Origin of the sequence: Helicobacter sp. MIT 03-1616 (assembly GCF_000765685.2) — a bacterium.
GTDB lineage: Bacteria > Campylobacterota > Campylobacteria > Campylobacterales > Helicobacteraceae > Helicobacter_C > Helicobacter_C typhlonius.
In genome coordinates this window covers 1-54,711 of sequence record NZ_JROY02000013.1, presented here as the reverse complement: position 1 = coordinate 54,711, position 54,711 = coordinate 1, and the positions used below count along the sequence as shown (strand labels likewise).

At 38.9% G+C, this 54,711-nt stretch carries 51 protein-coding genes, 1 other RNA gene and 2 pseudogenes; 33 read left to right on the top strand and 21 right to left on the bottom strand.

The annotated features are described in order from the left end of the window. Positions 1-98 (top strand): annotated as a pseudogene (locus LS67_RS10030) (type IV secretory system conjugative DNA transfer family protein); the annotation flags it as partial. Here LS67_RS10030 and porC read toward each other — a convergent pair. The 8 genes and pseudogenes from porC to LS67_RS08495 all read right to left on the bottom strand — a co-directional run. Then, positions 88-195 (bottom strand): annotated as a pseudogene (porC, locus tag LS67_RS10025) (pyruvate flavodoxin oxidoreductase subunit gamma); the annotation flags it as partial. The pseudogenes LS67_RS10030 and porC overlap by 11 nt on opposite strands. Before the next feature lie 92 nt (positions 196-287). After that, positions 288-431 (bottom strand): hypothetical protein, encoded by a 144-nt coding sequence (locus LS67_RS10020; RefSeq protein ID WP_231944832.1) that lies wholly within the window; start codon positions 429-431, stop codon positions 288-290. Beyond that, positions 428-847, bottom strand: a complete 420-nt coding sequence (locus LS67_RS08515) for a hypothetical protein (RefSeq protein ID WP_236096379.1) — start codon at positions 845-847, stop codon at positions 428-430. Before LS67_RS08515 ends, LS67_RS10020 begins: the two co-directional genes overlap by 4 nt. Next, complete coding sequence (locus LS67_RS08510; protein ID WP_034325973.1) at positions 844-1,257, bottom strand: hypothetical protein; 414 nt, start codon at positions 1,255-1,257, stop codon at positions 844-846. The genes LS67_RS08515 and LS67_RS08510 overlap by 4 nt, the downstream gene beginning before the upstream one ends. Before the next feature lie 40 nt (positions 1,258-1,297). Then, the gene (locus tag LS67_RS10145) at positions 1,298-1,429 is read right to left on the bottom strand and encodes a hypothetical protein (protein WP_011115394.1); all 132 of its coding nucleotides are present in this window, start codon (positions 1,427-1,429) and stop codon (positions 1,298-1,300) included. Positions 1,430-1,447: 18 nt separating this feature from the next. Continuing rightward, positions 1,448-2,137 (bottom strand): hypothetical protein, encoded by a 690-nt coding sequence (locus LS67_RS08505; RefSeq protein WP_034325974.1) that lies wholly within the window; start codon positions 2,135-2,137, stop codon positions 1,448-1,450. 50 nt (positions 2,138-2,187) lie between these two features. Continuing rightward, positions 2,188-2,484 carry a DUF4299 domain-containing protein gene (locus LS67_RS08500; RefSeq protein WP_236096378.1) on the bottom strand — a complete coding sequence of 99 codons (297 nt, stop codon included), beginning with the start codon at positions 2,482-2,484 and terminating at the stop codon, positions 2,188-2,190. A gap of 158 nt (positions 2,485-2,642) precedes the next feature. Continuing rightward, a complete protein-coding gene (locus LS67_RS08495) occupies positions 2,643-5,489 on the bottom strand; it encodes a hypothetical protein (RefSeq protein ID WP_034325976.1) in 2,847 nt (948 codons plus the stop codon). A 210-nt stretch (positions 5,490-5,699) separates the two neighbouring features. On the opposite strand from LS67_RS08495, the gene LS67_RS08490 reads away from it, so the two are divergent. The 4 genes from LS67_RS08490 to glnA all read left to right on the top strand — a co-directional run bounded on the left by LS67_RS08490 (position 5,700) and on the right by glnA (position 10,967). Next, positions 5,700-6,830, top strand: a complete 1,131-nt coding sequence (locus LS67_RS08490) for a hypothetical protein (protein ID WP_052099823.1) — start codon at positions 5,700-5,702, stop codon at positions 6,828-6,830. Positions 6,831-7,098: 268 nt separating this feature from the next. Beyond that, on the top strand, positions 7,099-8,097 hold the full coding sequence (trpS, locus tag LS67_RS08485) for a tryptophan--tRNA ligase (RefSeq protein WP_034325977.1): 999 nt from the start codon (positions 7,099-7,101) through the stop codon (positions 8,095-8,097). Continuing rightward, entirely contained in the window at positions 8,094-9,392 is a 1,299-nt protein-coding gene (locus LS67_RS08480) for an ankyrin repeat domain-containing protein (RefSeq protein WP_034325978.1), read from the top strand. The genes trpS and LS67_RS08480 overlap by 4 nt, the downstream gene beginning before the upstream one ends. Positions 9,393-9,527: 135 nt before the next feature. Beyond that, on the top strand, positions 9,528-10,967 hold the full coding sequence (gene glnA / locus LS67_RS08475; RefSeq protein WP_034325979.1) for a type I glutamate--ammonia ligase: 1,440 nt from the start codon (positions 9,528-9,530) through the stop codon (positions 10,965-10,967). 159 nt (positions 10,968-11,126) lie between these two features. Here glnA and LS67_RS08470 read toward each other — a convergent pair whose 3' ends face one another. Continuing rightward, positions 11,127-11,609 (bottom strand): hypothetical protein, encoded by a 483-nt coding sequence (locus LS67_RS08470; RefSeq protein WP_034325980.1) that lies wholly within the window; start codon positions 11,607-11,609, stop codon positions 11,127-11,129. Between the two features lie 15 nt (positions 11,610-11,624). Then, positions 11,625-12,485: an acetylglutamate kinase gene (gene argB / locus LS67_RS08465; RefSeq protein ID WP_034325982.1), complete on the bottom strand. Its 861-nt coding sequence runs from the start codon at positions 12,483-12,485 to the stop codon at positions 11,625-11,627. Between the two features lie 65 nt (positions 12,486-12,550). On the opposite strand from argB, the gene LS67_RS08460 reads away from it, so the two are divergent. From LS67_RS08460 to LS67_RS08450, 3 genes are all read left to right on the top strand, one after another. Further along, positions 12,551-13,489 (top strand): D-2-hydroxyacid dehydrogenase, encoded by a 939-nt coding sequence (locus LS67_RS08460; RefSeq protein WP_034325984.1) that lies wholly within the window; start codon positions 12,551-12,553, stop codon positions 13,487-13,489. 197 nt (positions 13,490-13,686) lie between these two features. Beyond that, positions 13,687-15,729, top strand: coding sequence for a hypothetical protein (locus tag LS67_RS08455; protein ID WP_138109694.1), 2,043 nt, complete (start codon positions 13,687-13,689; stop codon positions 15,727-15,729). Positions 15,730-15,875: 146 nt separating this feature from the next. Then, positions 15,876-16,649 (top strand): class I SAM-dependent methyltransferase, encoded by a 774-nt coding sequence (locus LS67_RS08450; protein WP_034325985.1) that lies wholly within the window; start codon positions 15,876-15,878, stop codon positions 16,647-16,649. Here LS67_RS08450 and rpsO read toward each other — a convergent pair whose 3' ends face one another. From rpsO to LS67_RS08435, 3 genes are all read right to left on the bottom strand, one after another. Next, positions 16,650-16,922 carry a 30S ribosomal protein S15 gene (rpsO, locus tag LS67_RS08445; RefSeq protein ID WP_034325986.1) on the bottom strand — a complete coding sequence of 91 codons (273 nt, stop codon included), beginning with the start codon at positions 16,920-16,922 and terminating at the stop codon, positions 16,650-16,652. A gap of 133 nt (positions 16,923-17,055) precedes the next feature. Then, complete coding sequence (locus LS67_RS08440) at positions 17,056-18,372, bottom strand: outer membrane family protein (protein WP_034325987.1); 1,317 nt, start codon at positions 18,370-18,372, stop codon at positions 17,056-17,058. Positions 18,373-18,531: 159 nt separating this feature from the next. Continuing rightward, positions 18,532-19,425 carry an aspartate carbamoyltransferase catalytic subunit gene (locus LS67_RS08435; RefSeq protein WP_034325989.1) on the bottom strand — a complete coding sequence of 298 codons (894 nt, stop codon included), beginning with the start codon at positions 19,423-19,425 and terminating at the stop codon, positions 18,532-18,534. Between the two features lie 105 nt (positions 19,426-19,530). On the opposite strand from LS67_RS08435, the gene LS67_RS08430 reads away from it, so the two are divergent. The 9 genes from LS67_RS08430 (at position 19,531) to LS67_RS08390 (ending at position 29,451) form a co-directional block, all read left to right on the top strand. Next, on the top strand, positions 19,531-20,067 hold the full coding sequence (locus LS67_RS08430) for a hypothetical protein (protein ID WP_034325991.1): 537 nt from the start codon (positions 19,531-19,533) through the stop codon (positions 20,065-20,067). Further along, a complete protein-coding gene (locus LS67_RS08425) occupies positions 20,067-20,822 on the top strand; it encodes a TlyA family RNA methyltransferase (protein WP_034325992.1) in 756 nt (251 codons plus the stop codon). The genes LS67_RS08430 and LS67_RS08425 overlap by 1 nt, the downstream gene beginning before the upstream one ends. Continuing rightward, a complete protein-coding gene (locus tag LS67_RS08420; protein ID WP_231944836.1) occupies positions 20,761-21,612 on the top strand; it encodes a bifunctional riboflavin kinase/FAD synthetase in 852 nt (283 codons plus the stop codon). Before LS67_RS08425 ends, LS67_RS08420 begins: the two co-directional genes overlap by 62 nt. Positions 21,613-21,855: 243 nt before the next feature. Then, positions 21,856-22,347: a PAS domain-containing protein gene (locus tag LS67_RS08415; RefSeq protein ID WP_034325994.1), complete on the top strand. Its 492-nt coding sequence runs from the start codon at positions 21,856-21,858 to the stop codon at positions 22,345-22,347. A gap of 13 nt (positions 22,348-22,360) precedes the next feature. Beyond that, a complete protein-coding gene (locus tag LS67_RS10210; RefSeq protein ID WP_034325995.1) occupies positions 22,361-23,713 on the top strand; it encodes a methyl-accepting chemotaxis protein in 1,353 nt (450 codons plus the stop codon). Between the two features lie 159 nt (positions 23,714-23,872). After that, positions 23,873-24,307: a YqaA family protein gene (locus tag LS67_RS08405; RefSeq protein WP_034325996.1), complete on the top strand. Its 435-nt coding sequence runs from the start codon at positions 23,873-23,875 to the stop codon at positions 24,305-24,307. 128 nt (positions 24,308-24,435) lie between these two features. Beyond that, a complete protein-coding gene (gene luxS / locus LS67_RS08400) occupies positions 24,436-24,933 on the top strand; it encodes an S-ribosylhomocysteine lyase (RefSeq protein WP_034325997.1) in 498 nt (165 codons plus the stop codon). A 240-nt stretch (positions 24,934-25,173) separates the two neighbouring features. Further along, the gene (locus LS67_RS08395; RefSeq protein ID WP_034325998.1) at positions 25,174-26,307 is read left to right on the top strand and encodes an efflux RND transporter periplasmic adaptor subunit; all 1,134 of its coding nucleotides are present in this window, start codon (positions 25,174-25,176) and stop codon (positions 26,305-26,307) included. Positions 26,308-26,316: 9 nt separating this feature from the next. After that, positions 26,317-29,451: an efflux RND transporter permease subunit gene (locus LS67_RS08390; RefSeq protein WP_034326000.1), complete on the top strand. Its 3,135-nt coding sequence runs from the start codon at positions 26,317-26,319 to the stop codon at positions 29,449-29,451. 63 nt (positions 29,452-29,514) lie between these two features. On the opposite strand, the gene LS67_RS08385 is transcribed toward LS67_RS08390, so the two are convergent. Beyond that, the gene (locus LS67_RS08385) at positions 29,515-30,465 is read right to left on the bottom strand and encodes a hypothetical protein (RefSeq protein WP_052099824.1); all 951 of its coding nucleotides are present in this window, start codon (positions 30,463-30,465) and stop codon (positions 29,515-29,517) included. A gap of 266 nt (positions 30,466-30,731) precedes the next feature. Between LS67_RS08385 and LS67_RS08380 the strand changes: the two genes are divergently transcribed. The 4 genes from LS67_RS08380 (at position 30,732) to prpD (ending at position 35,671) form a co-directional block, all read left to right on the top strand. Further along, on the top strand, positions 30,732-32,078 hold the full coding sequence (locus LS67_RS08380; protein ID WP_034326003.1) for a butyryl-CoA:acetate CoA-transferase: 1,347 nt from the start codon (positions 30,732-30,734) through the stop codon (positions 32,076-32,078). Positions 32,079-32,141: 63 nt separating this feature from the next. After that, positions 32,142-33,017, top strand: coding sequence for a methylisocitrate lyase (gene prpB, locus LS67_RS08375; protein WP_058122034.1), 876 nt, complete (start codon positions 32,142-32,144; stop codon positions 33,015-33,017). 20 nt (positions 33,018-33,037) lie between these two features. After that, on the top strand, positions 33,038-34,180 hold the full coding sequence (gene prpC, locus LS67_RS08370) for a bifunctional 2-methylcitrate synthase/citrate synthase (protein ID WP_034326004.1): 1,143 nt from the start codon (positions 33,038-33,040) through the stop codon (positions 34,178-34,180). Positions 34,181-34,216: 36 nt separating this feature from the next. Next, positions 34,217-35,671 carry a 2-methylcitrate dehydratase gene (gene prpD, locus LS67_RS08365; RefSeq protein ID WP_034326005.1) on the top strand — a complete coding sequence of 485 codons (1,455 nt, stop codon included), beginning with the start codon at positions 34,217-34,219 and terminating at the stop codon, positions 35,669-35,671. Between the two features lie 66 nt (positions 35,672-35,737). Here prpD and galE read toward each other — a convergent pair whose 3' ends face one another. Then, on the bottom strand, positions 35,738-36,778 hold the full coding sequence (gene galE / locus LS67_RS08360) for a UDP-glucose 4-epimerase GalE (RefSeq protein WP_034326006.1): 1,041 nt from the start codon (positions 36,776-36,778) through the stop codon (positions 35,738-35,740). A 50-nt stretch (positions 36,779-36,828) separates the two neighbouring features. Further along, a complete protein-coding gene (locus tag LS67_RS08355; protein ID WP_034326007.1) occupies positions 36,829-38,403 on the bottom strand; it encodes an anaerobic C4-dicarboxylate transporter in 1,575 nt (524 codons plus the stop codon). A 215-nt stretch (positions 38,404-38,618) separates the two neighbouring features. Here LS67_RS08355 and LS67_RS08350 point away from each other — a divergent pair, with 215 nt between their 5' ends. Together LS67_RS08350 and LS67_RS08345 are read left to right on the top strand one after the other, a co-directional pair. Continuing rightward, entirely contained in the window at positions 38,619-39,086 is a 468-nt protein-coding gene (locus LS67_RS08350) for a tRNA (cytidine(34)-2'-O)-methyltransferase (RefSeq protein WP_034326008.1), read from the top strand. A 73-nt stretch (positions 39,087-39,159) separates the two neighbouring features. Then, positions 39,160-39,990 (top strand): FkbM family methyltransferase, encoded by an 831-nt coding sequence (locus tag LS67_RS08345; RefSeq protein WP_082628713.1) that lies wholly within the window; start codon positions 39,160-39,162, stop codon positions 39,988-39,990. A gap of 170 nt (positions 39,991-40,160) precedes the next feature. On the opposite strand, the gene carB is transcribed toward LS67_RS08345, so the two are convergent. The 5 genes from carB to LS67_RS08320 all read right to left on the bottom strand — a co-directional run bounded on the left by carB (position 40,161) and on the right by LS67_RS08320 (position 46,310). Further along, the gene (carB, locus tag LS67_RS08340; protein ID WP_034326009.1) at positions 40,161-43,538 is read right to left on the bottom strand and encodes a carbamoyl-phosphate synthase large subunit; all 3,378 of its coding nucleotides are present in this window, start codon (positions 43,536-43,538) and stop codon (positions 40,161-40,163) included. 391 nt (positions 43,539-43,929) lie between these two features. Next, entirely contained in the window at positions 43,930-44,145 is a 216-nt protein-coding gene (locus LS67_RS08335; RefSeq protein ID WP_011116529.1) for a hypothetical protein, read from the bottom strand. A gap of 8 nt (positions 44,146-44,153) precedes the next feature. After that, positions 44,154-45,020, bottom strand: coding sequence for a formyltetrahydrofolate deformylase (gene purU / locus LS67_RS08330; RefSeq protein WP_052082163.1), 867 nt, complete (start codon positions 45,018-45,020; stop codon positions 44,154-44,156). 15 nt (positions 45,021-45,035) lie between these two features. Then, positions 45,036-45,920, bottom strand: a complete 885-nt coding sequence (sppA, locus tag LS67_RS08325) for a signal peptide peptidase SppA (protein ID WP_034326011.1) — start codon at positions 45,918-45,920, stop codon at positions 45,036-45,038. 9 nt (positions 45,921-45,929) lie between these two features. Next, positions 45,930-46,310 carry a RidA family protein gene (locus LS67_RS08320; protein ID WP_034326012.1) on the bottom strand — a complete coding sequence of 127 codons (381 nt, stop codon included), beginning with the start codon at positions 46,308-46,310 and terminating at the stop codon, positions 45,930-45,932. 68 nt (positions 46,311-46,378) lie between these two features. On the opposite strand from LS67_RS08320, the gene LS67_RS08315 reads away from it, so the two are divergent. The 10 genes from LS67_RS08315 to LS67_RS08275 all read left to right on the top strand — a co-directional run bounded on the left by LS67_RS08315 (position 46,379) and on the right by LS67_RS08275 (position 54,590). After that, complete coding sequence (locus tag LS67_RS08315) at positions 46,379-46,888, top strand: hypothetical protein (protein WP_034326014.1); 510 nt, start codon at positions 46,379-46,381, stop codon at positions 46,886-46,888. A gap of 49 nt (positions 46,889-46,937) precedes the next feature. Beyond that, positions 46,938-47,159 (top strand): hypothetical protein, encoded by a 222-nt coding sequence (locus LS67_RS08310; protein WP_034326015.1) that lies wholly within the window; start codon positions 46,938-46,940, stop codon positions 47,157-47,159. Further along, a complete protein-coding gene (gene flgL, locus LS67_RS08305; protein ID WP_034326016.1) occupies positions 47,156-49,723 on the top strand; it encodes a flagellar hook-associated protein FlgL in 2,568 nt (855 codons plus the stop codon). The genes LS67_RS08310 and flgL overlap by 4 nt, the downstream gene beginning before the upstream one ends. After that, positions 49,720-50,481: a polysaccharide deacetylase family protein gene (locus LS67_RS08300; protein WP_034326017.1), complete on the top strand. Its 762-nt coding sequence runs from the start codon at positions 49,720-49,722 to the stop codon at positions 50,479-50,481. The genes flgL and LS67_RS08300 overlap by 4 nt, the downstream gene beginning before the upstream one ends. A gap of 45 nt (positions 50,482-50,526) precedes the next feature. Beyond that, complete coding sequence (hsrA, locus tag LS67_RS08295; protein ID WP_034326018.1) at positions 50,527-51,207, top strand: homeostatic response regulator transcription factor HsrA; 681 nt, start codon at positions 50,527-50,529, stop codon at positions 51,205-51,207. Between the two features lie 44 nt (positions 51,208-51,251). Beyond that, an RNA gene (gene ffs / locus LS67_RS10270) (signal recognition particle sRNA small type) lies at positions 51,252-51,349 on the top strand. A 67-nt stretch (positions 51,350-51,416) separates the two neighbouring features. Further along, positions 51,417-52,205, top strand: coding sequence for a spermidine synthase (locus tag LS67_RS08290; protein WP_034326019.1), 789 nt, complete (start codon positions 51,417-51,419; stop codon positions 52,203-52,205). Between the two features lie 9 nt (positions 52,206-52,214). Next, complete coding sequence (gene coaE / locus LS67_RS08285; RefSeq protein ID WP_034326020.1) at positions 52,215-52,811, top strand: dephospho-CoA kinase; 597 nt, start codon at positions 52,215-52,217, stop codon at positions 52,809-52,811. A 19-nt stretch (positions 52,812-52,830) separates the two neighbouring features. Then, complete coding sequence (dapF, locus tag LS67_RS08280) at positions 52,831-53,625, top strand: diaminopimelate epimerase (protein ID WP_034326021.1); 795 nt, start codon at positions 52,831-52,833, stop codon at positions 53,623-53,625. A gap of 542 nt (positions 53,626-54,167) precedes the next feature. After that, complete coding sequence (locus tag LS67_RS08275; protein ID WP_052099955.1) at positions 54,168-54,590, top strand: hypothetical protein; 423 nt, start codon at positions 54,168-54,170, stop codon at positions 54,588-54,590. Positions 54,591-54,711: the final 121 nt, after the last annotated feature.

Below are 54,711 nucleotides of genomic sequence, written 5' to 3'. Positions count from 1 at the left end.
CTATTCCTAATCTCTTGTCTTTACCACAAAGTTGCGTGGTGCTAGACATCAAAGGGGAGCTTTATCAAAAAACAGCAGGATACAGACAGCAAAAGCTTGCACTTCTTTGCCTGTGCCTGCAATTACATCGGCAAGACCTTTCGCACCTGTTACAGCGCCTTGCCCAGCACGAGAATGCCATCGTATCTCAAGCATTGTATCTCCTTTCTTTCAATAGATTTAAATGTGATTTTAACGAGAATTTGCTTAAATTAGTATCATTTTGAAACAATCTTGATAAAGATACCTTAACACAAAATTATCTTTCCTTGTTTTATCATTCTAGCACGATTAATAAGCGCATAGAGGGCTGTATCCTCATCACTAAATACTTCTTCAAAAGTTTCACTATATCTATCTCCCTCAAACTCAATACTCCTCCACTCTATCACTTCTGCTTTAGAATCTGTGATAAAAAAATATATTTATCTCTTTGTTTATCGTGCTTAATACCCGCACATAAGGGCTTCAAAGCCTCATTGTCCCAAATGACTTGCAAACGTTCCTCTTTGATGACTTGTAAAGCGAGTTCTTTTCTATCATCACCGCTCAAGTCTATTTCATTATCATAATATTTACGCCAATAATTCATTTGCAGCATTTTATCGATTGCTTCTCTTTCATAATCAAAGGCATATTCACGCTCGACACAGCCTCGTTCTCCAATGTAAAGCACCTCGAATTTATTACTTTTAGAATCAAACCACATAGTAAGATGAAATTCTCCTACGTGCTCATAAGAAGGATACCAATCTGTATAAATTAACTGCTCCTCTTTGATGATTAGCTCCGCTTGTTCTCTTGTCATTGTTTTTCCTTTGACTGGGCATTTTCTTGCACAAAAACTATTTCAAAGCTCTTGCAATACAAAGTAATGGATTCCAAATCTTCATCAAAATATAGGCTAAGGAGCATTTCATCATCTTTTTCAATATAGCCTGTCATATTGTCCCAATTCGTCCTTACTAAATCTATAAAATGAGCTTGACATTTCCCTAAATCCTCACAATACGCGCATAAGTGTAATAACTTACAATCCCAAAAAGTCATTTTTACATCGCATATATTTGTTTTATTTGATTTGAAAAACAGCTCCAAAGTCTTTGCGCTGTTTGTGATTTTATACAAGCAAAAATCATTGCGCAAGTCAATGTTTGCACCCTCTAACTCAAACTCTCTTTGAAAGGGGATTCCGTGTTTTATATTCTTAAACTTCATTTTCTTTCTCCTTTTAGAGGATTCCCAAAAGCCCCGTGATTTATTTGCCTTTTGCCTTGGATTCCACAAAGCTTTGCAAATCTTGCCTTAATTCCTCGTCATTAAGATAATTCAAAATCTGCTCATCAGTCCTTGCCATATAAAAAGTATTGCAATCGTAGTCTAAATACATCTTTTTGGCTTGAGATACTCATATAATATTATTCTCCAAAGAATAAATCAAAATATCAAATATTTCTACTTCCTCATTATCATATTCTATAGAAATCTTACGTTCTTCATTAGTTCTTGGGTCATTTTTTAAAATCTTAAGTGCTTGTTCTTTTTGGTTTAACTCTATAAGAAGTAAAATTTGCATTAGGGTTCTATCTTTCCAAAACACATCTTTATTATTTTCATATTTATAAACAAAATCATAAAGTCCTTGTATCGTGCTAGATGTGTCGACTTTAAAGGCTTCCAAAAGAGATTCTATGCTCTCCTTGTAGGCACTCAAAAAATTATGATAAGAATCACTAGGCATATCATCTAAAGCAAATTCCTGCAATTCTTGCATATTGGAAAATTCCATACTTTTAAAAGAATAAGGAAAAGACCTTACGCCATATTCATTTAAGATTTTAAAGTCCAAATCAGGCTCATCAAGCTCTAGGCTAGAGCATAGAATCTCATCGCTTTTTATGGATTTCACCCTAAAAGAAACATCAAGACTTATGCAATCTTCCTCTTGCTCTAAATAATGTTCAAAAGTAAAAAGTAAATTATCAAAAACACCAAAAGTTATAAATTCCTCTGTTTTTAAGCCATATTGTGCTGAAAATTTGTCTAGCTTTTTGCAAAAATTTATAACAATTTCATCTAATATCTTCTGCTGTATCATCTCAAATCCTTTATTAAATCTAAAATTATTGATAAAGACTATCCTCTGTCTTACAATCCTTTTAATCCCAAGCCCTCAAGCTCTTTTAAACTCATAGCTTTTATTAAGATTCTCTCTTCTGATTGCATTAAAGCATAATCTTGTAATTTCTCTAAAGCTTCCTTGTATTCTAAATATCCTAAAGGTTTATTTTCGCTAATACTAAAAAAGCTTATTCTCCACTCTGCTTCCTCATCATCTTCTAGTTCAAAGTTTTCCCAAGGTTCTTTAAAGAGAATCGTATCGGTATCTTCACTTAAAGTGAAACTTACCATTAAACCTTCGGGTGTTTCATAGAGTTTGGGCATAGATTCAAATGCTTATTCCCAACGCCTTTGCAATTTTGCTAAATCTTCCATTGTGTCTTCCTCTTTAAAATTTATTTTTTAAGCTTTAATGCAACAAACAAGATTCTATATCAAATCATTTAGTATTGATTTTATATTTTTATCCTTAGAGCCTTACTTCATTCCCAGCTTAATTCCAAATCCAAACCTAGCTCTTTGCCTAGCACTTCAAAGTATGTTAAAGGCTTATGATTTCTTAGCCAAGTATGCAGTGCCTCCTCATCATCTAAATCGCCTTCATAGCCAAACTCATCAGCTTCTTTGTAAGCTTCATACCACCAGTCATCGTGTGTATCTTGCAGCATTTCTTTTGTAAATTCTAATGCCTCATTGCAGGGATTTAAATCCCTCATCGCATAGACAATCTTAAAGCTTTCCTCACATTTTTCTTTCAAAGATTCCTCACTCAAATCCTCATCATCAAGTGCTATGCAATCTAAAATTTTGCCAACCGCCATAGCATAATGACTTGCACCCTCTTCACACAAATATTGCTCCCTTGCAAGTTCGCTCTCCGCTTGTTTTGCACTTACTACACCATTTGCGTCTGCTCCATTAGCGATTGCCTCTTGAAATAAATCAAAATCTGAAAGCATAATTGCCTTAAAAAGCATATCATAAGCACCCTCTCTGTCTGTGCTATCTACCTCTTTATTACCCATTTGTCTTTTTGCTTTGCCTCTTTTGTGTAGTATTTGAGAATCTACCCTATTTTTTAGAGAATCTTCATATTTTAAAATATCCTCATAAAAGAGTGTTTGCTCTCCAGATTGTAGAGATTTTTTAAGTTTTTCTATGGTTGCATTATAGGCTTCATCATAGTTTTGCTGATTTTGCACCCTCTCATAAGAAAGTAATTGCCAATCATAATTGGTAGCTTCCCCACCTATGAAAAGTTCCTCATATTGAGGCAAAATCCACTCATCAAGTTCGGATTCTTGCACGAGACTTTGCAAAGCCCTTATTTGCACCGTGCCATCTGTATAATAGGCAGACCTAAGAATCGCACAAAGTTCTTGTAGGATTTTGGTTGTAGGAAGTGAAAGCACAAAGGCTTCTTTTTGCTCATCACTTATGGAATATTTTTCATCATAAAGTTTAGAATCTTTGTTTTTTCGCAATGCTTGATAGAGATTGTATCTTTGCAGCTGTGATGAAATATACCATTGTGCGGCATTTTCCGCTTGTTCCACAAGCTCCCATTCTACCTCTGCTCCAGCTCTTATAAGATTCAAAAACAAAGTGCGATTCGCTCCTTTAAGTAATTGTTTAGATTCCCCACTCAAAAATCTTAAACTCTTTGGTAAGCTTAACGGGAGAAAACTCTCTACAAAAATAACGCTCTTTTTATCCTCTAGTATATTGCGCAAGTTTTGCGTATATTCTACCTCTAATTCCTCCTCAAAATGTTCAATGGCAATGACAAAATTCTTAATCAAGGAGTTGAGCTCTTTTTGGTAATTTTGAAAGTCTTTTGGTGTGAGTTTTGCATACTCCTCATTTGAGAGTTTGAAAACTGCAATAAACGCATTTTGCTTCTCTTTTTGCAGATACATTTCCTTATGCTCACTGCTTACTTCATCGTATTCTTCAATATCTTGCTCCATTGCATTACTTGCATTTCTTACCGATTGTATAATGGCTTTTGTCATATCAAAGGATTTTATATGAAAAGAATCTGCCTTGAAGTCCCAATTCTGCTCTTTATTGTCGTCTTTTTCATTATCTTGCATAGATTCTGCTTGTTCTTTTGGTTCTAATAAATTTACACCATAAAGCGATTCCGCATAAATTTCCTCCTCTTCTCCTAGTGTATCAAGCAGGGCTAGATAAGGGTCAGTAAAAAAATTATTATCAACATCTACTCCATTAGAATCGTATTCATCGCTAAAAAACAGCACTTGTAGCTTTTTGCCATTATCTTTGACTAGCGCACTAAAGGGTGCATTAAAGCTAGTCGTATTGACAAAAGCCAACATATCATCATCAAAATACTCACTTAAAGCCCTTAATGCCTTTTGTGCTTGTTCCTTATTGTATTCACATTCGCTACTATCAATGCCACTTGATACGCCTCGCTCTATATAGCCAAAGATATTTTGCTCCCTTTTATCTTTAAGCCTTTCTCTTATATCAAGTGAGTTAATGCTACCCATATGAAAGTATATATCCCCACTATATCGCGTGATAAAGTTATCATACAAAAGCAGACAACTCTTACCACTTAAGCTTTTTGCCTGTGGATAAGGGTTAGCATTTTCAAAGAGATTCCAGATTTCAAGACTTAAATCATATATATTATTTATCGTTTCATTAGCAAGAATGACATCAATAAGCTCTCCGCTTTCTTTTTCTAGCACAATCAACCCATAATCAGCCTTTGCTTGTGTGATAAATGCAAAGCTTCTTTTAAAATTCTCATTTATATTTTCATCATAAAAACTGATATTAAACGCGTCCAAAACAGCTTTAATGTCTTTTTTCTTAATTTTACAATCCAAGCCAAAGAAAAGAGCGATATTTGGGATTCTCCCGCTCTTTTTGCTTTGCATAAAAAGAAAATCAAGCAAAGTCCTTTTGTTGTGGATTATTGTGTGGTAAATAGAGTTTGGGTCGCTCACTACTTGCTTTAAGTTTAATGTATCTTTCACTAAGCTTTCTTGCCCTTGTTCCTCTGGAAATGTTATCTCAATAGACTCATCACTCCTATCTTGCGCCTCTATCCTTATGGCTTTTTCTTTTGCTCTTTTCGTTGTATGTGCCTCTTTGTTAGATTCTTTATTCTTTTGATTTACTTTGGCTTTTATCATCATAGGAAAGACAAATTTTGCGCAAATCAGCCCCAAAATAAAAATGATAAGCGCAATACTTGTATGGCTTAACTCAAATACATTGACAATCAAAAAGAAACTTGCACAAGCAAGCACAAGAAGCACGGCTGTCAAAACAATAGATTCTAATCGCAAACTTTCTCCTCTTAAACCTTTTGAAACTCTTTGATATGAAAGCGCGCTTCTGCAAAATTTGTGTTTTCATTTAGCATTGTATAAAATTCGTTAGGGATTTACAAGGTTCAATGCAATTTTTAGAATCTTTTGTCTGCGGATTCAACGCCTGAACTTGATTGCAAAAAAACAATATAATGTGCCACGCAAGAATGATTCAAGGGAGAAAAAATGAAACAACTTAAAGACATCAAAGCAGTTTGTGATTTTATAAAAGAAGGACCCAGCTCAGAGAAGTTTGGCTCTTATGTAGAGCATTTGCAACAAGCGTTGGAGGACTTAAAGCAAATCCTTGAAAGCAAGAAAAATAAGAAAATCAGCGATAAAGATTTAGCTAGAGTGCTTAAATGTATAAACAATACAAAATACTTTGTGGAGATAGAAGAAAGAACCACCGGAACAAGGAGTGCGCTTGCCTGTGCGCCTTTAGAGCTTGTAGAATTTATTATCCAAAACGCACAGGATAAAGACTTTTTGCTTTCGCAAAAGGGTGGCAAAAAAAGCCATGATTTTTTAGCAAGTGCCTTAAATGGTGGCAGGGTAGATATTGCAGAACTTCTTATTAAAAATGGCGTGGAATTTAAGCAAGATTATCTTAAGGAACTAAGATATGCTTGGAGTGATATACTTGACATTGAGGCGCAAACGAAAAAATTTGAGTGTTTAGGGATAAAAAAGGGAGAGACTTTAAAAAAGATATGGGATTTGCTAAGCCCTTTTAGTATTGGTGAAATTTACACCGAGGCGTTTTCTTATTACAATGCGGTGCATAATTACAGAGACACTTTTACAGGAGCGCAGCAAGTTTTTATCTACGCACTTAAAAACAAGCTTTTTAGCGAGGAAGTGCTAGATAATAGCTTCTTTGCTTTGCCAAAAGCGGGGCTAAGTTTGTTTTTAAACGCAAAAGACCTTAAAGGGCTTAGCAACGATGATGTATATACCAAGCCAGAGGGAGAAATCGTACCTTTTGTCTTTGCGATGTTTGAGGATAAAACCTTAGAAGTGCTAGAATACGCACTCTTTCTTGGGCTTCACAAGGGCAGAAAAAACGCGCAGGGCAAGGACTTTGAGAGTTTTTTGCAAGGCAAGATTGAGGAGTATAAAATCCTCACTACAAAGGGAAACAAGTATGGCACGATATTTGAAGAGGACGAGTGGGATTTGGCTTATTTTCTTTCTTTGCAAAAATTTATGCAAGGTTTAGAAAGCCTTGAAAAAGGTGAAGCGGTTGTGGTAGATGATGAGACTTCCAAGATGTTTGCGAGGATTGAGGAAATCCCGCGAAATCTCTTAGTATAAGATTGTAAGGCTTTAAGCAAAGGGCATTCTCCATTTTCGCCTTTAATGTTTATCTCATAGCAAGATATTTGCGCAGGATAATCTTTAAAATATCCTTTAGCTTTGCCAAGTCGTTTTGGTCTATTGAAACTAGATTTTCTCGCTTCTCCTTTTACTCAAAGTTATTTAACTTAATATCTAAGTAAAATATATAAGTGATATAAGCTAAAATTGATACAATACTGCTTTTGGAACTTAATTTCTATAAACTTTATTTTTAAGGAATAGTATGTCTCACACTTCAAGCAAAAAGCGCGTTTTTTCAGGCATTCAACCCACAGGCAATATTCATTTAGGCAATTATTTAGGTGCAGTGCGGCATTGGGTAGATTCACAAGAGCAGTATGAAAATATCTTTTGTGTAGTCAATTCTCACGCTATTACGATACGACAAAACCCACAAGAATTACAAAACAAAACTTATGAGCTTGCAGGCATTCTCCTTGCTTGTGGGATTGATACGAAAAAATCACATCTTTTTATTCAAAGTCAAATTGATGAACACGCCGCACTAGCGTGGATTTTAGATTGCAATATCCCTATGGGCGATATGAGCCGAATGACGCAGTTTAAAGACAAATCAAATAAGAATCCAAAAAATATTAATGTCGGCTTATTTAATTATCCTGCACTTATGGCGGCAGATATTTTGCTCTACCAAGCCGATTTTGTGCCTGTGGGTGAAGACCAAAAGCAGCATTTAGAGCTTACACGCGATGTTGCAATGCGATTTAATCGCGATTTTGGAGAATGCTTCAATATCCCAGAACCGATGATACCTCAAGTTGGTGCGCGTGTAATGGGGCTTGATAGTCCAGAATCTAAGATGAGTAAATCCGCTCAAGGCGAGAATCACGCGATATTCTTGCTTGATAGCCCTGATGTGATTACGCGCAAATGTAAAAAAGCCGTTACAGATTCTCAAAGCAACATTGTTTTTGATGAATCTCGTGCAGGGCTATATAATTTGCTTTGCATTTATGAGATTTTTACCCAAAAAAGCCGCAAAAGCATTGAGGCAGAATTTGAAGGCAAAGGCTATGGACATTTAAAAATGGCTCTTGCGGAAGTCATTATAGAATCTCTGCGTCCTATCCAAGAATCCTATGCCAAAATCAGCCAAGATAAAGCCTATATCCAATCTGTGCTTACAAAAAGTGCAGATTCTATCCGCCCTATCGCAAAAGCCACTTATGAGAATGCAAAAAGATTAGTGGGGCTTGTATGAGGATTTTTGTTTATTTCCTCTGCTCCCTATGCTTCATAAGCTGTTCGCAAAAAAACAAAGAGGATTTAAAGCAACATTCCATAACAACCATAATAGATAGAGATTCCGCCCAAAATCTAACACAAAAGCCCTTGCAATCAACAAGCAATCTGCAATTAGAAAAAGCTTTTTTTGCCGCCATTACGCAATCAAAAAATTTGCAGGAACTCAAAGCAATAATAAAGCAGGGGGTAAATCTCCACGCATTAGATTCATCAAATATATGTGCTGTGGGAAAGGCAGCGTGGGCTGGGAGTGAGGAGATTTTAACCTATTTGCTTTCACTTGGACTAAGCCCCGATGGCGAGGAGGGGCAGTCGTGGTCTCCACTTCTTATTGCTAAAGATTTTGATATTGCAAAAATCCTCATAGAATCTGGTGCAGATATTAATCAAAGTAATGGAGATTTAACGCCTATTGAGCGGTATTTTGAGCATTTGCCCTATATGCTTTCAAAAGGAGCAGATATTCATCTTATGGGTAAGGCAAATGCTCTTTTTCTTGCTGCAAATAATGAGCAAACTTTTACCCTTGTGAAAAAGCTTTTGCCTATTGATAGTTACCAAGAAGCCTATAATGACACACTTTTTTTAACCTTACGAGCAGGAGAAGAATATCCTTATAATCTTAGCTTTCAGCTCTCACTGCCTATCGATAATAATGATGAAGAAGCTAAAAAGGCAAGAATATCTTTGATACAAAACCAAGAAACTAAAATACACAGACTTAAAAATGCAGGAGCGACAATAACACCGCTTTTAGAGCAATTTGCAAATCAATATGATGCTGCCCAAGCAAACATTGAGATATTAGACTTTAATATTAGAGATGATTCAGATGCAAATAAAAGAGATTTTAATGCAAATTGTGATTTTAAAACGCAAAACTTTAGTAAAGAAGATATTGCGCAATTTTTTAATAATGCTAGTGTGCAAAATTCAGGAGGAAATTATCAATTATTATTTGGTGGCTTTTCTTGTGAGATAAAAGGCACACTCAAAGCTTATGGGGAAGTATGGGATTTTGACTTATATCCCGATGGCAGGGGAATTTGGTATAGTCCTAAAGGCAAAAGGGTTAATGATGGCATATTTAAAACATATTTTTTCTGCGATAAACCCAAATGTAAGCCCTGTATCATAGACCAACACGATGAATACTCATCTTTTAGTGATGAAGAGTTACGAATTCTTGCTAAAACAACAAGTTGTAGAGCAAGAGATGAGCTAGAATATCGCAAAAGCAAATCCCAATGAGCGCAAATTCATAGAATCCTTAAAGAACACAGAGTAAATTTATTTTAAAAACTTTGGCATTTGTTAAAGAAAGATTCACTTATGCTATAATCGCCACATTTTGATTCTATAAATTAAAGCATTAAAGGAGTATTGATGAGTAGAGTAAGCATAGATAAACAAGCGGTAGCAGAGTTTTTTAGATTCTGTGATGAAAATGAAGTAGAATTTATTGATTTCCGTTTTAGTGACATTAAAGGCGTATGGCATCATTTGAGCTTTTCTCGCAATGCAATTAACGAAGAAATCTTTGAGGGCATACCTTTTGATGGTAGCTCTATCCCTGCTTGGCAGCCCGTAGATAAATCCGATATGATGCTTATCCCTGAACCTGTGCGGTATTTCATTGACCCATTTACTGCTGATACCACTGCGGTAGTCTTTTGCGATATTTGGGATATTTATAAAAATGAGCCTTATGAGAAATGTCCGCGTAGTATTGTCAAACGCGCAATGAAATATCTTAAAGAAAGCGGTATTGGCGATGTCGCCTACTATGGACCAGAGAATGAGTTTTTTGTATTTGATTCTATTAAGATTAAAGATTCTGTGAATTGTCAATATTATGAGATAGATTCCGAAGAGGGCGAATGGAATCGTGCGCGTGAGTTTGAAGGCGGTGTAAATATGGGGCATCGTCCCGGCACAAAAGGTGGGTATTTTCCTGTGCCACCTGTAGATTCTATGGTGGATTTACGCGCTGAAATCGTCAAAGTGCTTAATCAAGTAGGATTAGAAACTTTCGTGCTTCACCACGAAGTCGCACAAGGGCAAAATGAAATTGGCGTAAAGTTTGGCGATATGCTTGAAGCGGCGGATAATGTGCAAAAGCTTAAATATGTTGTCAAAATGGTCGCCCACCTCAATGGCAAAACTGCAACCTTTATGCCAAAGCCACTCTATGGCGATAATGGCAGCGGAATGCACGTGCATATCAGCATTTGGAAAGACGGACATAATCTCTTTGCAGGAGAGGCATATCAAGGCTTAAGCGAAATGGCATTGCATTTCTTAGGCGGTGTGCTTAAACACGCACGCGCATTAGCCGCCTTTACAAATCCTAGCACAAATTCATATAAGCGTCTCATTCCGGGCTTTGAAGCACCAAGTATCCTCACTTATTCCGCACAAAACCGCTCTGCAAGTATCAGAATCCCATATAATAGCGGCGAGAAAGCAAAACGAATGGAATTTAGATTCCCAGATAGCTCTGCAAATCCTTATCTTGCATTTGCAAGCCTCTTACTCGCAGGAATTGATGGGATAAAAAACAAAATTGACCCGGGCGCGCCTATGGAAATCAATCTTTTTGAGCTTACTTTAGATGAAATTCGCGAAAAAGGCATTAAACAACTACCACACACTTTGCGCCACGCTATTGAGGAAATGCTTGTTGATAAAGCATATCTTAAAGAAGGCGGTGTATTTAGTGAAGAATTTATCCAAACTTATAAAGCATATAAGTTTGAAACAGAGATTTGGCCTTGGGAGGCACGCCCTCACCCATTTGAGTTCCTTACTACTTATAGTTGCTAGATTCTAGTGTAGGCAATGCTACTTAAGAACAGCATTGCCCCGTGCTTAGAGTATATAGAATCTTGTTTGTAAATCTTGCGCTTAGAATCTACCTTGTTTTAGTTTGCGCGTTGCAATTCGCGTGAATAGCAAGATTTACAATATATAAATACCTTAAGATTAATTTTTTATCACATTTTCTTTGTCTTTACAATATTTTTCTTGATAGGAAAGCAGTCGGCGACTCTTTTTGTTGAGCTGATAGTCTTTGTCATATTTTTTACGCACGATTTCTTCAATAATCGCAAGTTCGTGTTCTGATTTATCCTCAAATAAATCAAGCACAAGTGCGTAGAGCTGGATATTTATAGAGATACACTCTAGTGCCTTATGACGTTCTTGTAGAAAAAGTTGTTCGTCTTTGTCATATTTTTTGAGCTTAATCACAATATGACTAAAAACGCGCTGGATAAGGTGGGGCTTGAGATAGAGTGCTAAAATCTTTGGTAAATCATCAAGCAGAGTATCGAGCCGTTCTTTTTGCATAAAGAGTATAACGGGCAAGATCATAATAATATACTCTGTGTTTTTGTCTGCCGAGCGAGATTCTAGCTTGAGCCATAACTTCTCTAAAAAGCTGTATTGATATGAATCTAAAGTCATTTTTGCCCTGCCTCATTAATGTGTATCATCGTAAATCTGTGTGCCAATACCCTGCGATGTGAAAAGCTCTAAAAGCAAAGAATGCTCCACGCGTCCGTCTATGATATGTGCCTTTTCCACACCATTTTTCACGCAATCCACACAAGCTTCGAGTTTTGGAATCATTCCACCGCTTATTACTCCCTCTTTTTCAAGTGCCCTAATGCTTTTTGGTGTGAGTGTAGAAATCAATTCTTTGTTTGCATCAAGCACCCCGGCAATATCGCTTAGAAAAATTACCTTTTCTGCTTTCAAAGCTTTTGCGATATGGCACGCGGCAAGATCGGCATTGATATTATAGCCCAAATGCCCCGCACCTTCGCCTGTTGCAATAGGTGCAATCACGGGCACAAAACTATTGTCAATAACTTGCAGTAAAAACTCGGGATTGACTTGTGTAATGTCGCCTGTGTAGCCAAGCGCACCATCATCTTTCGCCACCGCTTGGAGTAAATGAGCGTCTTTGCCACTTATACCCACCGCCTTTGCTCCGTGGAAGTTTAAAAACGCGGTCAATTCTTTATTGATCTCGCCACTTAGCACCATTTCCACTACACGCATAGAATCCGCGCAAGTTACACGATAGCCGTCTTTAAACGAGCTTTGTATCCCCATAGTATCAAGCACTTCATTAATGCGTTTGCCCCCGCCGTGGATAATCACAGGCTTAAGCCCGAGCATATACATAATGACAATATCTAAAGCAAATTTTTCTTTGAGTTCTGGGCTGCTTTGGGCTGCGCCGCCATATTTAATTACGATAATCTTGCCACGAAAGATTCTAATAAATGGGAGAGAATCTAGCAATATTTTCACAACCCTAGTATTTTTTTGCATAAAATAACCCCTATTGAAAAAGTGAGATGCTATTATATCTCAAATTTTATTCAAAGGACTAAGATATGAAAATTGTTATACTTGATGCAGATACTCTAGGTGAATGCAACTTAGGTGCGATTAACGCTCTAGGAGAGGTTACAAGCTATGGTTTTAGCGCACCAAATGAAGTCTTAAATCGTTGCAAAGGCGCGGAGGTGGTGCTTACAAATAAAGTCGTGCTTGATGAGACGATTTTATCGCAACTTAGTGATTTGAAGCTCATTTGTATTACCGCCACAGGTATGAATAATGTTGATTTGGACTTTGCGGCAAAAAAGGGCATTATCGTTAAAAATGTCGCCGGATACTCGACAGATTCAGTAGCGCAGCATACCTTGAGTATTGCGCTGTCTCTTTTGGCGCGACTTAATTACTATGATGAGTATTGTAAAAGTGGTGCGTGGAGCAAAAGCCCCATTTTCGTGCATATCAATGGCGGATTAAGGGAGATTAAGGATCTAAAATGGGGAATTATTGGTTTTGGTAGTATAGGGCAGCGCGTGGCGCATTTGGCACGAGCCTTTGACGCGCAGGTGAGTTATTACTCTACAAGTGGGAAAAATACACAGAGTGATTATGAGCGTAAAAGTTTAGAATCTTTGCTTTCAGGTAGCGATATTATCTCTATCCACGCCCCGCTTAATCCTCAAACAAAAAATCTCTTAAACCGCACAAATTTACATCTCCTTAAAGATGGCGCATTACTCATTAATGTTGGGCGAGGCGGGATTGTGAATGAGGAGGACATAGCCGAGATTCTAAAAAGTAAAGATATGTATTTTGGCGCAGATGTGCTAGAGACTGAACCAATGAGGGTAAATCACCCATTTTTGAATCCTAGCATTACTCATAAGCTCCTCCTTACGCCACATACCGCGTGGGCGTATGATAAGGCAAGGGAGCGTTTAATCGCACTTACAGCAAAAAATATACAAGATTATGTAGAGCAAAAAAACCTTTAGTTTTGTGGCTTCTGGGTGTTTTGATTGAGCTTATGTTTTTGTGGCAACAAAAAAATCAAGCCTGTGTTTTACTTTATAGAATCTAAGATATAGATTCTATAATTTATATCTAGGATTTTAGAATCTGTGGCGGGGATAAATGTGCAGGGTAGCAAGTATTGCAGGGCAAGGGCAAATCATCAATAAGGGGTGCAAAATTGCAGGGCAAAAAACTTTTTTTTATCTTTATATTACTTTTTATCGCGGTGCTTTGTGCTTTTGTGCTGACTTTTAAGCCAGAGAGGATTAGCCAAGAGGTGCTTGATTTGTTTCCGCAAAATGAAAGCAAAACTCTCATTGAGGCGCATAGGTATTTTGCAAGTTCAAAATATGTGCCACTCGCCATTAAAGGCTTTGATGAAAATGCACTCACAGAGCTAAAGGAGATTGAAAAATACCTTTTAGCCTTGCCTAATGTCGCTTCTATTGTTGCCTATGATGTGGGGGCTAAGGCGCAACTCTATGATTTTTTGACGCATAATGAAAAGTATTTGCTTTCATTCAAGCAAGATTCTAAAGCTGTAAGCACAGATGCTAATAATATTTTTGCACCACTTTTGCACCACTTTGCTAATCCCTCAAGCAATTCTTACAATCAACACACTCTGCAAGATACAGCAAAAAATATAGAATCTAGCCAAGATATACCAAAGCATTTAGAGGCTAAGGACTATGGGCTAATGCTTTTTGTAGAGCTAGAGAGTCTCGAGGATAGCGCATTGCAAGGCACATTAGAAGCATTCAAGAATCTTGCAAAGACTTATCCCACTTTGGTGTATTTTTCGCCAGATTTTATGCGTGTAGAGAATTTGCATTTGATTTTGCAGGAGGTCAATTTCCTCTTGAGCTTTGCCTCGCTCGTTTTTATTGTGCTATATTTTGTGATTATTCGCATACCTTTTCTTACATTTTGCACCATTTTGACACTGATTTTTTCAAATACAATAGCGATTTTGCTCACACTTTGTGTGTATCCTAAGGTTACAATTATGGCACTAAGCTTTGGTATGGGGATTTCAAACATTGCCATTGACTATATGATGCACCACCATTTTTTTGGTGCTTACACACATTCATCAAGTTTTGCAAATGCCTCACTGCCACGCCCAAGATTCAATAAAGCAGTATTTTATGGCTATCTCACCACAATGGTGGGCTTTGGCGTGTGCCTCTTTGTGCCTTTTCCGCTTTTGGCGCAACTTGCCCTTTATGCGATGATTTCACTTAGTGTTGCTTATGTGAGTTTTGCATTTATTTATCCATGCGTAGGCTTTAAAGAGCCTAGAATCTTTGCAAGTGTGGCGAAGATTCATAAGGGCATTGTGCCTAGCTTTGTGTTCCTTGTAATTTCACTTGCAGGGTTTATTTTTGTTTTTAACGCGCTTAAGCTTGATTTTGACTTATCAAAGCTTGATTATCAAAATACTACAATGCTAGAGCAAAAGGCATTTTTTGAATCTTTGGCAGATAAAAATCAAAAGCAAGTGCTTCTTTTTGCACAAGAAAAAGAGGGGCTTATGCTCTTTGTGCGCGGACTTTTGCAACATATAGGTGAGATAAAGTTTCATATCAATGAGGGCAACTCACAGCTTTCACAATATTATTATCTCGCCTCATTTTCACACACCCAGCTTGAGGCAATGCGCTCATTGCTTGATGATATTACGCACGGAGAATCTCCGGCATATCTATGGAATACACAAGAATTAGAATCTATCACAAAAGCTCATATTGCGTTTGATTCTCGCTCCTTGCAAGAGATTATGGACGGCTTAGCAGATGATATTTATAAGCCAATGCTAATTGTGCTGCTTAGCGCGTTTTGTATTATGCTTGTAAGTCTTGCTTTTAGCACGGGTAGGGCTTTTCTCCACGCGTGGGCTTTTGTGCTATTTCCACTGAGTATGGCTTTATGTGTTGTGGCAAGCCATAGCGGATTCAATATGATGCACCTTTTTGCATTACTTATTCTTGTTGTTGTGAGTGTGGATTATGGGATTTATGCAATAAAAGAGGGGGAAAATCCCCGATCTACTCACGCGATTTTATTCTCCGCACTCACTACCGGTATAAGCTTTGGGATACTTATTACTTCACAGACAAAGGCACTCAACTCCTTTGGCGAGGTGATTTTTACCGGTATGTGCTGTATGCTCATCCTCCTTATCACTGCGCGTTTAAGCCAAAAAGGCAAGGAGTAATGTTAGAATCCGCGCCTTATCTCACTACATAAAGGAAAATAAAGAAACAGAAAAAATCTCTAGGAAGAAAGATTTTGCGAGAGATATTGCGCCTTCTATACAAGCTTTGCTCTAGATTATGGACTTATGCAAAGGGTGGTAAGCCAATGAGTAAGGCGGAAATCGCACAAGATAAGGCAGACTACACGCGACTTAATGCAGATGAGCGTTTCAAGCTTGATAATGCGTGGGATTATCTTTGTTTAGAAGACAAATATGCCCAAAATGGCACATCTATTGATAAGCAATATTTTATACAAGATATATGGGGTGCGCAAAAGGTGCTAGAGTATAAGCCGAGTGTGCATTATGATGTGGGCTCTAGTGTAAATGGTTTTATCGCTCATCTCCTCGCACAAAAACAAAAGGTTGTTTTGTTTGATATTCGTCCTATGGATAATCAATTTGACACTCGCTTCTTAAAAGCGGGGGGGGGGGTAACCTATATCCAAGAAAATGCCACGCTTTTAGCGGGTATTGCGGATAATTCTATAGAATCTCTCTCGGCTTTATGTAGTGTGGAGCATTTTGGGCTTGGGAGATATGGAGACCCTATAGAGCCTGACGCGTGGGAGAAAGCACTCAAGTCATTTCAAAGAGTGTTAAAGTCTAAGGGTAGGTTATTTTTCAGTGTGCCAGTGGCGAGTGAAGATAGACTATGTTTTAATGCGCATAGAATCTACAAGCCACAAAGTATTATAGATGTGCTTGATGAAATGCAAATTATAGAAATGGGCTATATCCCCGATACACTTGATGTTGTAGAATGTATGAAGTGGGAAAATGAGAGTTTGCAAATAAACCAAAATGCAATAGCTTCTCTTCCTGCACCGCATAAGAGAAGCTATTGCACCGGGCTATTTGCCTTTGAAAAGAAGTAGTTATCTATCTTTTAGCTTAAGCTCTGTAATGAGCTTGGCATAGCGATCATATTGCGTTTTTTTAAGATAGCCAAGAAGTGATTTTCTCTGTCCTACGAGCTTCAAAAGTCCTAAGCGACTTGAGTGGTCCTTAGGATTTGCTTTCAAATGCTCTGTCAAATCCGCAATTCTTTGTGAGAGTAGCGCAATTTGCACTTCACTTGAGCCTGTATCTTTGCTGTCTCGTGCAAACTTCGCGATAATCTCTTTCTTTTTCGCCATATCTAAAGCCATTTGACCTCCTTGATTGGTATAAATTAAAGGACGCATTCTATCCTAAAAACCTAAAAAACGCATAAAATAAGCCCCATATCTACAAAGATTCACTATTTATTTAAGTGAAAGTCCTCACTTATGAATCTAGCCATTAAAAAGTATGGCGTATATAGAAAAATGCGTGAGAGCGGTCATCTTTACGATTGTTAGTAAGCACTGCTGGTCTATTTGCTTGATCTACATAAGAACCTCCAAGAGGACTATATCCTGCTTTAGTTGTATCACTAAACCATTCTAATTTTCCACCTATAGAAATATCCTCACGGATTTGATAATTAAGGATAAATGCCACGCTTTGTTCTGCACTTCTTGGGCTATTTGTGCCGCGTCCTAAAATTTTCCAATCAAAATTTCCATAATTTGCACCTAAAAAGCCATAACCTGTAACTGCATTTCTCCCTATAATGTCATTAAGAGCCTGCCCTATATCATACGCACTTCCTGTCCAAATATCAAGTGATAGAGGATTCCCCCAACGCCCTATAAGTTCACTTGCATTACCAAAGTTTTGATAATACCCTGCACCAAAGAAAAACATATTTATTTCAAATTTTTGCTCAATATGAAGTGTATAAGAGTATTTTTCCACCTCACCCCATCTAGCATCTGCATATCCTATCCTACTTGAATCAGCCACAGGAGCAAGAAATCGAATTTTAGTTAAAGATTTGAATCCCTGTGCTTCTTTGCTCGGATTACTATCAAAAGTGATACTTGCCCCAGGTGCGGTATATACACCCGGAGTATAGTAAGAAAATGCAGAGAGTGTAAGCCCACTACTGCTAAAATCAAGTCCTGCTGCATAAATATTACGCGTAGCCCCACCTGCATATGTGCCAAGCACACGATAGAAATCATTAAACCATTGGTCATATGCAAAGGCACGGCGATTTGATAAAAAGCCCCAAAGTTTTACACCACCTGCTTGAAAATAACCTTCTGCCCCTTGAGTGTAGCCGCTAAACCATTCCCCAACCTTTCCAGATTCATAACGACCTGCTTTAAGATACACATTCTCTCCATAGCTATATTCTAAAAAAGCATTTTGCACCATATAGTTTTGCACCCTCTCTTTATCCCACGCAGTTCCAAAATATGCTGTAACAACAGGCGAACCAATATTAGAGACTAATGAGTCATTGCGAGTAGAATCAAAAGCTAATCCACCAATAGCCCCGCCAAGTCCAGCTTTGAATCCTGCTCCTAAATCTGCATTGAGATTAAGCTGTGCGAATAATGTTGTAAAACTCTCTGTTGGTGCTTGATTGTTTGCTTTATCAAACTTTTGGTTGTTAAAACCCCACTTTGTGAAACTCTCTGCTGAACCACTTACTTTATAATCAAAAGCATTGAGACTAGAAGTAAGCAACCCCCCCCCTAAAGCTATATACGCTAAAGTTTTTTTCATTTTCTTTCCTTTGTGTTGTAGAAATTAAAATATTCTTAAAAAATATTGTAAATATTTACATATTTTTAAGAATACAATATGTATTTTAACATTTTATACTTAATTTTTACTTAATACATTACAATAAAACAAGAAACAAAAAAGGCGAAGATAGGCGACTTAAGCACAAATACAAAACTCTAGCACTGCCATACGCACACATACACCATTGGTTACTTGCTCCAAAACCTTGCAACGAGGATCTTTAAGAACCTCATCATCAATATCAATATTACGATGCACAGGTCCGGGGTGCAAAACAATCACATCTCTATCGCCTAAAATTTCTGGTGTAATGCAATATTGTGAAGCATAGTCTTTGAGTGAGCCATAAATTTGCTTATCGTGCCTTTCAGTTTGCGTGCGTAAGCTCATAAATACATCAACTTCCTTGGCAATTTCACGCAAATATGTTGTTGTGTAGAGATTTGTAGGTGGAAGAAAATGTGGTGGAGCAACCAAAATCACCTCCATACCAAAACGTGTAAGCAATTCTATATTACTATTTGCCACGCGTGAATTTTTAATATCACCCACAATGGCAATTTTTTTGCCTTTAAGATTCTCCACATCATTACCAAAATGCTCCTTTAAAGTAAGTAAATCAAGCAAGGCTTGTGTAGGGTGTGCGTGTGCGCCATCACCACCATTAATAATAGAACAACTCACTTGAGATTTGAGATAATACCCAGCTCCAGCGTTTTTATGCCGAATGATGATTGCATTAGGTTTCATAGCGTTAAGATTAGCTGCAGTATCAGACATACTCTCGCCCTTAGCAGTAGAGCTTTTACTCACATCAAGTCGCACTACATCAGCGCTTAAGCGTTTAGCAGCGATTTCAAAGCTAGAGAGTGTGCGTGTGGAGTTTTCAAAAAAAATTGTAATGATTGTCTTGTTTTTTAGGCTTTCCCTATGGCGCATATCTTTATAGATTTGGGCTGATGAGAGGATAGATTCAATTTGTTCTGTGCTTAGGTCGCTTGTGCGAAGGAGATGTTTGGGTGGTTGCATAAAATAGAATCCTTTATGTGAAATCTTGCGCTATTGTATCAAAGTTTGTGATAAAATTACATTGCTTTCTTGCAATATTCATAGAATCTAAGCAAAGTTACGGATATGTTATTTACTAGAATTTTTATCATCATAATGTGTGTGCTGTGTGTGGGTTGTAGTGATTTTCATCGTAAAGATTTCGTGCATATCCCTTCAGCTCATAATAGCACGCAAAAGACACAAAAAGAAAATGCCATTCAGGCGATGCGCAAGGGGCAGATTCTAGATAATAATCGCACACGCGTGTTGATGATTGTGCGCTATATGAATGAAGTGAGCAAAGATTTTGTGAGTGGCAGTGATGAGGTGTTTTTAGTAGAAATGTATGCACGAGATGAAAAAATAGCGCAAAATAGACTTTCTTTCACATTAAAAAATACATACAAAAGCATTGAGGCATATGAAGTGCTTATACAAGACAAGCGAGATTTGGGGCAGTTCGCGCCTGATATTGTGTATAATGACATTTACAAAGTCTCATTTAGTAGCATTGGATTTAGAGGGAGAGATAGCCTAAAGCTCATTGCACATATAAAGGGGATTGGCGATATTAGCTTTGACTTTGGTTATATAAAACTAAAAGGTAATCTCGCAAGGTAATGCAACGATTAGACAATTACTGCTCTAAGATTCTATCCTCACGCACAAAGGCACAAGAGGCTATTGCACTAGGTTGCGTGAGTGTCAATGGTAAAAAAGTTTATAGAAATGCCACATTGTTAGAATCCAGCGATGAGATTCATATTGATACGCAGGGTTTGCTCGTTGGCAGGGCAGGATACAAGCTAAGAAGCTTTGTTAAGAGACTTGAGGAGGCGCATTTGTGGGAGCAAAATCATCTCCACAATAAGCGAGTATGCGATATTGGCTCTAGCACCGGAGGCTTCGCGCAAGTGCTTTTAGAATGCGGTGTGCGTGAGGTGGTGTGTGTCGATGTGGGGACAAATCAGCTTCACGCGAGTGTAAGGGAAGATTCTAGAGTGCGAGTTTTTGAGCAATGTGATGCGAGGGATTTTAATGATGAAATAGGCTTTGACCTGCTTTTGTGCGATGTGAGCTTCATCTCGCTTTATAAGCTTGTAGAGAGTTTCAAGCGCATTTCTAGTAAGGAATATATTTGGCTTTTTAAGCCACAATTTGAAGTTGGTAAGCATATCGAAAGAGACAAAAAGGGTGTGATTAAGGATAAAAATATAGGATTCAAGGCTTTAGAAAAATTTTGTTTTGATGTGCGCGAAGATTTTAACATTATTCACACCGCGCAAAGCGATATAGCAGGAAAGGAGGGGAATATTGAGTTTTTTATCTATGCCGCAAGACGCACAGATTCAGGGTTTGGCACTGGGAAAATTTGATGGTATGCACCTTGCCCATAGGGCGTTAATCACGCATTTACCACCTCAAAGCACCTTGCTCTGCATAGAGAGCAAGGGCGAGACGCTTACACCAAATAAAGCTCTGTATAGCCCTTATCCCGTTATTTCGGTGTGCTTTGAGGAGATTATGGGCTGGAGTGGCGCATACTTTATGGAAATTATCAATGACAAATTTCCCTCTTTGGTTCAATTAGTCGTGGGCTATGATTTTGCTTTTGGCAAAAATCGCGCGTATGGCGTGAATGAGCTTATAGAATTTTTTGGTAAAAAGGTGCTAGTTATGCCTGAATTTCGCGTCAATGGTGTGAGTGTGCATTCAAGCCTCATTAAAGCATCTATCCGCGCGGGTGATATGCAAAAGGCGGCAAAAATGCTTGGTAGATTCTATTATATAGAGGGTGGTATCATACCCGGACAGAATCTTGGTTCAAAGGTGCTTTATGCAACTATCAATATTCGCGCACAGGATTATGTGTTGCCACAAAATGGTGTGTATGCGACTTTCACGCAGCTTGGAGAGGAATTGCTACCGAGCGTGAGTTTCATAGGAAATCGCCTAAGCACCGACAATGCTTTTAGTATAGAGACGCATATACTCGAACGTGAGATTCATATTTTGCCTAACGATAGAGCAGGGATATTTTTCGTGCAAAAAATACGAGACAATCAGCAGTTTTTGAATCTGCAGTGCTTGAAAGAAGCGATTACACAAGATGTGCAAGAGGCTGGGGAGATTTTGCATAATGCGGATAAAAATTTAGCATTGTAGTTGTGGGTGCAACACATTTTGTGAAGTAAAGATTCTAAAATTTTCAAATAAAGAAAGCCTTACAAAATACTTTTTCTCTACATTTTTTAGAATCTTTGCTTTTTGTAGCCTCATTTTGTCGCAATGTTATACATTTTCAATATTTTTGTTTTATTTTATTTATTTAAACTTTGTTTATTAATACAGATTTCGGTAAAAGAGGTCTAAGTCGTTGGAGGATTTATTTAAAAAAGGAAGATTTGAATGGGTGGAGAGAAAATTGTTAGCGGTTTTTTGGTATCAAAAACTGACCCAAAGGGCAAAATAACTTATTGCAATCAAGCATTTATTGATATTTCTGGTTTTACCGAGCAAGAGCTTTTGGGCAAACCTCATAATATCGTGCGGCACGCTGATATGCCACGAAGTATTTTTGCATATTTGTGGAAAAAAATCCAAAATAGAGAAGAAGTCAATGTATATGTAAAAAACCTCTCTAAAGACGGAAGCTATTATTGGGTTTTTGCGAATGTAACACCATCTTTTGATATGAATGACAATATTATTGGATACTATTCTGTGCGGAGAAAACCAAATGCAAAAGGGATAAAAATCGCTACTGAACTCTATGCTAAAATAAAAGAAGCAGAAAAAAATGGTGGTATAGAATCTGGCTTGGCACTTTTTCACAAACATTTTCAAGAGCTGGGTGAAAGCTATGAGGATTTCATTTTGCATACGCAAGTAGAGCAATAAAAGGAGGTGGGAAATGATTATTGCAATTTTAGGCGTTTTATGTGTTCTTTTAATTGGATATATTTTTTATCTCACAGCAAAAATAAAACAAGACAGACAAGCGGTAAAGAAAGTTAAATATTTAATTGATGAGACATTAAAGGGTAATTTTGAGCCAAGAATAACAAATATCGGTAATACCGAAGTTTGCCATATTGCGCGAGGTTTGAATGAATTGCTTAATAATTTGGAAACTTTTATTCGGGAAAATAATATTGTCATTCGTAAATCTTTGGAAATGGGGAGTTTTAGACCATTTTTGACTGATGGGATATTACCAAATTTACAAGCAGTAGGCACATATGTTAATAATAATATCAATGCAAGTAGGGAAGTGGCAAAAATGAGTGCAAAGAGAGAACTTAATTTTGCCCTAAAAAATATCAATAAGAATCCACAACAACAAAAAATCATACAAAATGATTTTTATAAAATTTTGGCAACTCTTAGTGATGTTTTGCAAAAAATATCACTAATGGCAACCTATTCTCAAGAAAATTGTGCCAAGATTTTAGATTCTATGCGTATGCTTGAGCAAGCACGAGAGCTTGTTGTGGTTAATAGTGATTCGGTGAGTGGATTGAGCGAACGTTCTGGTGAGATTAATTCAATTGTTGATGTGATTAATGATGTAGCAGACCAAACAAATCTTTTGGCCCTCAATGCTGCCATTGAAGCAGCAAGAGCAGGAGAACACGGACGGGGCTTTGCAGTGGTAGCCGATGAAGTGAGGAAGCTTGCTGAAAAAACGCAGCATTCTACAAAAGATATTTGGACACAAATTAATCTCTTCCAACAGGCTACAAGTGAGATTTATGAAAACTCTCAGAAGATGACTGAGCAAATGAATGATTTTGGCAATACAATGAATGGATTTGGATCAACTTTTGAAGAAATTAACTCTTATTCATCAGAAATTAAAACTTCCATAATGACTATCAATGCACGTTTGTATAGTAGTATTTTAATGACAGATTATCTCATTTTTAAGAGTGATGTGTATGATGATGTTCTTAAAGAAGTCAATGATGAAAATCTTACAAATAATATTATGTTAGTTTTTGATAATTGGTTGCAAAAACGTGGCAATGTGCATTATGCTGGGACAAAGGTATTAGAAAAAATTGTTGATACTCATAAGAGTATTGTAGAATCTGCCAAAAATGGTCTAAATGATGCGCTTTCTTGTAATGAGAATATGTGTCATCCACACGTCCTTGAATCATTCAAAATAATGGAAGAAACTACCGACACTCTCTTTAAAGAATTTGAAAAACTTGCTGATATGTGGAAAGAAAAAGATAAGTCACAAGAGCAGAGTGCTTGAGCCCTTGAAAACTTATAGGATTCTATGCGGATTTTATTACATAAGGTTTTGTGGGTTTATTCATAGGAGTTTGATATAAATCTTATTCAAACATTTATAAAAGTAGATGAGAGATGTAGGTTTAGAATCTAGGGATATAAGAGTGCGTAGAAGATAACAATGTCTGAATATTATGAATATGGATTACTCGCACTTTTTGCTATTTGTTTTGTGGCAAGCACACTTTATCCACTTGGTTCTGAAGCTTTTGTAGTGGGATTTGTGGGCTTTGGGTTTGAGCCTTTGGCTGTGTGGATTGTTGCGAGTGCAGGAAATATTTTAGGAAGCCTGAGCACCTATTATCTTGCCTATTATGGTGGATACGCGTTTATAGAGCGATTTTTTCCAAAAGCAAAAGATAAAATTAATGCCTTTGCACCAAAAATCAAGCGATTTGGTTTTATCTATGCGTTTTTTGTTTTTGCTCCATTTGTGGGCGATATTTTTGCTTTAACACTTGGTATTGTTCGTTACAATCAAATACTAAGCATTGTAGGTATTGCACTTGGTAAAATGCTACGATATGCTTTAATCCTCGTGCCATTTATGGGGTAAAGCGTAAAATTTTAGAGTATGTTTTGTATCTATATTTGGCAAAAACTAGGTTTAAATTTGTATAATGTTATGCAAAAAAGTGAATATTTGAAAGAGTAAAGATTCACAAAATTATGCAAGGAGTTTTTATGCCATTACTTGATAGTTTTAAGGTTGATCATACAAGAATGCCAGCCCCAGCAGTGCGTCTTGCAAAGACTATGCAAACACCAAAAGGTGATGTGATTAGCGTGTTTGATTTGCGTTTTTCCCGCCCAAATTGCGAGATTCTAAGCGAGAAAGGTATCCATACAATGGAACACTTGATTGCAGGCTTTATGCGAGAGCATTTAAATAATACGCGTGTGGAGATTATTGATATTTCGCCAATGGGTTGTCGCACAGGATTTTATATGAGCGTGATAGGTGCGCCAAATGAATATGATGTAAAAGAAGCGTGGGAGGCAAGTATGCGCGATGTGTTAAGAATCCGCGATGAGAAAGCGATTCCCGAGCTTAATATTTATCAATGTGGCACTGCTAAAATGCACTCTCTCAAAGAGGCACAGGATATTGCACAAGCAGTCCTAGATAGGGGTGTGGGCGTAATGAATACACAAGAACTACTTTTAAAAGATTTTAAATAAATTTTTCGCATTGTAAAGGCATAAAGATTTGTGTATGCTGTAAGGGTGATAGTATTTTTTAATCAAGCATTACAGATTCCAAAAGTCGCATAGAATTTAGAATCTTTGCTTAAGTAATAATGCACTAAAATATGCATTCGTTATATTATGTATAAAAAGGGCGTGGGCTTTTTTCACATTTATTTCATTTATTTTTATTAGAATACCCATTTTTGTAAATTTATACACTTAAGGAGATTTATGGAGAGATTACGCGTGTTGCCTTTGCTTGTATTGTTTGTTGTGAGTATGTTTGTGGGTTGCAAGGATTCAGGTAAAGGAGGAGGGCAAAGCCCCGCACTCAATGTCAAAACGCAGATAATCACACGACATAATGTATCTTTGAATTTTGAATATGCGGCTAGACTAAAGAGTGTGCAGAGTGCCAGAATCTACGCACGGGTGCAGGGAGTGTTGCTCTCAAAAAATTTTAAAGAAGGTGATATTGTTCAAGAGGGGCAACTTCTTTTTAAGATTGATCCTGCTCGTTATCTTGCGCGAGTGCAGCAGGCAAAGGCTCAAAGGCAGTCTGCGGAGGCGAATTTCATCAAGGCTAATCGTGATTGGCAGCGCGTGGAGAAGCTCTATAAGCAGGGCGTTTATACAATCGACCAATATGATACTTCGCGTTCAAATTTCCTCTCTGCTCAAGCGAATGTTGTTAGCACACAGGCAGCACTTGATGATGTGAGTATTGATTTAGGCTATACCGATGTGGTCGCTACCATTAGCGGACGAACCGGTATGAGAAGCTATGATGTGGGGAATCTTGTCGGTGGAAGCGGACAAGATGTGCTTACTACAATCACGCAGTTAAATCCCATTTACGCGGAATTTGCCATACCCAATACAGATTATTATTTTATGCGAGGCTTAGAAAATAGTCGTATTCGAGTGGAGTATATTTTAGGTAATGGAAAAGTGTATGAGAAGTTTGGCAAGCTTGATTTTGTTGATAGTGTGCTTGACCCTCAAACTGCTACTATCAAGGCGCGTTCCATTGTGGATAATGAGGAACATAAGCTTTTGCCTAATGAGTTTGTACGTGTGAGATTGAAGGGCTTTGAGGCGCAAAATGCCATTACAATACCCCAAAGTGCGCTTTTGCAAGATTCAGAGGGAAGTTATGTGTATATCATTAAAGAGGGTAAAGCAAAGATTACGCGCGTTACACTCGGACAGAATCTACGCAATAATCAAGTGCTTATTCTTGGTGGATTGTTAGATGGTGATGTGCTTGTGCTTAATCAACTCTCAAAAGTGAGAGAGGGCATACCGCTTAACTCGGCAAAAGAGGTAAAGGCAGATTTAGAGCAAATACAAGAGCAAGAATAAGGAGAATATATGTCAAGATTTTGTATTCATCGTCCTATTTTTGCAATGGTTATTTCAATCATCATTACGCTTGTTGGTTGTATTTGTATTTTTATTTTGCCTGTGGAGGAGTATCCACAAGTCGTGCCAAATGAAATTATGGTGCAAACAACATATAGTGGAGCAAGTGCTGAAGTCGTAGCAGATACGGTGGCAAGCATTTTAGAAGATAGTATTAATGGTGTTGAGGGAATGCTGTATATGAAATCCTCCTCGACTTCAAGTGGCTTTTTGAATCTAAGTGTATATTTTGCAAATGATGCAAATGCAGATATGGCATTAGTCAATGTCAATAACCGCGTGCAGAGTGCGCTAAGACAGCTTCCTACAGAGGTGCAAAGAGTGGGTGTAAATGTGAGGAAACGCTCTTCTACATTACTTCAAGTATATGCGATATATTCGGATAATCCCGCGCACGATACTACTTATGTGGCAAATTATGCTATTTTAAATATTGTCAATGAGCTTAAGCGCGTCCCGGGTGTGGGCGACATTAATGTGTTTGGCTCACGAGATTATTCAATGAGAATCTGGCTTGATATTGATAAACTTTCACAAAATAATCTCACGCCAAGCGAAGTGGCAAAGGTGATTTCGGAGCAAAATGCACAATTTGCGATAGGCTCATTTGGTAAAGAGCCTGTGCGGAGTGAGATAGCCTTTACTTATTCTGTAACAACACAGGGGCGATTTGTGAGCGCAGAAGAATTTGGCAATATTATTGTGCGTTCAAATGCTGATGGTTCGGCTTTGAGACTTAAAGATGTTGCACAAATTGAGCTTGGGGCAAAAGATTATAGTGTAAGCCCATTATTTAATGGAAAAAATGCTCAAGCCTTTGGTATTGCTTTGCAGCCCGGAGCTAACGCACTTGATGTTGCTGATAGGGTAGAAAAAAAAATAGAAGAATTATCTAAAAACTTTCCTAGCGGGATTCAATACAAAATTGCTAATGATAATACAAAATTTGTGAGAATTTCGTTTCAAGAAGTAAAAAAAACATTTATTGAAGCGATTGTGCTTGTTGTGATTATTATGTATTTTTTCTTACAGAATCTTCGTGCTACAATTATCCCTGTGATTGCTATTCCTGTGTCGATTATCGGCACATTTGCTGGAATGTATGTGTTAGGATTTTCTATTAATCTCCTTACACTTTTTGGGCTTATCTTAGCTATTGGAATCGTGGTAGATGATGCGATTATTGTGATAGAAAATGTAGAGAGAATCTTGCACACAGAGCGAGATGAAAATGGCAAACCATATTCTGTCAAAGAAGCGACTATCAAGGCGATGAGTGAGATTCAAGGACCAGTTGTGGCTATCGTGCTTGTGCTGTGCTCGGTGTTTATTCCTGTGGCATTTATTGGAGGCTTTGCTGGAGCAATTTATCAGCAGTTTGCTATTACTATTGTTATTTCTGTGGTGATTTCTGGTTTTGTTGCTTTGAGCCTTACTCCCGCATTATGCGTGTCAATTCTTAAGGCAAAAGAACCTAAGCCATTTTATCTTGTTAAGAGATTCAATGATTTCTTCGATTGGCTCACTCATAAATTTGGTGAGCAAATTGGCAAGGCTTTGAAGAGAAGTTTAGCCCTTTTAGCGTGTTTTGTGGCTATTTTGGCAGTAACTTGGGGATTACTTGTAAAATTGCCTACAGGACTTGTGCCGAGTGAGGATAAGGGAGTGGTGATAAACTTTATTCAGCTCCCACCGGCGGCTTCCTTGTCGCGCACAATAGAAGAGGGTAAAAAGGCCTTAGCATTTTTAGAAAAAGAAGAGGGTGTGGAGATGAATTTTCTTATCGCAGGATTTGATATGCTCGCAAGTGCGGCACGCTCCTCTGGTGCGGTAATTTTTACTACGCTTAAAAGGTGGAATGAGCGTAAGGAGAGCGCATTTGAAATAGCGCAAAAAATGAGGGGTATTTTTAATGCAAATCTTGATGCTTTTGTTTTAACAACAACGCCACCAGCGATTATGGGATTATCCACCGTTGGGGGTTTTGAATTTTATATCCAAGATAGGGGTGGTAGAGGTGTTAAGGAATTAGAAAAATATGCAAATCTTTTTGCTCTAGAGGCAAATAAAAGAGATGAGCTTACAGGCGTGAGAAGCCTCTTTAGTGCAAATATCCCGCAATATCATTTAAATCTTGATAGAGAGAGAGCAAAGGCTATGAATGTCAATATTGATGATGTTTTTACGACCTTGCAAAGCACACTTGGGCAGTATTATGTCAATGATTTTAATCTCTATGGCAAAACCTATCAGGTAAATATTCAGGCTCAAAGTGAGTTTAGAGAATCTCCAGAGGATTTGAGTCGAATTTTTGTGAAATCTGCTAATGGCGATTTAATTCCTATTAGTGCGCTTGTGCATTTTGAACGCGTTATTGGTGCAGATATTGTTGATAGATTTAATCTCTTTACAAGTGCAAAAATTATCGGTAATCCTGATGAAAGCAAAGGTTATTCAAGCGGTGTAGCTCTCAAAGTCATTGAAGAATTAGCTCAAGAAATCTTACCCGAAGGCTATACTATTGCTTATTCAGGCACAAGCTATCAAGAGAAAAATGCGAGTGGCACAGGTGCTATCGCCTTTATATTTGGGCTTATTTTCGTGTTTTTGATTCTGTGCGCGCAATATGAGCGGTGGCTTATGCCGCTTTCTGTGCTTTCGGCTGTGCCCTTTGCGGTTTTTGGTGCATCTGTGGCAACAGCATTGCGTGGGCTAAGCAATGATATATATTTTCAAGTGGGATTAGTAATGCTTATTGCCCTTTCAGCCAAAAATGCCATTTTGATTGTGGAGTTTGCTCAACATTTACACGAAAAAGAGGGAAAAAGTATTATGGAATCTGCCATAGGCGCGGCAAAGCTTAGATTCCGCCCGATTATTATGACTTCTCTTGCCTTTAGTATAGGTGTTTTACCATTAGCCTTAAGCACAGGAGCAGGAAGTGCAAGCAGACACGCTATTGGCACATGTGTTATTGGTGGTATGATGGCAGCCACATTCATTGCGGTATTTTTTATTCCGCTCTTTTGGAGCTATATCGCCCGATTATCGCAGTGGATTCAGTCAAAAAAGGGCAATCAATAATATTGCGTGAGGCAGCAAAATATTTAGGGTTCATAAGCTTTATTGCGATTTTTGAATCTTATGCTATGTGTTAAAAAGATGATGAAGTTCGCTTGAAATACTACTCATAAAAAGCGGCGCATAGGGGGTGTTTTGTGCTAGGGCGGTACAAAAATATTTCATATCTTTTTGCGAAGTGAGGCATTCCGCACACATTTTTAGAATCTGTGGCGCGTTATCTTTTGGGATATGCTTTGGCGCGTGGCTTGGGCTTGTGAAGTGCTTGTGGATTCTATGCACGAGCATTTTATTTGTAATCTCCATAATCATCGAATCTATGGGGAGTTTAAAAAACATCAAGTTATCGTGTGGATTGAGCGAGAGATAAGTCGTATCTACGCCAAAAATTTTTGTGCTATATGAATCAAACAAATACAGGCTTTTGTTGTAATTATCCTCAAAACTCTCTATCATCAGCTCAAGCACAGCTAATCGTTCCCTGATGGTGTAAATATTGCCAATGGGTGAGAATGCAAAGCGTAGCAAGGATTCGATACTATACCACTCTATGCTTTCAAAGGAATGTTCGAGCATAAGCTCATATCGTTTTTGTCGCAAATGTGCTGCACGGGGAGAATGTCCAAATTTGTATGGAAAAGTAACAATTTTATCGCGATAGGCAGGTGAGGGGAATCGAGGGTGAATGACAAATCGCTGCTTAGATTCTTTGTCTAAGATGTATTCTAAACCACCCTCATAGCCCTTGTCAATGATACGAATCTCACTTTTTGGAATCTGTGTAAGTAGAGTAAAAAACTCATCATCACTACAATCTTTATCCCAAATGCGTTCCGAATAGCGAAAGTAGTGTGTAATTGCTTCAAGGACTTCATTTGAAGGCTCTTTAGTAACACTTTTATCAATCCACGAGGTAAGTGTGCGTCTATCCTTGCCAATAATCTGTGCAAACCTCGACATGCTAAGATTTGAGCGCTTATAAACAACGAGCAATCGTTCTAAAATGCTGAGTGCCACAGCCATACCTTTATGTAATTTTTATTTAAATATTTTATAGATTCTGTCAAAAGGGTTAGTTTATACGCATTGTTTTATTAGCGCAATGCTTCAAAATTGCACAATTTTTGTGTATAAATAGTGTTTTATGTGTAAAAGTTGCAATAAAATGTCAAAAGTTGTGCAAAACAAACAAAGATATTCAATGTAGAATAGTTCAATCTTAAAAAGCAAGATGAGGTTTGAACTTCTATAGAGTTGGGGCTTCAAATGCGGTAGGAGTGCTTATGGATATACATCAATTATACAAGCAAAAGCTTATGAGTACAGAAGACGCGGTGAGGGTGGTGAAGTCTGGAGATTGGGTGGATTATGGCTGGGCAGTTACTGCACCGGTGGCACTTGATCTCGCTCTAAGTAAGCGCATACAAGAGCTAGATGATATAAAGCTTCGCGGTGGAATCCTCGTGCAAATCCCTGAAGTGTTTAAGGTCGATACGCAAGGCAAACACGTTTCGTGGCATACTTGGCACGCAAGCGGCATAGGGCGGAAGTTCATTGAGCAGGGCTTAGGATTCTATATTCCTATGCGATATTCCGAATTGCCGAGGTATTATAGAGAGACAAAGGCTAAGCCAAATGTGGCAATGCTCCAAGTTGCGCCTATGGATAGCCACGGGTATTTTAATTTCGGTCCTAGTGCTTCGCATTTGAGTGCGTGCATAGAAATGGCTGATGTCGTGATTGTGGAAGTCAATGAGAATATGCCTCGCTGTTTGGGTGGTTTTGGCACAGATGTGCATATCTCACAAGTGGATATGGTGGTTGAGGGGGATAATCCGCCTTTGGTAGAGGTGGGCTCACCAGAAATCACAGATGTGGATAAGGCGGTGGCAAAGCTCATTGTTGAGGAGATACGAGATGGCGCGTGCATACAGCTAGGCATTGGCGGTATGCCAAATGCGGTTGGTTCTTTCATCTCGCAATCGGATTTGAAAGATTTGGGCGTACATACAGAAATTTATGTCGATGCGTTTGTGGATATAAGCAGGGCAGGTAAGATTACCGGTAGGAAAAAAAATATAGACAAGGGGCGACAAACTTATTCTTTTGCAATGGGGAGTAAAAAACTCTATGATTTTTTGCATAATAATCCTGAATGTATGAGTGCACCGGTGGATTATACGAATGACATACGCACGATTGCTGCACTTGATAATTTTGTATCGATTAATAACGCGGTAGATGTAGATATTTTTGGGCAGGTTAATTCTGAATCTTCGGGCACAAGGCATATTAGTGGTGCAGGAGGACAGCTTGATTTCGTGCTTGGGGCATATTTGGCAAAAAATGGTAAAAGCTTTATTTGTTGTTCTTCTACGATGAAGGCAAAAGATGGCACATTAAAAAGTAGAATCTTGCCAACATTGCACGAGGGCAGCATAATCACGGCTACGAGGGCAAATGTGCATTATCTTGTAACTGAATATGGCAAGGCAAATCTCAAGGGTTTGAGCACTTGGGAGAAATGTGAGGCGATTATCTCTCTTGCACATCCAGATTTTAGAGAATCTCTTATTAAGAAGGCAGAAGAGATGAAAATTTGGCGTGCAAGTAACAAAATTCGCCCTTAAACCACACAATAAGGAGGATAAAATTTTTCACAACTTTATTCAATTCACCAAAAAAGGAACACAATGAAAACACAAGGACAAAAATTAAGGGAAGCGATAGGGCAATATAAGCCTTTGCAAATTATAGGTGTGATTAACGCCTATTCTGCAATTCAGGCGCAAAAAAGTGGTGCGAAGGCATTGTATCTAAGCGGCGGTGCATTGGCGGCGATGAGTTTAGGTGTGCCGGATTTAGGTATTAGCTCATTAGAAGATGTGTGCATTGATGTGCGCAGAATCACCGCTGCGAGTGATTTGCCATTGCTTGTTGATGCAGACACAGGCTGGGGCGGGGCGTTTAACATTGCACGCACGATTAAGGATTTGACAAGAAGCGGTGCGGCAGGTTGCCACATTGAGGATCAAGTCGCACAAAAAAGATGTGGACATCGCCCAAACAAAGAGCTTGTAAGCAAAGAGGAGATGAGCGATAGAATCAAAGCCGCAATGGACGCAAAGATAGATTCTAGCTTTGTGGTAATGGCACGCACAGACGCCCACGCAAGCGAGGGGCAACAAGCCGCCATTGATAGAGCATTGGCGTATGTGGAAGCCGGAGCCGATATGATATTTGCCGAGGCAATCCATACGCTAGAGGAATATAAGCAATTCACACAAGTCATCAAAGTGCCTGTGTTGGCTAATATCACAGAGTTTGGCAAGACACCTTATTTCACGCGCGATGAGTTGGGAAGCGTTGGCATTTCTATGGTGCTTTACCCGCTTTCAGCAGCACGCGCGATGAATAAGGCGGCATTGGCAGTGTTTGATGATATTTTGCGCAATGGCTCACAGAAAAAGAGCATTGATTCTATGCAAACACGCGAGGAACTCTATGAAATGCTAGGCTACCACGAGTATGAGCAGAAGCTTGATAAGCTTTTTCAAAGCAAAAAATAATTTTAGATAAGGAGGACACAATGGCAGCACCAACAAAAAAGGTTGGCGGATTAGCAGGTATAAGTGCGGGTGAATCAGCGATTTGCACCTGCGGCACAGGACACGGGCTAAATTATAGAGGCTATGACATTTATGATTTGGCAAGGGAATGTGAGTTTGAGGAAGTAGCGTATTTGCTTTTAAGAGAAAAGCTCCCAAATAAAGCTGAATTAGAATCTTTTAAAAAGGAGCTTATTGCGGCACGAAGTTTGCCAAATGAGTTAAAGCAAACGCTTAAACTCCTACCTAAAAATGCGCACCCTATGGATATTATGCGCACGACTTGCTCAGTTTTGGGTTGTATTGAGCCAGAGGTTTATGATGTGCTTAAACTCTCTTTTCCTAATCAGCAAAAGGTTGCTACGCGCCTACTTGGAATCTTCCCTTCCGCGCTTACCTTTTGGCATCATTACCACGCAAGTGGCAAGGAGATAAGCACAGATTCTAAGCAGGATTCTATTGGTGGGTATTTCTTGGAGCTTTTACACCAAAAAGCTCCCAAAGACTTGTGGGTAAAGGCAATGCACGTAAGCCTTATTTTGTATGCAGAACACGAGTTCAATGCTTCAACTTTTACTGCACGTGTGATTAGTGCGACATTATCAGATTGCTATTCAGCAGTTGGCGGTGCGATTGGTGCTTTGAGAGGACCACTGCACGGCGGGGCAAATGAGGCGGCTATGGAGCTTATCGCAGAGTTTAGCTCTCCAGAATCTGCCACACAGGGCATTAAGGATAAGCTTGCAAGAAAAGATAAGATTATGGGCTTTGGACATCGGGTCTATGTGGAAAAAGATCCACGCAATGTGGTGATTAAAGAATGGAGCAAGAAGCTAGGCGATGATGTGGGCGATACAAAGGGGCTTTATCCTATTAGCGAGGCGATTGAAAAGGTGATGTGGAATGAGAAAAAGCTTTTCCCAAATCTTGATTTTTATAGTGCGTCTGCTTATCATTTTATGGGAATTCCAACGGCATATTTTACGCCTATTTTCATCTTTTCACGCACGGCAGGGTGGATGGCGCATATTTTTGAGCAGAGGGCAAATAACAAGCTAATTCGTCCAAGCTCGGAATATACAGGACCGGACAATAAGGAGTTTGTGCCAATGCAAAATCGCTAGGTGCATCAATAATTTTTTCATTTCAAAGGAGCCACAATGAGCCACGATATGGGTATTTTAGAGACAAAAAGACCAGAATTTGATGAGTTGCTAACAAAGATAGCAAAATACGCGCTTGAGTTTGATATTAAATCGCCTCTTGCCTATGAAACTGCACGATATTGCCTTATGGATACGATTGGTTGCGGACTTTTAGCATTGAATTTTCCCGCTTGCACCAAGCTTTTGGGACCGGTTGTTGAGGGTGCGGAGTTTCGTCCTTTGGGTGCGAAGATTCCCGGGACAAGCTATCAGCTAGAGCCAGAACGAGCGGCGTTTAATGTTGGTGCAATGGTGCGATGGCTTGATTTCAATGACACTTGGCTTGCGGCAGAATGGGGACACCCAAGCGATAATTTAGGCGCGATTTGGGCGGTGGCGGATTATCTAAGCCGCAAGAATATAAGTAAGGGCAAAGAGCCTTTGAAAGTCAAAGATGTGCTAACAGCGATGATAAAAGCACACGAGATTCAAGGCGTTATAGCCCTTGATAATAGCTTTAACAAAGTGGGCTTAGACCACGTGCTGCTTGTGAGAATTGCTTCTACTGCGGTAGCTTGTGTTATGCTTGGCGGAAATTTTGAAGAAGTGCGTAATGCTGTAAGCCACGCTTTTATTGATGGTGGGGCTTTAAGAACTTATCGCCACGCACCAAATACAGGCTCACGCAAAAGTTGGGCTGCAGGTGATGCGAGCAGTAGAGGTGTAAATCTTGCATTAAAAGCATTAAGTGGAGAAATGGGCTATCCAAGTGCGTTAAGCGCGAGTTTTTGGGGATTTGAAGATGTGAAAATGAAAGGGCAAAAGCTCACTATCCCACAAGAATTTGGCAGCTATGTAATGGAAAATGTGCTGTTTAAGATTAGCTTCCCGGCAGAATTCCACGCTCAAACTGCGGTAGAATGCGCGCTTAAATTGCATAATGAAGTCAAAGACAGGCTAGATTCTATTGAAAAAATTGTGATTACTACTCAAGAATCCGGACATAGAATCATCAATAAAGTAGGCAAACTTGACAATCCAGCAGACAGAGACCACTGCATTCAGTATATGGTGGCAGTGCCGCTTGTGTTTGGGCGACTTACAGCTGATGACTATGAGGATAGTGTAGCAAAAGATTCGCGCATTGACGCGTTGCGTGATAAAATGGTGGTAGAGGTAGATGAGCGATATACACGTGAGTATTTAGAATCTGATAAACGCTCCATTGCTAATGCGGTACAGATTTTCTACAAAGATGGTAGCAAGAGCGAGAAAGTGGAAGTGGAATATCCTATCGGGCATAAAAGACGCCGAGATGAGGGGATTCCGGTGCTTGTAGCGAAGTTTAAACGCAATATCGCACTTAAACTTAGCCCGAAAAAATGCGCTGCGATTGAAAAGCTTTGCAGCGACCAAAAAACTTTAGAATCTACGCCATTTAATGAGTTTAGCGATTTGTTTGCATTGTAACAAGATAAGAATCTAGGGGCAATGGCTCTTAGATTCTGCTTATAGCAAACGTTTTTTCTATTCTCTTTAACTTTTGAGTGATTTTTCCCATTCATATGCGGATGTAACAATCACTCTTAAATCATTATGTTTTGGTTTCCATTGAGTAAGAGAGAGAATCTTATCATTCTTAGCACTTAGTTCAATAGGATCACCCTCTCTACGAGCAGATTCTAGTACTTTGAAATTGACCCTGCTCACTTCTTTCACAACCTCAATCACTTCTTTGACGCTATAACCTTGCGAGTAGCCTACATTAAAGATATTTGATGTTTTGGTGCGCTGCAAATATGTGAGTGCTTCAAGGTGCGCGCTTGCCAAATCATCAATATGGATATAATCCCGAATACAAGTGCCATCTTTTGTGGGATAATCTGTGCCAAAGATTCCCATACTTTCCCTTTTGCCACAGGCACACTCACACGCTACTTTGATAAGATGAGTGGCATTTTTGCTCCTTTGCCCTAAGCCTTTATGTTGAGCGAGAATCTGTGCTGTATTATCCATACTCGCCCCTGCGACATTAAAATAGCGCAGTGCCACATATCTAAAGTCTTTTACCGCCTTTGCTGTATCTGCTAAAACTCGCTCACTCATCATCTTTGAAGCACCATAGGGGTTTATAGGCAAAAGCGGTGCGCTTTCATCAATGGGGATAAGCGATATATCAGGCTCTCCATACACTGCGGCTGTGGAGCTAAAGATAAATTTTGTTATGCCACATTCCACGCATAAGGCAAGAAGATTTGTGGTATTGAGCGTATTGTTTGTGTAGTATTCAAGCGGTTTGAGGACAGATTCACCGACAATAAGCGAAGCGGCAAAATGAATGATTGCTTCAAAGTGATATTTTTCAAAGAGTTGGCGCATTTTTACAATGTCATTAATATTGCTTTGTATAAAAGTTACTCTATCCTTAAAGCATTCTTGGAGATATGCAATATTTTCTTTAAAACCTGTGCTTAAATCATCAACGATGACAAGATGATAATCTGTGTTTTGTAAGAAGCAATACGCTGTGTGTGAGCCGATATAGCCACCGGCTCCTGTAAGTAAGAGATGAGACATATTTATTCCTTAGGCTAGAATCTTAAGGACAAGATTCTAGCAAAGTTTGGCTAAATATATCCTGCGACTTTAGCGAGTAAATATCCTGCAACACAAGAGCTAAATACACCGATAAGTCCGGGTAAAATAAAGCTGTGGTTGATGACAAATTTGCCAATATGTGTTGTGCCAGAGCGGTCAAACTGAATCGTTGCCAAATCGCTAGGATAAGTTGGCAAAATATAATAGCCATAACACGCTGCTGCAAAGGCTACGATGATACCGGGTTCTACACCAATACCCAAAGCTAAAGGCACAAATGCCGCAATCGCTGCCGCTTGAGAATTAACAAACTTAGAGATAAGTAAAAGCATAATCGCATAGGTCCAAGGGTGAGATTTCACCACATCACCAAGTGCTTCTTTCATCATTGGCGTATGCACTGCAAACATTGTGTCCGCCATCCACGAGATTCCAAACACCGCCACAAGCGCAATCATACCAGATTTAAAAATTTCATTGCTGCCAATCTTTTTGGCATCAACTTTTGTAAAGATAATAATAAGCGCACCCGCAAGGAGCATAAAAGCCTGAATCACATTCACCATTGAGATAAAATCCATAGAAGGATTGCCGAGTTTATCCTTTTGTGGAAGAGCGGTAATATCGCCAGATTCTAGAGCAGATTTAAATGCGCTCTGCCCCCCCCCCTGTGCCTTTTGGTCAAAACCTAGAGCTTTGAGATCTACAATACCTTTATTTTCACCATTAGGAGTCCATTTGATAGTTGTATCTTGCAAATGCGCCTGATATGCCATTTTTTGCCCCCAATTTGGCTTGAGTGCGTCAAATGCACCTACTGCTGCCACAGCCGCAATCGCACCTAGGAAAATCCACATTGCCACCCAGTTGCTTGTAGGAAGCTTCACGCCGAGCAATGTTTTAGAATCTCCATAGACATATTGTTTGAATTCAGGATCTTTGATTTTTTCTTGAAACTCAGGATCTTTGTCTAAATCTTTGCCCCTAAACCAAGAGAAAATCCCTATACACAATACACCAACAAGTGTGCTAGGAATCGTGATTTGAAGTAGGTTGATGTAGCCATCAAATCCGGCAAGTTTATGCTCTGCATTTAAAAGTAGGGCTGTTAGGCTCACCACTGCCACAGACACAGGAGAGGCGATAATACCCATTTGTGATGAGATAGAAGCCGCCGCCATAGGTCGCTCAGGGCGTATATTATTTTTAATCGCAATATCATAAATAATAGGCATAATCGTATAAACCACGTGTCCTGTGCCGCACAAAATCGTCAAAAAGCAAGTAACAAAAGGTGCGAGAATCGTCAAAAACTTAGGATTGCGTCTTAGAATCCGCTCTGCAATTTGGAGCATTACATCTAAGCCTCCGCTTGCTTGCAATGTTGCACTTGCCACAACGACCGCCAAAATCGTAAGCATAACATCAATAGCAGGTTTGCCCGGTTTGATATGGAAGCAAAATACAAGCATCAAAATCCCAATGCCACCTAAAAGCCCGAGTGCAATACCACCTTTACGCGCTCCGTAAAAAAGACAGACAAGAACTACAAGCAGTTGAATCCCAAACTGCCACCCTTCGCTTAATTGTGTAAGAAAATCCATAAAACCTCCTTAAAGTTGTGGATTTAAAAAGCCGTCATTCTATTTCAAAATACATAAAATAACAAGTTTTTTGAGAGACTTGTTCAAAAAAAGTGATGAAGGTGTTTAAATTAGAAGCTCAAATATGCGTTTTTGCATTTGTATTTTGGAGTAATCCTCAAGAATCTTTTGCTATGATAAGCACTTGCTTCAAGAAGAATCTAAAAAGGATAAAAATGGCTTTTCACATTGTTTTAATCCAACCCCAAATCCCGCAAAATACAGGCAATATCGGGCGATTGTGTGTGGCGACAGATTCTATTTTGCATTTAATCCACCCGCTTGGATTTAGCACATCACAAAAGGAACTCAAACGCGCAGGGCTTGATTATTGGCAACATTTGCAGGTATATGAATGGGAGAATCTTGAGATGTTTTGGGCGCACTATGAGGTGGATAAACATCATTTTTTCTTTACGACAAAGGCGCAAAGCACTCACTATGAGGCAGATATGAGTGAGGGCGGATTTTTGTATTTTGGCAGAGAAGATGCAGGCATTAGTTCTGACATTTTACACACATATAAAGGGCAGACATACAAGCTACCGATGGTTGCAGGGGTGCGCAGTATCAATCTCGCCACAAGTGTAGGAGCAGCTTTGTATGAGGGAGTGCGGCAATCACAATGTTATATGGGGTTTTAGGGTGATTAAGGAAAATGATATTGCGCTAAAGCTATAATGCAACCTTAGATTAGTTTTCTATAAAGGAATTATTATGCTTCCAATTTATCATCTGTTGCCCCCTCGTTTGCGAGAAAAGATAGTAAAGGAAATTCTAGTTTCATTAGGGATTGGTTCTGGTAGTGGAGTAGAGACAAGTGGTGAAAGGGCTGTGCTAGAATTATTAAATAAAAAGTCTCAATCACTTTGTATCTTTGATGTAGGCGCAAATGTAGGTAAATATTTGCAACTTTGCACTTCAGTTTTCACCCCCCCCCCCCCGCAGCTAAATAAAACACAATATGCCATAGATATACATTGTTTTGAACCCTCCACTTTTACTTTTGCAAAGCTGAATGAGACTGCCAAACTCTGCAATGCTCCTCATATACATATTACACTTAATAACTGCGCGCTTAGCAATACACAAGGAAATGCTACCTTATATTATGATACACAAGGTTCAGGTTTAGCCTCTCTAAGCAAGAGGCGTTTAGAACATTTTCAAATTGATTTTAAAGAAAGCGAAGAAATACAGACAATGAGGCTTAGTTCATATTGCAAGGAGCGAGAAATTACACATATTCATCTACTAAAGCTTGATGTGGAGGGGTATGAGCTTAATGTGTTAGAAAGTGCCAAGACATTATTTGAAGCAAAAGCCATTGATATGGTGTGTTTTGAATTTGGTGGTTGCAATATTGATACGCGTAGCTTTTTTCAAGATTTTTGGTATTTTTTCAAAGCATATAATTTTTCACTTTATAGAATCTTGCCTAATAGCACTTTTTTACATATTAAGTCTTATAAAGAAATCTACGAACAATTTACTACGACAAATTATCTTGCTTGTGCGTCTGAAGTGGCTATGGATATTGGGCAATAAGGTTTGTTGTAGGGCAAAATGAATGAGATTTAAAATATCAATTTTTAGAATCTCATTCATAATGAGCTAATAAGCCTCGCAGTTTCCGCAAAAGATTCTAATTACATAGGCTTTTTTGGGCAGATTTTAATCATATTTACAGATTCTATTTTATCAATCTTGCAGTCTCCCTAGCTCCGCAAATATTCTTGCAAGGCATAGGCTTCGTTTATATTACTATTTTGTATCTCTTTGATTGCTTCAATCGCTACACGCGCTGCTGATAGTGTAGTAAAATAGGGGATAGAGTTTTTAATAATCTGTGTGCGGATAAGATGCGTATCACCCTTATTTGAGTGGTGGTCGCTCGTATTGATAGCAAGGGCAATTTGACCATTCGCCATTTTATCAATGATGTTTGGGCGACCCTCACTTACTTTTAGAATCTGTGAAGATTCTATATTGTTCTCGCGTAACGCGCGATAAGTTCCCTCTGTGGCGCAAATACTGAATCCTAGCTCAACAAATTTACGCGCCAAAGCCACACCCTCTTTTTTATCAAAATTTGCGAGAGAGAGGAAAATCTCGCCTTGACTAGGTATAGCATTTTTACTCGCTAATTGACTTTTAGCAAAGCTCAAGCCAAAGCTTTTACCAATCCCCATAACTTCGCCTGTGCTTTTCATCTCCGGTCCTAGTGAGAGTTCCGCGCCTGTGAGTTTATTAAATGGAAACACAGATTCTTTGAGACAAACATAATGGAGTGGCTTAGGCTTCAGCACATTCGCACTAAAGTCAATCCTATCATATTTATCATAGAAATGTAGTGCTTCGCAGAGTATGCTTGAATCTACTCCTTTTTGTGCGTGTGGATTTTCTGTCTTTATAGAATCTATATTTTTGAGATTGTGATGCCACATCACGCGGGTAGCAACTTTTGCCAAAGGAATGCCTGTGGCTTTACTTACAAATGGCGCGGTGCGTGAAGCGCGAGGATTAACCTCAATGAGATAAAGCTCTTTATTATAAATGGCATACTGCACATTCATAAGCCCCACAACTTCAAGCTTCAAGGCGATTTGTGCGGTCGTCCTCTCAATTTCTTTAAGCATAGATTCACTGATATTTATTGTGGGCAGTGAGCTCGCAGAATCCCCGCTGTGAATCCCCGCCTCCTCTATATGCTCCATAATCCCCCCGATATACACGCTTTTCCCGTCACTGATACAATCTACATCAAGCTCAATAGCATATTCTAAAAACTTATCTATCAGCACCGGTGAGCTATCACTCACTGCAATCACTTCGTCCATATAGGTTTTGAGCTCTTCATCATTAAAGACAATCCGCATAGCGCGCCCACCAAGCACATAACTAGGGCGCACAAGCACAGGAAACCCAATGCCATTTGCGACACTAAAAGCCTCCTCTTTTTTATAGGCTATGCCATTTTTGGGTTGATTAAGCCCTAGCTCACTCACAAAAGCCGCGAATTTCTCCCTATCCTCTGCAATGTCAATCGCCTTTACCGAGGTGCCAATAATCTTAGCGTTAATGCTTTGTAGGGAATGTGCGAGTTTAAGCGGGGTTTGTCCGCCAAAATGCACGATGATTCCATCTGGATTCTCACGCTCAATCACTGAACGCACACGTTCAAAATCAATAGGCTCAAAATACAGCACATCGCTTGTGTCATAATCTGTGCTTACCGTCTCTGGATTGCAGTTATACATAATGCTTTGCACGCCCAAATCACGCAACGCAAAGCTAGAATGCACACAGCAGTAATCAAACTCAATGCCTTGTCCTATGCGGTTTGGTCCTCCGCCAATAATCATTACCTTTTGCAATGCAGTTTTAGATTCTATGTTGTTAGAATCCGCAATTCTAGTATTTGTGGTGTTGCTTTGTGAAATCGTTTCGCCTATTGTTTCAAAATTACCGATTGTGGAATACAAATAAGGCGTAAGGCTAGGAAACTCCGCCGCACAGGTATCAACTTCATTATATCGAGGTATAATGCCTAGCTCTTTTCGTGCCTGATAGACTTGAAATTCACTCACATCAAGTTTATCGTTGCGCTTGAGTAAAAAGGCAATCATTTTATCGCTAAAGCCATAGCTTTTGATGCGCCGCATTAGTGCGCTGTCGTTTAGAATCTGCGTGGTAATGTGTGATTCTGCTTCTATAATCTCGCTTATTTGGTGCAAAAACCATTTATCAATCTTACATAGCTCGTGTATTTCATCAATGCTAAGCCCCTGTCTCAAGCCCTCTGCAACATAGAGGAGGCGATTTGCATTCGGGCGTCTTATCTCTTTTTTTATTATCTCTATATCATCACAGATTGGATTAAATCCATAAACACCTGTTTCAAGGCTACACAACGCCTTTTGCAAAGATTCTTTAAAAGTGCCGCCAATCGCCATTACTTCGCCGATAGACTTCATACCTGTGGTGAGTGTAGAATCTGCTTTGGGGAATTTCTCAAAGGTAAAGCGTGGAATCTTTGTAACAATATAGTCAATGCTTGGCTCAAAACTCGCCGGTGTGCCTGTAATGTCATTTTTAATCTCATCAAGTGAGAATCCAACCGCAAGCATTGTCGCAACTTTGGCAATAGGATAACCTGTGGCTTTAGAAGCAAGAGCGGAGGAGCGCGAAACGCGGGGATTCATTTCAATAACGGTCATTCTGCCATTTTGGGGATTTATGGCAAATTGCACATTGCTCCCGCCTGTATCTACGCCAATTTCACGTAGGATTTTAAAACTCGCATCACGCATTCGCTGATACTCTTTATCTGTAAGCGTGAGGGCTGGAGCAATCGTAATAGAATCTCCGGTATGCACGCCCATAGGGTCAAGATTCTCAATGCTACACACGATAATGCAGTTATCATTTTTGTCGCGTATAACTTCCATTTCATATTCTTTCCAACCAAGCAAGGATTCCTCAATGAGAATCTCGCTAATAGGGCTTGTCTCTAAGCCATTTTTAGCCACTGCCTTAAACTCATCAATATTATATGCCACGCCGCTGCCACCACCTGCAAGTGTGTAACTCGCGCGAATAATAAGCGGGAATCCTATCTCTTTTGCTGCCTCTAAGGCTTCTTCCTCTGTGTAGGCATAGCGGGATTTTGGCAAGTCCATACCAATTTTAAGCATTGCTTCTTTAAAAGCCTGTCTATCCTCGCCCTTTTTAATCGCGCTAGGATTTGCACCCAAAAATGTTATGCCCTCTAACATTCCCTTTTCATACATACTCATTGCTACATTAAGCGCGGTTTGTCCGCCCATAGTGGGTAAAATGGCGTCAATTTTTTCTTTGGCAATAATATTTGCGATAATCTCCTCTGTGATAGGCTCAATGTAGGTTTTATCGGCAAAGTCCGGGTCTGTCATAATCGTGGCGGGATTAGAATTTATGAGTATGACACGATAGCCTAGAGATTTGAGCGTTTTCACCGCCTGTGTGCCTGAATAGTCAAATTCACAAGCTTGTCCTATGACAATAGGACCTGAACCAATAAGTAAAATTGTATGAATGTCGGTGCGTTTGGGCATAAAAATCCTTTATTTGCGCTTAAATGCGTGTAATTATATCTAAAAAGTGCTGAATCTATAATCGTATGCAAAAGGCGAGTTTAGAAAAATTTATTAAGAATTTCTAGCCATTTTTGCGGAATCTTGTCTATAAGATAGATCCCAAATTCCCTATAAAGCAAAAAGAAGAGCCAATACCACAAAAGTAAGGAAAGTAGCCACGATATGCTCCACGAGATAAAAGTGGTAAATGTGAAAATGACATTATATAATGTATCAATAATACGCGCGAATCTTGATGGCTTGGGTTTTGTTTTTCTAGGTTTTTTGAAAAGTGCTTTTTTACGTTCTGCAAATAATTGTTTTATTGATTTAGGTGTTTTAGGATTGTGTGAATGTTGAGAAGTAGGCATTAGAGAAGCGCTTGAATGATTTTATAAAGTGCAAATAATGCTAAAAGACGCAAGGGTAGTGCAAGTCGCAGGGTGTAAAAGTATCTTTTAAATGTGGGATTAGTATGTGCTGGAGGTGTTAAACCAAAAAAGAGATAAGTAATCCATTGTAGTGCATAGAAAATCCCAAGAAGCACATCAACCAATACAGAGAAAGTTTCAGGTTGTATCAACATTGTATTCCTTAAAATATGATAGTTTTGTTGCCATAGACAAAGATTCTATCTTCAAGTGCGAGATTGAGTGCGCGGGATAGGACAATCTTTTCAATATCGCGTCCCGCCCTTTGCATATCCTGCCACGAAAAATTATGATTAATAGCAATCACATCTTGGGTGATAATAGGTCCCTCATCAAGATTCTCATTGACAAAATGTGCCGTAGCCCCGATAATCTTTACACCGCGTTTGTGGGCTTGTTTGTAAGGATTTGCCCCCACAAATGCAGGGAGAAAGCTATGATGAATATTAATGATTTTATTTTCAAATTGTTGTGTAAATTCACTACTTAAAATTCTCATATATTTGGCTAAGACAAGATAGGAAAATTCAAACTGCGCCAACACTTTTAGAATCTCCTCTTCGTGCTGCTGCCTTGAAATATCTTCCGCACTAATGTGAAAAAATGGTATATTAAACTTATTGCTCAAAGGCTTTAGAATCTCGTGATTACTGATAATAGCCTTGATATTAGCATTTAGCTCCCCACTCTCAAAGCGTAGCAACAAATCGCCTACGCAATGATTTTCCTTTGTGCAAAGAATGATGATATTTTTCTTACAAACAGGCTGGATTTTTAATGTGCTATTGGGGGGCAAAATCGCCGAAATTTTCGTATAAAGCAAAGATTCATCACTCTCGCCACTCACCTGTGTGCGCATAAAAAATCGCTCATTTTCTTTATCTACATACTCATCGTTTCGCTCAATATTGAGCCCTAACTCATAAAGCACGGAGGAGATGTGATAGATTAGCCCCTTTTTGTCCGGCGCGCTGATAAGAATAACACTTTGAGGTGCGCATTCACTTAAAAGTTTTGAATCTTGCTTCATAAATATGCTCTTATCTTACAAAGTCGCCTTGAGTTGTGGGGAAAAAAGGGATAGAATCTTGCTACTTGCAGATTCTAAAAACTTATCCATATAGGCTTCAAACTTGTCTTTCTTAAGCCACACGGCGTTTTCAACCCCTGCTTGTGCCTTGAGTGTAGCGACTGCCTCTTGCATAGAAGCGACTTTATCAATGAGACCAAGTTGAGCTGCAATGTGCGCTGAAAATACCTTACCTTCTGCAAATTCTCTATAATCCATCACTTTAAGTTTTGAGCCACGAGCCTGAATCACATCTTGCCTAAAAAGTTCATATTGTTCTAAAATGAGATTTTCTATAAATAGCTTCTCCTCTTCACTCCATTGACGCGTTGAAGTGCCTACTTCTTTGTATTCTCCCGCTTTAACGCTTTGTTCTTTAATGCCTATTTTTGCCATTAGCTCTTCGATATTTACACCGCTAAAAATCACACCAATAGAGCCAACGAGCGCACCACGATTAGCATAAATTTCTTTAGCATACATCCCAGCATAGTAGCTTCCACTTGCCATTGAACCGCGCACATAGGCAATAACAGGTATTTTTTGATTAAGATTTTTTACCATATCGGCGATTTCGATACTCGCACCCACCGAGCCACCGGGCGAATCAATAACAAGCAATACACCCTTAATATTTTTGTTTTTGATGATTTTTTCAATCTGTGCAGCAAAGCTATCACTCTCATAAATTGGCGTAGTGAGATAAAGTTTAGCGAGATTAGGGGGAGTAGAATCCTCCTCATCATAATCTGGCACGAAAATTAAAAGTACGATGAGTAAAAGCACAAAAACCTTGAAATATTTGCTGATAAAATCAAGCGGGGCTGTAAAAATACGACCGATATTACGCAAATCGTCCATTTTGTAAGCCTAGAGTGTAGCGATACATTCAATCTCTACAAGCGCGTTTTTGGGTAGAGTTTTTACGGCAATCGTGCTTCTAGCTGGTTTATGTGAGCCAAAATATCGCGCATAGACTTCATTGAGCGCGTTAAAATCATTCATATCAGCCAAGAATACGCTTGTTTTGAGCACTTTTTGTAGGCTACTTCCGGCAGATTCTAAAATTGCCTCGAGATTTTCAAGTACTTGTGTGGTTTGAGCGACAATATCACCATTTATAAAATCACCTTGAGGTGTAAGCGCGATTTGTCCTGAAGTAAAAATAAGTCCATTGTAAGTGTAGGCTTGAGAATATGGACCTATGGCTTGTGGCGCATTTGGTGTGCTGATTGTATTGCTTGTTTGCATAAGAATCCTTAAAAAGCAAAAATTAAGCTATAATTCTAACACCAAAGTTTAAATCGCAGGGAGTAAAAATGCGTATAAAAAGTGTTTTAGCGGGCATAATTGCAAGTGCAGTAGCGATGTGGGCGGACAATATGATACTTGATTTTGAGACGATTGCACGGATAGAGTTAAATCTCAAACCTAACCAAACATTGATGATAGATCATAAAAGGGGTGTATTGCTTGGTATTATGGAGATTCAGTCCAATGGCTCAATCAAGCGTCTTCCTATCCCAAAAGAGCTGCTCGGCAAAAATGAAGCTGATGTTATGGGCGGAAAAAAAAGTGGTTATGAAAGCACCACAAGCCACTTTGGTGGTGCACAAACAACAATATATAGCAAAACACAAAAGGATAAAAAAGGGGATACATCAAGCAATGTCGCAAAAATCAAGGGCACAGCACAGATTCCAAGTGGTAAGCAAAAGGGTGTAGAGAATTCAAAGGCGGGGAACACAAAGAGGGCAGGGGACTTTGAATGGGATAAGAGTAAGATTATCTACGAGCAGCAAGAAGAGACGCTTGAGATTGAGCGTTAAAATTTAAGATGTATCTTGCCACGTTTATTTCAAAATATGGGATTCTGAAATGAAAAAATATCAAAGCGTTTTTAGAATCTCTCCGCATAGTCTGCAACAAAAAGATTTGGCTAGAATTTGCGGAGATTCTAGAATCTTGCTCGCACGATTAAAAAGAGCAAAAATGTATGAAAAAGTAAAAAGTATGCTCGTAGGGTATTGTTTTTGCTTAAAAAACCGATATAGAAAAGATTCTGTATTTGGGAAAATAAACATTAAGGAAGAGCGATGAGGGTTACATTTGGCACGAAATACAACCAAATGAATTACTATCAAGGCACGATGCAAAGTAAGCTTATGGATATGAATACAAAAATTGCTTCTGGGCTAAAGATTCAGTATGGATACCAAGATAGTAGCGTGTTTAATCAAAATCTAAAGCTTGAGTATGAAAAAATCAATTTGGATCAGGGGATTGATGTGAGTAATGATGCTCACACCGCCACGCTCAACACTGATAAAGCTCTCTCCGAGCTTTCAATTACTGCAGAGCAGTTTAACACAAAGCTTCTTCAAGCGGCAAACGATATTCACTCGCCGACTTCGCGTGAGGCGATTGCAAGGGACTTAGAAAAACTCAAAGAGCATATGATAAATATTGCAAATACCGCGATTGGCGGGGAGTTTCTCTTTGCAGGAAGCAATGTAAAAATTCGCCCATTTGAGCCAGATGGCACCTATAAGGGCAATAATGACAGACTTGAGGCACTCGTGAGTAATAACAATCTCATACCTTATAATATCACCGGTGAGGAGCTGTTTTTCGGGCGAGATTCAGACTATCATAAGAGTATTACGAGCAATATCCGCAAATTTAATCAAACAAAGCTTAACAACGACATTATGGATAGAATCCGGCGAGGGGATATACCCGAGGAGATTTATATCAAGGCGACCGATACCCTGCGCGACTTGATAGGGGATAATGATAATGATACAAGCAACAATGGCAAGGAGTATTTTTATTTACGGGGGGTGCGCCCAGATGGCACGAGCTTTAAAAGCAAGTTTGAATTTGATGTAGGTTACAAAAACGAGAGAAATGCCACAAAGGTGCAGGATTTGCTCGATAGAATTGGCAAGGAGTATGGCAACACAAGCAAGAATAAAGTTGTCGATGTGAGCTTGAATTTTTGGGGAGAGATTGAGATAAAAAATCTCAAGCCCGGCAATGCAAATTTGGACTTTCATCTTATCTCAAGCGATACCGATGTAGAGAATCTTGATGATTTACCTGCGCTTGGGGCGCGTGTGAGTAGTTTTCAAAAAAGCCATTTTATGGGGCAATTTTCGCAAAGCAGTATGAAAGCAATTAAGAGCAATTACGACCACAGAGAGCTTACTTTTCCTTCAACCTTGCTCACAAAGGATAATTTTCCGGCTACACTCAACACAAAACTTAAGGATGTGTTGCACGAAGATGTGAAAACGCTTGTAATTGGTGGCACGCGTCCAAATAATGATGATGGTAGTATCAATGAAGAGCCTATTGAGGCACTAAGTGTGAATGTCGATGATGATTTAGAAGTGCAGGACTTACTTGCTATGGTAAAGAATCATTTTGGTGGTAAATTAGAGGGCGAAATTATACGCGGTGAGCTAGTTTTTAAAGATATGAATGTAACGCACAAAGATAGGGATTTAATGAATCCACCGTTTAATGGACCGAGCGGATTCTCACTCTCGCTTACTACATTAAATGACTTGGGAATGGAGACTAAGGGCTTAAGGAGTGATTATCGCACAGAATATGATAGAGTGAGTTTTGAAAATCAAGGCTCTAAGCTCATTTCTAATGTATCGCAGATTCTAGCAAGTGGTATGGGCTATGCAACCGATGAGACAAAACTCGCAGAAGTTGCGGGAGGCAGCCTTAAAGGACAGACTTATTATCTTGATTTAGAGGACCATAATGGAATCCCACTTCAAGCGCGTATTGAGTTTCACGACAAAGGGAGCTATCTTGTGTTGCCAAATGCGGACTTTGATATTACAAATCCTGAGTCTCAAGCTGAATTTTTTATACCATTTTATAATCCGCACGATGAACCACCGGCGGTAACTATCAGCAAACCCGATGATGTAACTTATCGCCAGTTGCTTGATATGATAAGCATAGCATTAAATTATAGTAATAAACCAATGAGTGATTATCAAAATGTGCAGGTGCAAAACGATACACCCACACAGGCAGGAAAGAATGCTTACGAGGTGCTTCTCAACCATACAAATGGGCGTGTGAGCGTGTATCTTAGCAAGGACGGACGCATAGAGATTAGCGATGAAATGCGTTCGGTTTCGCGTATGAAATTTATGATTTATGATAAAAGCAGTAATGATTTTAGTGAGCAAGGCATACGCGATTATCGTGCCTCGCTTACTTTTAATGCAAATAATGCACTTATTATTGACCAGCCAGATGTTGATTTTTTCAATTCTGTAGATGAAATCATTCAGGCGGTGCGCTCTGGTGTGTATCGCCCAGATGCGTATGGTGAAGAATATACCGACCAAATGCGTAATAAAGGGATTCAAAATGGCATTGAGCTTTTTGGACATTTAAGCGACCATATTGAAAAAATGATTGCGCTTAATGGCTCACATGGACGCAGTTTTGAAAATGTAATAAGGAGGAATGAGATTTTGCGTGTGCAAATAGAATCTGTAAAGAGTGATGTGATTGGCACGGATATTGCCGATACTTACAATCGCTTTTCGAATCTTACCACAAATTATAATGCAGTGCTTGCTTCGACAAGTCGTATCAATCAAATGTCATTGGTGAATTATCTATGATGTGTATTCCTATACTTCGATACAATCATATCCGTGATATGCAGGATTCTTATAGTGTTTCACCTAGTGTATTTGAAAAGCAGGTTCGATATTTGCAGAGTAAATCGTATCAATTTTTGGGCTTTGATGACTTGCTTTTATATAAAAAAGACGGCGAGGTGATAAATAAAAAATGTATCTTGCTTACTTTTGATATTGCGTGGCGAGATATTTATATGAATGCTTATGAGATTCTAAAAAAATACAATCTCAAGGCGGGGCTATTTGTCGTAACAGAATGGGTAGATGAAGCTTCAAGACTCGAGCGGGATTATGTGCAGATTCCACACAATGAGTGCAAAAACGCACTTTTAGATAATGCAAGGGGCGTTATGTGTAATTGGGACGAGATTAGAGCAATGAAAGATGTTTTTAGTATGGGATCGATGACGCATACTTATCAATTTTCAAATGCTACTTCACCTATGACTTGGCACGAGGATTTTGAGCTCTCAAGGCGCTTGATTAAAGAACGGCTTGATGTGGATACAAAGCATTTGGCTTGGCCTGATGGTAGCTACAATCAAGGTTTGCTCCGCAGTGCAAAAAGCATAGGGTATGAAGTATTTTACACGATGGACGAGGGGCTAAACCACCCAACAGACAACAATGACGCACTCAAGCGTTACACAGCTAGAGATAGTCTCTTTTGGTTAAAAAAGTATTTATTTGCTACTTCAAGTACAAGAAATTTTGTAATTGGCAAGATTTTTTTATAATATATGCTATAATCGAAGCTAAATTTAAGATTGAGAGGAAGAAAAATGAGAATCTTGGTGATTGAAGATGATCCAACTTTATGTAAAAATATAACAGAGGCGTTGAATGAGCGCAGCTATCAAACTGATGTCGCGGAAAATCTAAAAGATGGTGAGTATTATATTAGTATTCGTAACTATGATTTAGTGTTAGCAGATTGGGATTTGCCCGATGGCTGTGGGCTCGATATTGTCTCGCAAGTAAAGGATAAGTCTCCACGTACACCTGTGCTTGTAATCTCTAATAAGATTGCAGCAGACAACGAGATTCGAGCTTTTAAGGATGGTGCAGACGACTTTGTAGCGAAGCCATTTAATATGCAAGTGCTTTTGACAAGAATCCAAGCGAGATTACGTTTCTGGGGTTCTAGCGTGATTGAAATCGAGGATTTAGTTATTAATCCTGATGAGGAAAAAATCACTTACAAAGGGCAGGAAATTGAAGTTAAAGGTAAGCCTTTTGAGGTGCTTACTCATCTTGCGCGTCATCGTGACCAAATTGTTTCTAAAGAGCAACTACTTGATGCAATTTGGGAAGAGCCAGAGCTTGTAACGCCAAATGTTATTGAAGTAGCAATCAATCAGATTCGTCAAAAAATGGATAAACCTCTCAATATCGGCACGATAGAAACGGTGCGCCGCAGGGGATATCGCTTCTGCTATCCTAAGAAGCCAAGTGATGTTTAGTTTCAATCACTTTTAAGTCTCAAATGGTATAATTCCTCCGCTTCCTTGCAGACTTATGCAATAGATTTATGGGACAACGCTTCAGGGTGGGAACACAGCAGAGCATCTTATATCTTTATGTGCCATAAGCCCCTGCAGGGGGGTTTCTTTCATTATTTGATTTCAGTTTTTTATTTTTATGATGTTTGGTTATTTTTTAAGAGGTTAAAATGTGGATTACTCGTCAGCTCACACCAAATTTTCGGCAGGAATACACTATTGATACGAAGATTCTAGACGCGCGTAGCACGCATATTGTGGAGATTTTTAAGAGTGTTGATTTTGATGAAGTGGCGATGATAAACCAAACTCATCTTATGTTGCAAAAATATCTTTTTATAGAATCCGAGTTATTAGCTCATCTCCCACTATGTGTATTGCCTAATCCAAAGAATATTTTGCTTTTTGATAGCTTTAATCTCGAGATTGCCTATGAGTGTTTGAAGCACGATGTAAGCGTGGATTGTGTGCAGGGCGATAAGAAAAGCCTAGATTCTTTTATGAGTTTTTTGCCACATTTTCATCAAGTGATGAATAATCCACATTTTAAACTTTTTAGCCAAGTGATAGATTTAGATGTGAAAAAGTATGATGTAATCATTGCCGATTTGATCGCTTCAAAGCATCAAATTGATGGTTTTTTTCGTATGCTAGGTGAGCGAGGGATTCTTATTGTTCGCAATCATCACCCATTGCTTGAGGAGGATTTATTCATACAGAAAGTGAGCGACTGCACGGATTTTTTCAATATCGTAATGCCATTTTTCCCTAGCTTGAGCATTTTGAGTGATAAAAGCTATATTTTTGCATCCAAAGCCTTTCATCCTTTGGCAGATATGCTTCTTCAAAAGATAGACCTTCTTCCACAACTACAATATTATAATGCTCATATACACGAGAATGCTTTTACTCTTCCTAATTTTTTATTTGAAAAAATCCAGCATATTGCTAAGTTTTAGGTTGAATATATGGAGTTAAAACACGCGATTGCTCTTACAGGTTCGATAGGAAGCGGTAAGAGCACTTTGGTTAATTTTCTTGCGCTTTATGGATACAAGAGTATTTGTGCTGACACAATTTCTCATCAAATGCTTGAAAAGCATAGTGCGGAAGTTATAGAGGCTTTTGGAGAGGGGATTACTAATAAAAATGGTGTCATTGAGCGTAAAAAACTCGGGGCAATTATCTTTGCCTCTCCCAAAGAGCGCGAAAAATTAGAGTCTATTTTGCACCCATATATTTACCAAGAGATACTTGCCCAAGCCAAAGAACTTGAAAAAAAGGGCGTATGGTATTTTTTAGATATTCCTTTGTTTTTTGAAGTGGGCGGCAAGGAGGCTTATCCTGTGGCGCGATCACTTGTAGTCTATACTCCAGTAAAAGAAGCGATTGAACGCGTTGTGCAGCGCGATAATCTCACTCTTGAAGAAGCAAAAATGCGTCTAGAGGCGCAAATGTCTATTGAGGAAAAATGTCGTTTGGCTGATGATATTATCGGTAATGACGGGACTCTGCGTGCTTTGCAGCAACGCATAGAATCCTATATTAATTCTCTTCCAAAATAAAGATTCTTAAAGAGGCAGTATGCAGTTTATCAAATATAGCAGTAGTGGTAACGATTTCCTTGTCTTTCACACTGATGTGTGTGATAATGGCACGCGCGCTTCTCTTGCGAGACGCGTGTGTGAGCGGCATAATGGCATAGGTGCTGATGGTATGGTAGTGCTTATTCCTGCAAAAAATGTGGATTATGCGTATGAATGGGAATTTTATAATGCTGATGGCTCAAGAGCCAAAATGTGTGGGAATGCAAGCAGAAGTGTGGGGCATTACGCATACACAGAGGGCATTGCTCCTAGAACCCATTGTTTTTTGAGTGAGGTGGGACTGATTGGTATTGAGCTAGATAAAGATGATACAACGCTCGTGCAAAGCGATTTGGGCGTATATACGCTTATACAGGAGCATATTATAGAATCTAATCCCTATGGTGTGGATTCGTGGAGTTTGCTTGATACCGGTGTGCCTCACTTGGTGGGATTTGTGGAATGTGAAAATGCCCTACCGACAAAGCGAGATACTATCCTAAGGGATTTACGCGTGAAATATAATGCGAACATTACCCTTGTGTGTGTGGGGGCGGAGCGTATAGAATATATGACTTATGAGCGCGGAGTTGAGGATATTACCCTTGCGTGTGGCACGGGAGCCGCTGCGGCTTTTGTTTTGGCGTTAAGAAATGGCTTGTGTGAAAACAAGGCAGTGCTTATCCCACCGAGCAAAGAAACTTTGTGGTTGAGCTTGGGGGCAGATTCACATATTTTGTTTAAGGGCGAAGTGAAGCGCATTGCGCGTTGTGATTGGTTTTTGGGCGAGTAGAAAATAGAATTTTACTTAAAGAAAGTCTTAATAAAAGGGGTGATGTATAAAAAAAGATAAATTTAAAATAGTGCGGGGGGGGGGTATAACACCTCTTATGTAGAATCCTCTTTTATTTATTCTTTTTTATCAAAACTTCGTTTGCATATTGTTTCATTTTTTTTTACCTCATAAAGACTTAGATTCTAAAACTTATACACTTTATAGAAATATCTCCATCTTTGCGTTTATGCACCACTTGGTGTGTATAGTAGTGATATGTCGCAATTTGACGCCGGAGGCATTAGAGACTATGTGCATACTTTGTGGGGTGTTTAATACTTTTGTTTTTGTGAGTGATTATGGCTCTATAAGATCATTTTATCCTGCAAAATCCTACTTTATAAATATTTACATTCTTTGATAACGCATCTACCTTAGCAACAAATGAGCTTTGCTAATGCGAGAAGTATAATCGACTACGATAGGCATTATGATAGTGAGGTATGCGCACTTTTATATCTCGGCGAATATTTGGAATGGCTAAAGAGTGAGGAGATATTATGATAATACGCAATTTTATCATAAGCGATCATAGAGGTTTTGATAGTATTGGTATTTCTCGTGATAACCAGATTAATGAAGTGCAACCAGATACGCTTTTGCTCTTTAAAGATTTTATATATTGTGGTGATGTGAGGATTGATTCTAGATTGATGATAAATTATGATATGGCGAGTATATTTTGTGCCAATCTTCCGCAAGGTTGTATAAATGTGCTTCCACACATACTTGAAAACTACCTCAAAAATCGCTCTGTGATTAGCACTATTCCTGCCCATTGGGATTTGAGTTTTTACAAAGAGAATGAGTGGATTTTAAATCATATCTATCACGTCAAGGGAAGCATCTATGACAGGGAGGATTGGCAAGGAGATAAGCGAGGAAAAAGTGGTGAAATAAGAATTGATGGCATAATGCATTAGTTTTTTATCAATTCACATTGTTTATTAAGCCCACTTTAAGCCTCGCTTTTGTAATATTTCACTCCCATTTGATTGAGCTTCTGTCTCTTCTTGTAGGTTTAGCAAATGTATGAGCTTTTTT

Bases quoted from the DNA above. Each gene is read 5' to 3' on its own strand.
- carB (WP_034326009.1), bottom strand. From the start codon at position 43,538: ATGCCCAAACGCACCGACATTCATACAATTTTACTTATTGGTTCAGGT.
- LS67_RS08275 (WP_052099955.1), top strand. From the start codon at position 54,168: ATGATAATACGCAATTTTATCATAAGCGATCATAGAGGTTTTGATAGT.
- sppA (WP_034326011.1), bottom strand. From the start codon at position 45,920: ATGGACGATTTGCGTAATATCGGTCGTATTTTTACAGCCCCGCTTGAT.
- luxS (WP_034325997.1), top strand. From the start codon at position 24,436: ATGCCATTACTTGATAGTTTTAAGGTTGATCATACAAGAATGCCAGCC.
- LS67_RS08300 (WP_034326017.1), top strand. From the start codon at position 49,720: ATGATGTGTATTCCTATACTTCGATACAATCATATCCGTGATATGCAG.
- LS67_RS08480 (WP_034325978.1), top strand. From the start codon at position 8,094: ATGAGGATTTTTGTTTATTTCCTCTGCTCCCTATGCTTCATAAGCTGT.
- rpsO (WP_034325986.1), bottom strand. From the start codon at position 16,922: ATGGCTTTAGATATGGCGAAAAAGAAAGAGATTATCGCGAAGTTTGCA.
- LS67_RS08505 (WP_034325974.1), bottom strand. From the start codon at position 2,137: ATGATACAGCAGAAGATATTAGATGAAATTGTTATAAATTTTTGCAAA.
- LS67_RS08350 (WP_034326008.1), top strand. From the start codon at position 38,619: ATGGCTTTTCACATTGTTTTAATCCAACCCCAAATCCCGCAAAATACA.
- coaE (WP_034326020.1), top strand. From the start codon at position 52,215: ATGGAGTTAAAACACGCGATTGCTCTTACAGGTTCGATAGGAAGCGGT.
- hsrA (WP_034326018.1), top strand. From the start codon at position 50,527: ATGAGAATCTTGGTGATTGAAGATGATCCAACTTTATGTAAAAATATA.
- LS67_RS08500 (WP_236096378.1), bottom strand. From the start codon at position 2,484: ATGCCCAAACTCTATGAAACACCCGAAGGTTTAATGGTAAGTTTCACT.
- prpB (WP_058122034.1), top strand. From the start codon at position 32,142: ATGAAAACACAAGGACAAAAATTAAGGGAAGCGATAGGGCAATATAAG.
- LS67_RS10145 (WP_011115394.1), bottom strand. From the start codon at position 1,429: ATGTATTTAGACTACGATTGCAATACTTTTTATATGGCAAGGACTGAT.
- LS67_RS08435 (WP_034325989.1), bottom strand. From the start codon at position 19,425: ATGCAACCACCCAAACATCTCCTTCGCACAAGCGACCTAAGCACAGAA.
- LS67_RS08415 (WP_034325994.1), top strand. From the start codon at position 21,856: ATGGGTGGAGAGAAAATTGTTAGCGGTTTTTTGGTATCAAAAACTGAC.
- LS67_RS08450 (WP_034325985.1), top strand. From the start codon at position 15,876: ATGAGTAAGGCGGAAATCGCACAAGATAAGGCAGACTACACGCGACTT.
- LS67_RS08310 (WP_034326015.1), top strand. From the start codon at position 46,938: ATGAAAAAATATCAAAGCGTTTTTAGAATCTCTCCGCATAGTCTGCAA.
- LS67_RS08440 (WP_034325987.1), bottom strand. From the start codon at position 18,372: ATGAAAAAAACTTTAGCGTATATAGCTTTAGGGGGGGGGTTGCTTACT.
- prpD (WP_034326005.1), top strand. From the start codon at position 34,217: ATGAGCCACGATATGGGTATTTTAGAGACAAAAAGACCAGAATTTGAT.
- LS67_RS08290 (WP_034326019.1), top strand. From the start codon at position 51,417: ATGTGGATTACTCGTCAGCTCACACCAAATTTTCGGCAGGAATACACT.
- flgL (WP_034326016.1), top strand. From the start codon at position 47,156: ATGAGGGTTACATTTGGCACGAAATACAACCAAATGAATTACTATCAA.
- LS67_RS08335 (WP_011116529.1), bottom strand. From the start codon at position 44,145: ATGTTGATACAACCTGAAACTTTCTCTGTATTGGTTGATGTGCTTCTT.
- LS67_RS08510 (WP_034325973.1), bottom strand. From the start codon at position 1,257: ATGAAGTTTAAGAATATAAAACACGGAATCCCCTTTCAAAGAGAGTTT.
- prpC (WP_034326004.1), top strand. From the start codon at position 33,038: ATGGCAGCACCAACAAAAAAGGTTGGCGGATTAGCAGGTATAAGTGCG.
- LS67_RS08390 (WP_034326000.1), top strand. From the start codon at position 26,317: ATGTCAAGATTTTGTATTCATCGTCCTATTTTTGCAATGGTTATTTCA.
- LS67_RS08405 (WP_034325996.1), top strand. From the start codon at position 23,873: ATGTCTGAATATTATGAATATGGATTACTCGCACTTTTTGCTATTTGT.
- dapF (WP_034326021.1), top strand. From the start codon at position 52,831: ATGCAGTTTATCAAATATAGCAGTAGTGGTAACGATTTCCTTGTCTTT.
- LS67_RS08395 (WP_034325998.1), top strand. From the start codon at position 25,174: ATGGAGAGATTACGCGTGTTGCCTTTGCTTGTATTGTTTGTTGTGAGT.
- argB (WP_034325982.1), bottom strand. From the start codon at position 12,485: ATGCAAAAAAATACTAGGGTTGTGAAAATATTGCTAGATTCTCTCCCA.
- LS67_RS08490 (WP_052099823.1), top strand. From the start codon at position 5,700: ATGAAACAACTTAAAGACATCAAAGCAGTTTGTGATTTTATAAAAGAA.
- LS67_RS08470 (WP_034325980.1), bottom strand. From the start codon at position 11,609: ATGACTTTAGATTCATATCAATACAGCTTTTTAGAGAAGTTATGGCTC.
- LS67_RS08345 (WP_082628713.1), top strand. From the start codon at position 39,160: ATGCTTCCAATTTATCATCTGTTGCCCCCTCGTTTGCGAGAAAAGATA.
- glnA (WP_034325979.1), top strand. From the start codon at position 9,528: ATGAGTAGAGTAAGCATAGATAAACAAGCGGTAGCAGAGTTTTTTAGA.
- LS67_RS08460 (WP_034325984.1), top strand. From the start codon at position 12,551: ATGAAAATTGTTATACTTGATGCAGATACTCTAGGTGAATGCAACTTA.
- LS67_RS08355 (WP_034326007.1), bottom strand. From the start codon at position 38,403: ATGGATTTTCTTACACAATTAAGCGAAGGGTGGCAGTTTGGGATTCAA.
- LS67_RS08430 (WP_034325991.1), top strand. From the start codon at position 19,531: ATGTTATTTACTAGAATTTTTATCATCATAATGTGTGTGCTGTGTGTG.
- LS67_RS08425 (WP_034325992.1), top strand. From the start codon at position 20,067: ATGCAACGATTAGACAATTACTGCTCTAAGATTCTATCCTCACGCACA.
- trpS (WP_034325977.1), top strand. From the start codon at position 7,099: ATGTCTCACACTTCAAGCAAAAAGCGCGTTTTTTCAGGCATTCAACCC.
- purU (WP_052082163.1), bottom strand. From the start codon at position 45,020: ATGAAGCAAGATTCAAAACTTTTAAGTGAATGCGCACCTCAAAGTGTT.
- LS67_RS08320 (WP_034326012.1), bottom strand. From the start codon at position 46,310: ATGCAAACAAGCAATACAATCAGCACACCAAATGCGCCACAAGCCATA.
- LS67_RS08515 (WP_236096379.1), bottom strand. From the start codon at position 847: ATGACAAGAGAACAAGCGGAGCTAATCATCAAAGAGGAGCAGTTAATT.
- LS67_RS08380 (WP_034326003.1), top strand. From the start codon at position 30,732: ATGGATATACATCAATTATACAAGCAAAAGCTTATGAGTACAGAAGAC.
- galE (WP_034326006.1), bottom strand. From the start codon at position 36,778: ATGTCTCATCTCTTACTTACAGGAGCCGGTGGCTATATCGGCTCACAC.
- LS67_RS08315 (WP_034326014.1), top strand. From the start codon at position 46,379: ATGCGTATAAAAAGTGTTTTAGCGGGCATAATTGCAAGTGCAGTAGCG.
- LS67_RS10210 (WP_034325995.1), top strand. From the start codon at position 22,361: ATGATTATTGCAATTTTAGGCGTTTTATGTGTTCTTTTAATTGGATAT.